Raw genomic sequence first — 56,818 nt, 5'->3', positions numbered from 1 at the left:
CCTATGGGTCCGATTGTCCGGTCGCCGTGGTCTATCGCGCAAGCTGGCCGGATGAACGGATCATCCGCGCGACGCTGGGAACGCTCAAAGCGGCGCTGGATGACAGCATCTCGCGGACTGCGTTGATCATGGTCGGTCCGGCACTGGCAGGCGAAGGTTTCGACGAAAGCTGCCTGTATTCGAAAGATTACGACCGCCGCTATCGCCCGCAAAGCGCCGAGAGCCCCTGGTCAAGCTGGAGCCATGGTGATGATTAACCCTCCGGGCCTTCTGATTTCAGCACCGTCCTCGGGCACGGGCAAGACAACGGTCATGCTGGGCCTGTTGCGCGCGTTCGCCGAGGATGGCCTGACCGTTCAACCGTTCAAGAGCGGACCGGACTATATCGACCCCGCCTTCCACCGAGCCGCGTCCGGGCGGGCTTCGTTCAATCTTGACAGCTGGGCGATGGGCGATCCTTTGTTGAACGCGATCTCCGCGCAGGCCGAAGGCGCCGACATCGTGGTGGCAGAAGGTTCGATGGGCCTGTTCGATGGCGTGGCCAAGCCGGGTGAGTTGGGTCATGGGTCCAGCGCCGAGACCGCTGCTCGGATGGGTTGGCCGGTTGTGTTGGTGCTGGATGTCGGCGGCCAGGCGCAATCTGCGGCGGCCACCGCGCTAGGGTTCAGGATGTACAACCCCGATCTGCCCTTTGCCGGCGTCATTCTAAACCGCTGTGCCAGCCCGCGGCACGAGCGCCTGACCCGGCTGGGGATGGAACGCGCAGGCCTGCCGGTTCTGGGTGTTCTGCCGCGCCGAGGCGATCTGACCCTACCCGAGCGGCATCTGGGGTTGATTCAGGCAGTCGAACACCCGGATCTGGAAAGCGCCATCGTGGGCTATGCCGCATTTCTGCGCGAACATGTGGATCTCGAGGCGATCAAACGGGCGGCTTCCTCAGGCCCCATTGGGCCATCGTCAGACGCGCTGCCGCGCCCTCCAGCCCAGCGGATTGCATTGGCACGGGATGCGGCTTTTTCTTTTACATATCCACATTTGCTGGAAGGCTGGCGCGCCGCCGGGGCCGAAATCCTACCCTTCTCGCCACTGGCTAATGAAGCCCCGGCGGCGGATGCCGATCTGGTCTGGCTTCCCGGCGGATATCCTGAACTGCATGCCGGGACATTGGCTGCTGCCCAAACCTTCCTCGCGGGTCTGCGCAAGCACGCGGAAACAAGGCCTGTGCATGGCGAGTGCGGTGGATACATGGCGCTGGGTCATGCGCTGATCGACAAGGATGGCGTGCGGCATGAAATGGCTGGCCTGCTGGGGCTGGTGACGTCGTACCAAAAACGCAAATTCAACCTAGGCTATCGCAAGGCCGAACTTTTGGCCACGATGCCGGGATTTGCACAGAATGCAGCGCTGCGCGGGCATGAGTTCCACTATTCCTCGATCGTGGATCAGCCTGACCCGCCGCTGGCCCGTGTGTTTGATGCCGAAGGCGCAGAGGGACCTCAGACCGGCTCCGTTCGCGGCAATGTCACAGGTACGTTCTTTCACCTGATTGCGGAGGCAACTGCATGAGCGGATTTGTCTCTTTCATCGGCTCGGGCCCCGGCGATCCGGAGTTGCTGACGCTGAAGGCCGTCGACAGGATGAAAAAAGCCGATGCGATTTTGTTCGATGACCTCAGCAGCGGGCCGATTCTGAGCCACGCGCGCGAGGACGCCGATCTTGTGGGCGTGGGCAAACGGGCAGGTCGCCCCTCGCCCAAACAGGACCATGTCAGCAGGTTGCTAGTGGACTACGCCCAGACCGGCCAACATGTCGTGCGGCTGAAATCCGGCGATGGCGGCATGTTCGGGCGGCTTGAAGAAGAGCTTGTTGCCCTTCGTGATGCGGGCATTGAATTCGAGATCATCCCCGGCGTACCGTCTGCGGTGGCTGCCGCTGCTGCTGCAGGCATCCCGCTGACGCGTCGTCTGACCGCACGGCGGGTGCAGTTCGTGACGGGACATGACGTCAGTGGCGCGTTGCCGGACGACCTGAACCTGACAGCCTTGGCCGATTCTCAGGCCACCACTGTCGTATTCATGGGTAAACGTACTTTCCCGCTTCTGGCAGAAGCACTGCATTCACACGGCCTGCCTTTGGATACGCCTGCTTTGATGGCTGAATCTGTTTCGACCCCGGATCAGAAGCTGACGCGCGCCACCATCGGTGCCCTGGCCGAACAGCTGAAATCCGAGATCGGCACGGCTCCGGCCTTGATCCTTTACGGGCCGCTGGCGGAGTTCGAAGATGATTAACCTGAGCCTGATTGGCATCGGCACCGGCAACCCGAATCACGTGACCTTTCAGGGGGCGCAGGCGATCCGGTCGGCCGATCTGATTCTGATCCCCCGCAAGGGCGAAAACAAGGCCGATCTGGCCGGGCTGCGTGAGGACATCATTGATCGGGTAACCGAGACACCGCCAAGGATAGCCTATTTTGACATCCCAAGGCGCCGGGCGGATGACGGCTATCTGCGTGGCGTGGACGAATGGCACGACGCCATTGCGCTGCGCTGGCAAGAGGCGATCGAGGCCCACCCGGAGGCGCAGAACATTGCGCTGCTGATTTGGGGCGACCCGTCCCTGTATGACAGTTCGCTGCGCATTGCGGCGCGGCTGGACCCCAAGCCCAACACCAGGGTGATCCCGGGCATCACGGCCTTGCAGGCTTTGACCGCGGCTCATGCGATCCCGATCAATGACCTGGGCGCACCCTATGTCGTGACCACCGGGCGTCGTATCCGGAAGGAAGGCTGGCCTGAAACCGCTTCGAAAGTCGCCGTCATGCTGGACGGGGAATGTTCGTTCCAGTCCCTCAGAATGTCAGAGTATGACATCTGGTGGGGGGCCTATGTGGGCATGAAAGAAGAACTGCTGATCAGCGGCCCTTTGGATCAAGTCGCGCAGCGGATCCTTGACACGCGCGCCCGCGCCCGAGCCGACCATGGCTGGATCATGGATATCTACTTGCTGAAGAAACGCGACGTGCAGCAGCGCGCGGCGAACACGGATTCGTGACTGCGCAGAACTCTCAAGTCTGGCACACAGGTCAGAGCAAGATACCGGAGACGCGTTGATGAAAGCCTTCATTCCCCTGCTCTGCCTGATCGCGTTGCCTCTGTGGGCTCAGGATGCGCCCGAGGGCTGGGCCGTATACCCAACCCAGAAACCGTATGCAGAACTGGTTGACGCAACCAAAGCCGCGATCAAGGAAAACGGGCTGATCGTCGTGACTCAGGCGGGCCCGACCAAAGCGGCGGCAGCACGTGGGATATCGATTCCCGGAAATCGCGTGATCGGCGCTTTCAACAATGACTACGCCGTGCGGGTTCTGGAAACCTCGGTCCACGCGATGATCGAGGCCCCGATCCGGTTTTACGTTACCGAGAACAAAGACGGGACGGCGAACCTGTCGTATAAAACCCCCAATTTCGTCTTTGCGCCCTACGTCTCGGAAGGTGGGCAGAACCTGATGGATATTGCGGCCGAACTTGACTCGACGTTTCAATCGATCGCTGAACGCGCAGTCAAATAGTCACACTGGCGTGAACCGCCTTGCGTCCGGGAACGTCCTCCGCAATCTGCTTGAAACGGTTTTATCGGAGCATGACTGATGCAAGACCCCTCGCCCCGCGCTGCGGATATTCTGGCCCAACGCCTTTATGAAGCGGGGTGCCGAAACGCATTCGGGATGCCGGGGGGCGAGGTCCTGACGCTGGTCGATGCGCTGGAAAAGGCTGGGATCACCTTTCATCTGACCAAGCACGAAAACTCTGCCGGGTTCATGGCCGAGGCCGTTCATCATCGCGACGGTGCACCTGCGATTCTGGTCGCCACTCTGGGTCCGGGCGCAATGAACGGGATCAATGTGGTGGCGAACGCTTTGCAGGATCGTGTGCCGATGGTCGTTCTGACCGGATGCGTCGATGCGGACGAAGCGTTGACCTATACCCATCAGGTCATGGATCACAGCCGGGTTTATCGCTCGATCACCAAAGGCACTTATACGCTGACAGCCAAAGGCGCGGATATCATTGCCGACAAGGCGGTGTCACTGGCTATGCAGCCACGACCCGGCCCGGTTCATATCGACGTCCCGATCTCGGTTGCCGACACGCCTGTTAACGGCGTGAAACGCCGCCGGCTGGCCAAGGTCGCGCCGGTCAGCCCCGGTGGTGAATGCCTTGAGAAGGCCCGCCGCTGGGTGGCCGAGGCCGAACGCCCCATCGCCATCATCGGCCTGGATGTCCTCTATGACGACTCGCGCAGTGTCGTGCAGGCGTTCCTGGAGCATTTTGGCATTCCTTTCGTGACGACCTACAAGGCCAAAGGCGTCGTGCCCGAGGATCACGCGCTGTGTCTGGGCGGCGCGGGGCTGTCGCCGCTGGCTGACAAGCATCTTCTGCCTCTGATCGAACAATCGGATCTGGTATTGTGTCTGGGATATGACCCGATCGAAATGCGCCCCGGCTGGCGTGAGATCTGGAATCCGGAAGAAAAGCGCGTCATCGATATCTCTGCCGTGGTCAACGACCACTACATGCATCAAGCTGGATTGAACCTTGTTGCCCACACAGGCGAGACATTGGAGGCAATAGCCAAAGGCAACGCGGCCCGTGAAACATGGCCGGGCAACGAACCCGAGCAGATCAAAGCCGCGCTGGCAAAGGACTTCCCCACCGATGAAAGCTGGGGGCCCGCTGCCGTCATTGCCGAAACCCGTGCTGTCCTGCCGCCTGAAACACTGGCCACGGCCGACAGCGGCGCACACCGCATTCTGCTGAGCCAGATGTGGGCGTGCAACGAAGAACGCGGGCTGATCCAGTCCTCGGCTTTGTGCACGATGGGATGTGCCCTACCCATGGCCATTGGCCTGAAACTGGCCGAACCAGACCGCCCGGTGATCAGCTTCTCGGGGGATGCGGGGTTCCTGATGGTTGCGGGCGAGTTGTCGACAGCGGCTGAAATGGGCGGCAACCCGATTTTTCTGGTCATCGTGGATGCCAGCCTTGCCCTGATCGAGCTGAAACAACGCCAGCGACAGATGCGCAACACGGGCGTGGATTTCGGCCATCATGATTTCGCCGCAATGGGCCGGGCCTTTGGCGGCAATGGCCATACGGTTCGTAACAGGACAGAGTTGCGCGCCGCACTGGAAGCTGCTGTAAAGGCTGAGACATTTACGGTGATCGCTGCTGAAGTTGAGCGTGGAGGCTATGATGGCCGCATCTGAAGGCCCGTTGAAGGGTGTCAAGGTTCTGGACCTTAGCCGGATCCTGGCAGGCCCAACATGCACACAGCTTCTGGGCGATCTGGGCGCAAGCGTCATCAAGATCGAAAACCCGGCAACCGGGGGCGATGACACGCGGCAATGGGGCCCGCCCTACGTAAGCGATGCCGAGGGCAACCGCTCGGATCTGAGCGCCTATTTCATGTCTGCCAACCGCAACAAGAAATCCGTCGCGCTGGATATCTCCTCGGCCGAGGGTCAGGCGGAAATCAGACGCTTGGCGTCACATGCGGACATCCTGATCGAGAACTTCAAACCGGGCGGGCTGGCCAAATACGGGCTGGACTATGCCACCCTGTCGCAAGAGTTTCCAAGCCTCGTATACTGTTCAATCTCGGGCTACGGCCAAACCGGCCCGAATGCCAGCAAGCCTGGCTATGACCTGATGGCGCAGGGCTATGGCGGGATCATGTCGCTGACCGGCGACCCCGAGGGCGCGCCCATGAAGGTGGGTGTTGGCATCGCCGACGTGATGTGCGGGATGTATGCAACCGTGGGTATCCTGGCCGCGCTGCGCCACCGCGACTTGACCGGCGAGGGCCAGCAGATCGATCTGGCGCTGGTGGATTCTCAGATCGCCTGGCTGATCAATGAAGGTGTCAACTATCTGACGTCAGGCAATGTTCCGCAACGACGCGGAAACGGGCACCCCAACATCGTCCCTTATGACGTCTACGAAACCGCCGATGGGCACGTGATTCTCGCGGTTGGAAATGACGGCCAGTTCAGAAAACTCTGCAACTTCATCAATGCTCCTGAACTGGCAGACGATCCGAGATTCGCGACCAACCCGGCCCGATTGGAGCATCGTGACGCGCTGAATTCGATTCTTCGCCCCGCTGTGAAGGCGCTGGACACCCAGACCGTCATTTCCGGTCTGGAGGCTGTCAAAGTGCCCGTCGGCCCGGTGCAGACGCTGGATCAGGTGTTCAACACGGAACAAGTGGCCGCAAGACAGATGCAGATTGCCATGCAGGCCCAGCCGGGTCAGGTCAACCTGATCGGGAATCCTCTGAACCTGTCTCGGACACCTGTAACATATCGTAACGCCCCGCCGGTCTGTGGGGCCGATACTGAGGCTGTTCTGAGCGCCGAAAACCCGTTCGAGGATTGAAATACTTGCACATTTAGGCGGCAAGTCGCTGAAACATGCCCTTGAATCGGCGGTTTTTTTCATCTTTTTCGCACACGTCATTTCACCAATTCGAGAGCAGCGTCGATACTGTTACGTCCCTCTCGCACACTCTGGTACATCGAACAGTGTCAAATATCGCAATCAGATTGGACCCAAGTATGAAACAAGACGTTTTCGGACAGATGAACACCCTGACCCAGCCGGCGGCAGTCGAAGCGTGGAATGGTGTTCTGCTTGGGTTCATGGCTCATGCCGCTGTCACGCCGCAGCACTTGGGCAAAGTGCTGGAACTCGAGCCCGACTTCGCGCTGGGTCAAGCGGTCAAAGGTCTGTTCATGGCGCTGCTTGGGCGGCGCGAGATGATGGCGGTTGCTGTCGAAGCGCTGGCTGCTGCCAACGCGGCGATGGAACGTCAACCTGCAACTGAACGCGAACGTCTCTACGTGGATGCGCTGGCCCTGTATCTGGCCGGACAACAGGCACAGGCGGTTCAGAAATTCGAAGCGATTCTGCGTGACCATCCGCAGGACACTCTGGCGATGAAACTAAGCCATGCGACCCGCTTCGTTCTGGGTGATGCAAACGGAATGCGCCGCTCGATCGAGCGGGTGATGCCCGTTTATGAGCCGGACCACCCCGGGCGCGGCTATCTGCTGGGCTGTCATTCCTTCGCGCTGGAAGAAACAGGCGCTTATGAAAAAGCCGAAATCGCGGGCCGTCAGGCGCTGTGGATGGTGTCCGATGATGCCTGGGGCCTGCACGCGGTGGCCCATGTCCATGAGATGACGGGCAATGCGCAGCTGGGCCTAGACTGGCTGGCCGGGCGCGAGGCGGCCTGGGCCCACTGCAACAACTTCCGGTACCACGTGTGGTGGCACAAGGCGCTGATGCATCTGGATCTGGGTCAGGTCGATCAGGTGATCGAGCTGTATGACAATCACATCCGCAAGGACAAAACCGACGATTATCGCGACATCTCGAACGGTACTTCGCTGCTGATGCGGCTTGAACTTGAGGGCGTGAATGTCGGAAATCGCTGGGAAGAGCTGGCTGATCTGAGTGCCGCACGAACGGAAGATGGCTGTCTGATCTTTGCGGATCTGCATTATCTGCTGGCGCTTACCGGTGACAATCGCGCCGATGCCACGGCCAAGATGCTGAACCGCATGAACAAGGATGCGGCCCGCGCCGACGACGACGCCACCCGCCGCATGGCAGACCCAGGTATCGCTGCGGCCATGGGCCTGGAGGCCTTTGGTGACGGCCATTATGGAACGGCGTTTGATCATCTGCTGGCGGCGCGCGATTCCATGCAACTGGCCGGTGGCAGCCACGCGCAACGTGATGTATTTGAACGCATTACCATTGATTCCGGCCTGCGCGCTGGTCGCTTGGACGCGGTGGAACGCATTCTGGATGACCGTCGCGCCAAGCGCGCCGGGGGCGAAGACAATTATGCCATCGCGCGTCGCGCCCTGATCGACGCGGCCCGCGACAGCGGTGACGTCCAAAGCGTCCCCGCCGAATAACAAGAAGACCAAGAAGGACAGAAAACGTATGGCGACCATATCGCCCGCTTCTGATTTTGTACCCGCTGCGGCCCCGGCCGCAGCCCCTGCCAGTGCGCGTGATCCGCGTCTGGATTTCTATCGCGGCATCGCGATGTTCATCATCCTGATCGCCCATATCCCCAACGATCCCTGGGCCAAGTGGATCCCCGCGCGCTTCGGCTATTCCGACGCGACCGAGATTTTCGTGTTCTGTTCGGGCATGGCCTCGGCCATCGCCTTTGGCGGGGCATTTCTGCGCAAGGGATGGTGGATGGGCACCGCCCGAGTGGCCTACCGCATCTGGCAGGTCTATTGGGCGCATATTGCCCTGTTCTTCTTTGTTGCAATGACAATGGCCGCGTTGGATCAGACCGGCGCGTTCGAGAAAACCTATGTCTCGTCGTTGAACCTTCAGCATTTCTTCAATGACCCGGCCCCGCAATTGGTCGGGATTTTCACACTGACCTATGTGCCGAACTACTTCGATATCCTGCCGATGTATCTGGTCGTACTGGCGCTGATGCCGCTTTACATGGCGCTCTACCGCGTCAGTTTCTGGCTGATGGCGGCAGTTTGCGTGGCCATCTGGTTCATCGCCCAAACCGGCGCGCTTGCCCTTCCCGCCGAACCCTGGTCCGAGCGCCAGTGGTTCTTCAACCCCTTCGGATGGCAATTGCTGTTTTTCACCGGCTTCGCCTTCATGCGCGGTTGGATTCCGGCCCCGCCCGTGTCGAAATCCTTGATCTGGGTGGCGATTGCCTTTGTCGTTTTGTCAGCCCCGTTCGGGTCATGGAAAGTCTTCACCTGGATCAACACGGCTGCACCCGAGCTTGGCGCAGTGATCCGCAAGGGCTGGCCCCTGACCGAAGAGCTGCGTGGCAAAACCGAGTTCGGCCTTCTTCGATATGTCCACTTTCTGTCGCTGGCCTATCTGGGATGGGTTGCAGCGGGCGAACACGGCCACCGCCTGATCGCGACGGGTCATGGTGTGGGCGCACGTATCTGGCAATTCCTGCTGGCCGTTATCACCAAGGTCGGCCAGCAATCCCTTGCCGTTTTTGTGTTTTCGATGGCCGCGGCCCGGCTGATCGGCGTCGCGCTGGATCAGGCTGGGCGGGATGTCGCCACTGTCTTTATCGCCAACATGATTGGGTTTGCGATGATCATCGGCGTTGCCTATCTGGCAGCTTGGTTCAAGTCACAACCCTGGAAGTCAAAGAAATGAAATTTACCCGTCGCGCATTCCTCGTCTCGACGACTGCTTTGGCCTTCGCCCCATCCGCCTATGCGACGGGCGGTGAGACGCCTTTTGACCGCGACTATGTGATCGAAATGGCCCGCGATCTGGCCAGCCGCCCCTATGTGGAACGCGAGATGGTACCGCAGGAATGGCAGGACCTGACCTATCAGCAATACCGTTCCATCCGGTTCCGGCTTGACCGGGCGCTGTGGTATGAAACCGAGACGCCCTTCAACGTGGATTTCTTCACCCCCGGCCTGTACTTCCCGCGCACCGTCAAGGTGGAAACGGTCGAGAACGGCATGACCAAGCCGGTCGCCTTCGATCTGGAAATGTTCGACAAGTCCGAAGACGTGCCGCAACTGCCAATCGATGACACGCTGGGCTTCTCGGGCCTGCGTCTGCGCACTGAAATGCACCGCCCCGGCAAGACAGATGAATTCTGCGTCTGGCAGGGGGCCAGCTATTTCCGCGCCATTGGCCTGCACGAGGTTTACGGACTGTCCGCGCGGGGCCTGGCGTTGAAAACCGGTGACCCGGATGGCGAGGAATTTCCCGAATTCATCCGTTTCTGGCTGGAACGTCCCGAACCGGGCCAACGCAACATGGTCGTGCACGCATTGTTGGACAGCCCCAGCGTGACCGGCGCCTATCGTTTCAACGTCACGGCGGGCGCGGATTGCATCATGGATATCGAGGCAACGCTGTTCCCGCGCGAAGACCTGCCCCATGTGGGTATCGCTCCGGGAACTTCGATGTTCCTGTTCGACCAGACCAACCACAGCCGGTTCGACGATTTCCGCCCTGCTGTGCACGACAGCGACGGGTTGATGATCCGCAATGGCGCGGGCGAGGTCCTGTGGCGTCCGTTGGCCAATCCGACCCGATTGCAGGTCTCATCCTTCGTCGACACAAACCCGCGCGGGTTTGGTCTGATGCAGCGCAAACGACAGTTTTCGGACTATGCCGATCTCGAGGCCAATTACCACAAGCGCCCGGGCCTGTGGGTCGAGCCCCGGGAAGACTGGGGCAAAGGCTCGGTCACGCTGGTCGAGATCCCGGCAGATCAGGAAATCTATGACAACATCGTCGCCTATTGGAGGCCCGCTGAGCCCTATGCGGCAGGCAGTCAGGTTGATCTGTCCTATCGCCTGATCTGGGGGGAAGAACCCCAGCGCACACCGATGCCGCGCGTGATCAACACCGCGATGGGCGAGAACACCTTTGGCGAAGGCCGGCTGGCCGTCGTCGATTTTGAAGACAGCGAACTGTTCGAGGACCTGGGCGCAATCACGGTCTTTGTGGGTTCGCCACATGCGGAAACTTCGGAAGGCGTCTTGCAGCGCAACCCGGATACCGGTGGTCCACGCCTGGCGTTTTCATTCCAGCCCGGCGAACGCAACCATGTCGAGTTGCGCGCGCAATTGTTGAAAGACAAACAGCCTGCCTCGGAAGTCTGGCTGTACCGATGGACCGCATGAGCCGCGATCTGCATATCATGCCGCCCGAGGCGCCTCTGGCGATGCCGGCGCAGAACTTCAGCGCACGGTTCCGGGATGCCGATGCGCCTTCCGGTCAGCACAAATCCTCTGCCGGATTCTGGCGCGCGCTGGTTTTTTCGCCTGCTATGGCCGCCACTCTGGCATTGCTGTGGGTCATGTGCGACTGGTTCGGCGCGGAAGGCATAAACGTGGTCGAAGCCATCCTTTTGGCTTTGATTTCGTTCAACTTCTTCTGGATTTCCTTCACCGTCTGCACCGTTTTGCTGGGCATGGTGTCGCTGGCGAAACAGGAACGGCCCGAGCGCCGGACCGCGGCGCAACCCCTGCGGGTGGCCCTGCTGACCCCGGTGTACAATGAAGTCCCCTGGAACGTGTTGGGCAATGCCCGCACCATGCTGGAGGATCTTCAGGCGCGCGGCGGCAAACACCACTATGCCATGTTCATTCTGTCGGACACGCGCGATCCCGAGATTGCGGCGCAGGAACAGGCCAGCGTCGAAGCACTGCGCACCACGCTGGCACCCGGGCTCGAGCTGTATTATCGCCGCCGCGAACAGAATACCGACCGCAAAGTCGGCAACATCGCCGACTGGGTCAGCCGCTGGGGCGCGGATTGGGATGCCATGCTGGTGCTGGATGCCGACAGCCTGATGACCGGGCGCGCGATCCATCGCCTGACCGATGCACTGGCATGCGATCCGGGTGCGGGCTTGATTCAAAGCTATCCGCAGCTGATCGGCGCACAGTCGGTCTTTGCCCGGATGCAGCAATTTGCAAATGGTGTCTATGGCATCGCCTTTGCCGAAGGTCTGGCCCGTTGGTGCGGGCAAGAGGGCAACTATTGGGGCCATAACGCGATTATCCGCACCAAGGCCTTTGCCACCAGCGCCGGCCTGCCCAAGCTGCGTTCGTTCAGCGGTCAGGACAAGCTGATCATGAGCCACGATTTCGTCGAGGCCGGCCTGCTGCGCCGCGCCGGATGGGCCGTGCGATTTCTGCCGCGTATTCGCGGGTCATATGAAGAAACACCGCCGACCCTCATCGATCACGCCATGCGGGACCGCCGCTGGTGTCAGGGCAACCTGCAACACCTGAAATTGCTGGGTTCTTCCGGATTCCGTGCCGTATCGCGATTCCACATGTTCCACGGCGCGGTCGGCTATCTGATGTCCCCGTTGTGGTTTGCGCTATTGTTGATGTGGGCGCTGATCGGTCAGGGTCAGGATGCCTCTGTCCTGCATTATTTCAGCCCCGACAATCCTCTGTTCCCGCAATGGCCCGAGATGTCGGAAACCCGCCACGTGCTGATCATTCTGGTCATGTACGCGATGCTGTTGGCCCCCAAGGTTCTGGGCGTTCTGGCCCTGCCGCTGAGCGGTGTACGCTACGCGGATTTCGGTGGCGGGCGCAAATTCCTTGCCTCTTTCCTGGCCGAGGTTCTGTTGTCGATCCTTTACGCTCCGATCCTGATGGTGCAACAGATGATCGCTGTATTCCGTACGGCTTTCGGCATTCAGCGCGGCTGGTCGCCTCAGGCCCGCGACGGTGGCACCTATGGTCTGCGAACGCTGATCCTGTGCCATGCGCTTGAAACCGTCATTGGAGTGGCGCTGAGTGTCGGTATCCTGTCCGGTCTGGTGTCGATCTGGCTGGCCCCGATCGCAATCAGTCTGGCGCTGGCTATCCCGTTGTCAGCGCTCAGCGGTGTCTCGGCAGGTGCCGCGCGCAAGATGGTCGGAATGCGGGAAGACTTCAGCGAACCCGCCATTACCCGGTCAGCACGCCGCTATCGCGATGAACTGAAGCGACTGGTCGAAGGCAAAGGCAACATGACCCCGGCCGAGTGATCAACTGCCGGGAAGCCCTTCGTACCAATCGACTATCATATCGGCCCAGCCCGCGGGAACGGTGTGCCCTCCGGGGAACAGAGCAAATTCCAGCGCGCTGCCTTCGGCACATGTGGTCCAGCGGCGGCGCATGAAATCACCCGTCGTGCTGAACCCGGTCGGTTTGTGATCGACACAACCGTTCGCATCGCGCCAGATTTCGAGACCCGCATGGATATCTCCCTGCTGAAAGCGTCCTCCGCCCAGCAAACGCCCTTCCAGCGGCACCACATTGTCGGTCCAGCCATGCGTATGGAACATACGGATCGGACCATTGCAGGTTTCAGGGTGCGGGCGCCAGAAACCACCGGACACCGGGACATAGGCCGAAAACGTATCGGGGCTCTCGCAGGCCAGATAGTTGACCATGAAGGCTCCGGCGGAAAACCCGCCCAGCAGGACACGGTCAGTGTCGATGCCAAACCGCCGTGCCGCGTCTTGCACCGCTTCGGTCAGAAAGGCGGTTTCGTCCCGCTCACCAAAACCGGGATAGAAATTCCAGCTTTTGGTGCCGCCCCGGTCGGGCCTTTCCAACCCCTCAGGGGCCATCACCGCATAGCCGCGCTCCAGCAGCGGCTCGACCATCCCGCGATTGCGCATCGTGCCCGACCCGCTGCCGCCATACCCATGCAGGAACACCACCATGGGCGCATTGTCCGCGTCGGGCAGTTCGATGTGATAGGCGCCCATGGGAATCTCACAGGTATCCTCTTGTCCGGCACACCCCGCGAAAGCGATTTGCCCGGTCACTGCCAAGGCCAACGCCAGACTGAATTCCCGGATCATCCTGCATCCTCATCATATTTGCGCACCGGCAATCCGGCCCGAACCCATCCCGGCCCTGCGGCCGAACCCAACATACCCTCGGGCACGTCGATCACATTGGTGAATCCAGCTTCGATCAGGCGGTTGCTCAGGCGCGCCGAGCGCACGCCGCGCGCGCAAATCAAGGCCACCGGGGTCGCCGGATCGCCGCCAGCCAATTCCGTCAGTGCTTTGACAAAATCCTCGCGCCGCATGTCCAGCGGCACGGCACCTTCGCCAATGCCCGATGCGCGCCATTCACGCGGCGTGCGGATATCGATCAACAGAACGTTTCCCTTCGAGGCCTGCTCATGGGCCTCGGCAACCGTTATCCGGCCGCCGCCGTGGTCTTCGGGGATCAAACGGTATTCCCTGATCGCAAACCCGCCTGCAATCGCCGCGCATGCGCCGATCAACATCCATCTTCGGGCTCGGTTCACTTTCTCGGCCAAGATTCAGCCTCCTGTTCGCTGACATGTGTTCTATCACAGATGGTCTGAAACCGGGGCGTCGAAAAACCCGACCCGCATCAAGATCACGTCATTTTTTCGAATCCTTGCAGAGTTTTTGATGCGGCCTATAGGACTCTGTAAAAAAGTTACAATATCTGGACAGTCGGGAAAATATCCTTACAAAATTGGCTTCACACTGACCGCCCAGACCGGAGTATCGCACTTGTCCCTATTCCTCATCGCGGCCCTTCCCTTTCTCGGCGCTGTTTTTCCTGCCCTGCTGATCCGGGCAGGCCGGAACGCAGCCGCATCCGCCGCCGGGTTGACCACATTCCTGGCCCTGATGGGCCTGTTGATCCATATCCCTGCGGTGATGCGCGGAGACGTCGTGACCGCCCGGTTCGACTGGATACCGGGGCTGGGGCTGAACGCGAATTTCATGCTGGACGGCCTGGGATTTTTGTTCGCGTTGCTGATCCTGGGCATAGGGCTGCTGATCATCCTTTATGCAAGGTTCTATCTGTCGCGCGAAGATCCGATGGGGCAGTTCTTTACCTATCTTTTGCTGTTTCAGGGCGCGATGGTCGGGATCGTCCTGTCCGACAACATCCTGCTTCTGCTTATATTCTGGGAGCTTACATCGCTCAGCTCATTCCTGCTGATCGGCTATTGGAAGCACCTTCCCGAAGGTCGTCAGGGCGCGCGCATGGCTTTGGCTGTCACTGGCTCTGGCGGCTTGGCGATGATTGCCGGGATGCTGATCCTCGGCAATATCGTGGGGTCTTACGACCTCAGCGTCATTTTGCAGAACAAAGAACTGATCCAGGCCTCACCCTACTACATGCCGGCGCTGATCCTGATCCTGCTGGGCTGTTTCACCAAGTCGGCGCAGTTCCCGTTTCATTTCTGGCTACCGCACGCCATGGCCGCGCCAACACCGGTTTCGGCCTATCTGCACTCTGCCACAATGGTGAAAGCGGGCCTGTTTCTGATGGCACGGATGTGGCCGGTTCTGGCCGGCACGGATGCGTGGTTCTACATCGTCGCCACGACGGGGCTGATCACCATGCTGATTGGCGCGTCTATCGCGTTGTTCAAGGACGACCTTAAGGCGCTGCTGGCGTTTTCGACCGTTTCGCATCTTGGCCTCATCACCATGCTGCTGGGCTTTGGCACAAAAATTGCCGCCGTCGCTGCCGTGTTCCACATCATCAACCACGCAACGTTCAAAGCCGCCTTGTTCATGACCGCCGGGATCGTGGATCACGAAACAGGCACGCGCGATATCAAAAGACTGGGTGGCTTGCGCCACCTGATGCCGATCACCTTCACAATCGGCACGATTGCCGCCCTCTCGATGGCCGGGCTGCCGCCTCTGAACGGTTTCCTGTCCAAAGAGATGATGCTTGAAGAAACCGTGCACACCACATGGCTGAACTCTCATTACCTGGTGCCGGGGCTGGCGCTTTTGGCTGCGTTGTTCTCGGCCGCTTATTCCTTCCGCTTCGTCAGCCACGTCTTTCTTGGACCTCAGCGGGAAGATTATCCGGCACATCCGCATGATCCGCCCGTTGGGTTGTGGATTGCGCCCGCGTTCCTGGTCGTACTTGTCATCCTGATCGGCCTCTATTCCGCGGCCATTGTCGGCCCATTGGTCGCAGTGGTGTCCAGCGCGGTGATTGGCGGCGAGAAGCTTCCGTATTACTCGCTGAAACTCTGGCATGGCTTCACACCGGCCCTTTACATGTCGGTCGTGGCCACGCTGGGTGGTCTATTCCTGCTGGCGTTGCACAGACGAGGTGAGCAGATCTGGAACGCTCTGCCCCGCCCCGAAGCCAAGCAGATCTTTGAAGCAATCATAGAAGCGCTGACCAGGTTGAGCCGATGGATCACGGATGAGATGCACAACGGGGTCCTTAGCCGCTATGCGATCATCTTCGTCGCCTTTACCGTTGGCCTGGGTTATTACGCGTATTCGACCGGAACCATCGGCATTGAAACCCGCGTTCCGCTGCCGGCTCAGATCATTCCTATCCTTGGCTGGATCTGTCTTGTGGGTGCGACGCTGGGCATTATGTGGTTCCATCGGAATCGTCTTTTGTCACTGGTATTGATCGGCGTCGTCGGCCTGATCGTTTCGGTTGCCTTCAACTATCTCTCGGCCCCCGATCTTGCCTTGACGCAGATCTCGGTCGAAGTGGTGACAATGATCCTTTTGTTGCTGTCGCTGAACTTCCTGCCGACCGAAACGCCCTGGGACAGTTCGGCTGCGCGGCGCTGGCGGGACGCGGCGATTTCCGTGGTCGCGGGCCTTGGTACTGGTGCGCTGATCTACGCGATGATGATGCGCGATTTCGCGTTCCCGACGATTTCAGAGTTCCATCTGGCCAATTCCTACAAAGGCGGCGGCGGCACCAATGTGGTCAATGTGATCCTTGTCGACTTCCGGGGTTTTGATACCTTTGGCGAGATCATCGTTCTGGGCATCGCCGCGCTGATCATCTTTGCGCTGACGGAATCCGTTCTCGGTACAAATGTCCGCAGCTATCTGCTGAACCGCAAACCGCATTGGCCGCAATCCGGGGATTCGCATCCGCTGATGATGGTTGTGGTCACCCGCGTCATGATGCCGATCGCACTGATGGTCGGGGCGTACATCTTCTTTCGCGGGCACAACCAGCCCGGTGGCGGCTTTATCGCCGGCCTGATCGTCGCCATCGCCTATCTGATGCAATACATGGCCAGCGGCTATACCTGGGCCATCGAGCGGCAGAGGTTCTATTACCACGGCACCATCGGCTGGGGCGTTCTGATCGCCGCGGCAACCGGGTTGGGCGCGTGGTTCAACGAACGTCCCTTCCTCACCAGCGATTTCGGCTACATCAACTGGCCTCCGCTGGAGGAATTCGAATGGGCCACCGCCATGCTGTTTGATACAGGCGTATTCCTGGCGGTTCTGGGTGCGGTCATGCTGGCATTGGACAGCCTGTCCCGCTTTGCGTGGCAACCGGGGATGGCACAGGAATTCCCGATGGATATCAACCCCCTGCGAGACAACCCTCCGGAAGAACAACAAGAGAAGGAGCAGGCCTGATGGAAGCGCTCGTAGCCTCTGCCGTCGGTATCATGACCGCTGCCGGGATCTTCCTGATCCTGCGCCGCCGGACGTTTCCGGTCATTCTGGGCCTGTCTCTGATCACATACGCGGTGAACGTCTTCCTGTTCGCGACCGGACGACTAGCGCTGAACGCACCAGCGGTTCTGAACAAGTACGAGGACGTCCCCTATACCGACCCACTGCCACAGGCGCTGGTCCTGACGGCCATCGTGATCTCGTTCGGGATGACAGCCGTGATCGTGATGATCTCGCTCAGCGCATACCTGTCCGCCAAGAATGACCATATCGACATGACCGCCCAGGACAGTGTTGACGCGCCGGGAGATGACGCATGAACCACTGGATCGTTGCGCCGATCGTCCTGCCCGCGATTCTGGCCCCATTCATCATCATGGTCCTGCGATACCATCTGGACCTGCAACGCATCTTCTCGGTCGCGGGCGTCGTGGCTTTGCTTGGGATTGCGCTGACAATCACGGCTCAGGCCTCGGGCGGGGTCATTCAGGTGTACGAGCTTGGCGACTGGCCCGCCCCCTTTGGCATCGTCATGGTGCTGGATCGCATGTCCGCAATGATGGTTCTGCTGACCGCCCTGCTGGCCCTGCCGATCGTGCTTTATGCCATCGCCTCGGGCTGGGATGACCGGGGCAAGCATTTCCACGCGCTGTTTCATTTCCAGCTCATGGGCGTCTGTGGCGCCTTCCTGACCGGCGACGCCTTCAACCTTTTCGTGTTTTTCGAGGTGCTGCTGATCGCGTCTTACGGCCTTATGACACATGGCGGTGGCGCGGTACGGTTGAAAGCGGGTGTGCAGTATGTGGCGTATAACCTGTTGGGGTCGACCCTGTTTCTGTTTGCCCTTGGCACGATCTATGGCGTGACCGGTACGCTGAACATGGCGGACATCGCCCTGCGCGTTGCGGAGATTCCGGCTGAAGATACCGCATTGCTGCGGGTTGGTGCGGTGCTGCTGCTGCTGGTCTTCTGCATCAAGGCTGCCGTTCTGCCCCTGCACTTCTGGCTGCCCGCCAGCTATGCCAACGCCCCGCTGCCTGTTGCGGCCCTGTTTGCAATCATGACCAAGGTAGGGGCCTATTCGATCCTGCGAATGTACACTCTGGCCTTCGGCCCCGACGTCGAAGTCACGCAGGGTCTGGTTGGCGATTGGTTGCAACCTGCGGCGCTGCTGACGCTTGCCGTCGGTGCCGTCGGCATTCTGGGATCGCAGCATATTGCCCGCATGGTTGCCTTTTGCGCCATTGCGTCCATGGGGACTTTGCTGATCGCGATTTCGCAGTTCACGCCCGGCGCGACGGCAGCCGCCCTTTATTACGTGTTCCATTCGACACTTGCGACCGCGTTGCTGTTTCTCATTGCTGACCTGATCATGGAACGGCAGGGAGGGGCCATAGCCCCCAAGCCGCCGATGCCGCAAAGCGGGTTGATTGCTGCCCTGTTCTTTGTCGGCGCCATCGCGATGGCTGGAATGCCGCCGTTGTCCGGCTTTGTTGGCAAGCTTTTGGTTCTGGACGCTTCGCGTGATGCATCCGATGCCACCTCGGTCTGGGCCGTTATCCTGATTGGATCATTCGTCACCATCGTCGGGCTGGCCCGTGCCGGGACGCTGATTTTCTGGAAAAGCTACGACGCTGAGGTTGTCACAACCGATGAAACCGCCGAAGGCGAAAACGCGTCTGCACCCGCCGCCCCCGAACCGCAACCCGGCCTTGCTTTTACGGCTGTGTTCGGGGCCGTGGCAGGTCTGGTCCTGCTGACCCTGTTCGCGGGTCCGGCCCTGGAGTACACGAGCAAAACCGCAGAGCAGTTGTTTACGCCTGAAAACTACATCTCTGCCGTCTTGGGAAGGGAAGAGTGATGAAACTGCTGCGCCGAATTTTCCCGCACCCCCACCTGACGATTTTGCTGACGCTTGTCTGGATTCTGCTGGCGAACAAGCCTTCGCTGAACTCTTTGATCTTTGGTCTGATCCTCGGGATCATCATTCCGTTCGTTACGCAACCCTACTGGCCGGATCGTCCCAAGCTTCGCAACTGGCCAATGGTTGTGGAATACATGCTGGTGGTGCTTTGGGATATCGTGGTTGCGAACGTGACAGTGGCTCGGATCATCCTGTTCAAACGCAATGATAACCGCCAGCCCAACTGGATCTGCGTCCCGCTTGAGCTGCGCACACCCGAAGCGATCACGGTTCTTGCGGGCACCATCACGATGACTCCGGGCACCGTCAGTTGTGATTTGTCAGCTCAGGGGCATAATCTGCTGGTGCACTGTCTTGATGCCCCCGACCCCGAGGCCGTGCGGGACCAGATCAAACAGCGCTATGAACGTCGCCTGAAGGAGATTTTCGAATGATCGACTACGCGATTTATTTTGCATTTGCCTGTTTCGGTGCGGCGATCATGATGTGTCTGTGGCGTATCATAACCGCTGACGGGGTCGGCACCCGGGTTCTGGCCTTGGACACTATGGTAATCAACACCATCGCCCTGATGATCCTATATGGGTTGGATCAGGGGACCGAGATTTTTTTCGAGGCCGCCATGATCATTGCCATGCTCGGTTTTGTTTCCACAGTGGCCTATGCGCGCTTCATGTTGCGCGGCAACATTATCGAATGAGGGCGGGATGACATTCATCGTGGAACTGCTGATCGCCTTTTTCCTGATCGTCTCGGGTATCTTCGGCTTTGTCGGGTCTTTTGGCATGATCAAGCTGAAAGACCCGATGTCCCGCCTGCACGCCCCGACCAAGGCAACGACCTTGGGGGTGGGCGGCGTGCTTCTGGCTTCGATAGTGCATTCTGTTCTTCTGGAAGGAAAGCTGTCCCTGCACGAGCTGCTGATCACTCTGTTCCTGTTCCTGACCGCTCCGATCACGGCCCTGTTCATTGCAAAATGGCACATACACCGGCATGAAAAACCCGAAGACCTGCCGGATGCCGGCGAGGATGAACTTTGGGCCACCCACGCCGTCGAGCAGGTCGAAGACGTTCCGGATCATAGCGCGAATTGAAACCGATGCATATTCCTCCGCTGCCCCTGACCCGCGATCTGGTTCTTGTTGGCGGAGGTCACACCCACGCGCTGCTGCTGCGCAAATGGGGGATGGACCCGTTGCCCGGGGCGCGTGTGACCGTGATAAACCCAGGCCCGACGGCCCCGTATTCCGGAATGCTGCCAGGCTATGTCGCCGGGCATTATGACAGGTGGGAGCTGGACATCGATCTGGTCAGACTGGCCCGCTTCGCAGGCGCGCGCGTCATTCTGGGCGCGGTCGATGGAATCGATACCGATCGTCAGGAAATCCATGTTCCCGGGCGTCCTCCGGTAGGTTTCGATGTGGCGTCGGTCAATGTTGGGATCACTTCGGACATGCCCGCAATGCCCGGCTTTGCGGAACATGCCGTACCGGCCAAACCACTGGGACCATTCGCGGCAGAATGGGCTGCTTATCTGGCGGGCAGCGGCCCTGCCTCGGTCGTCGTGATCGGCGGTGGAATCGCCGGGGTTGAACTGGTCATGGCGATGGCTCATGCGCTCAGGGCCAAGGATCGGTCAGCACAGGTTACGCTGATCGACAACGCCTTTGCCCTGACGGCCACCAGAACCAAAGCGGCAGAGACGATCCGCCGTGCGATGCAGGATCTTGGTGTAGAGGTGATCGAAAACGCCGCGATCAACCGGATCGCTTCGGATCACGTCGCTTTGCAGGACGGGCGCAAAATCCCGGCCGGTTTCGTGACAGGTGCGGCCGGAGCCCGCCCCTATGGCTGGATCGAAAAGACCGGGCTGGACCTTGAGGATGGCTTCATCCGGGTAAACAGCTACCTGCAATCCAGCGATCCCGTGGTTTTTGCCGCCGGTGATTGCGCCCATCTGACGGACAATCCCAGACCCAAAGCCGGTGTATATGCAGTGCGCGAAGCACCGGTTCTGTTCGACAATCTGCGCGCGGCGCTGGGGGCTGGACGGATGCGCAAGTACGTCCCGCAGAAAGATTACCTGAAGCTGATTTCGCTAGGCGGCAAATCAGCGCTGGGCGAGCGGTTGGGGTTGTCCCACAGCGGAGCGATGATGTGGAAATGGAAGAACCACATCGACCAGACTTTCATGAACAAGTTCCGGGACCTGCCGCAGATGAAGCCCCCCGCGCTGCCGCGCGCGCATGCCGCCGGGCTTGTCGAGGTGCTGGGTGAAAAACCGATGTGTGGCGGATGCGGTGCCAAGGTCGGGCGCGGAGCATTGCAGGTGGCGCTGAAATCGCAGCCCGATCCCGTTCGCCCGGATATCATCCCCCTGCCCGGCGACGACGCGGCTCTGCTTCAGACGGGCGGGGTTCGGCAGGTCATGACATCAGATCACCTGAGGGCTTTTACCAATGATCCCGCACTTATGGCGCGCATCGCCGCTGTACATGCCCTGGGGGATGTGTGGGCCATGGGGGCCACGCCTCAGGCTGCCACGGCAACGATTATCCTTCCGCGCATGTCTGCTGCCCTGCAACGCCGTACCATGTCGGAAATCATGTCGATCGCAGGAGACGTCATGCGGGACGCCGGTGCCGATATCGTGGGCGGGCACAGTTCCATGGGTGACGAGATGACAATCGGTTTCACACTGACCGGCCTGTGCGACGCCGACCCGATTACGCTGGCCGGCGGGCAACCGGGCGACTGTCTGATCCTGACCAAACCCATAGGAAGCGGCGTTCTCATGGCGGCCGAGATGGCAGGCCAGGCCAACGGTGCCTGGGTCGCCGCAGCCTACCGGCATATGGCGCAGCCGCAGGGTAAGGCGGCCCGCATATTGGCCGGGGCCCATGCGATGACCGACGTGACCGGGTTTGGTCTGGCCGGACATCTGCAAGGTATCTGCGACGCTTCCGGATGCGGGGCCATTATGGATTTGGATGCCGTGGAGTTGATGGATGGCGCGCAGGAACTGACGGACCGGGGTGTTCGATCAACCCTTTTTGCAGACAACCGGGCAATAGCACCTGCCCTGCCTGCCGCGGGCAAAGCCGCCCTGATATTCGACCCGCAGACAGCAGGCGGCCTGCTGGCCGCAGTGGCGGCAAAGGGTGCCGAAACCGTCTTGAAAGACCTCAGGAACGCCGGATATCCGGCCATGGCAATCGGCGAGCTCACCGATGCACCGGGACTGCGCCTTCAGGACTGATCCAGCAGGGTTTCGATCCGGGTGGCCGCCTTGCTCAGGCCGGCATCGTTCAGAACGGCGATCTCAATATCGGCCAGAACCTTGACGGAACGGGACCGCCGCGACTTTGCGTATGCCGGGTCGTAATGCTGCTCCATCAGGGCCTGGGTCAGCACCTGTTTTTGACCTGCTTCGATCAGCTGCATCCAACCATCCACGACCTCGTGCCCGCGATGAAAGCGCAGCGGCGACAAACGGTCCCTCAAACGGTCACTGTCAGACAGGATGTCGTCATAGGCCTGAACGAGATAGGCAGCGCGCGCCTCGAGCGGAGCCGTGATGTTCACCCGTGGGGCTGCGCACAAAGCGTTCCACAGGCTGGGCGGCAATATCAGGCTGCCGATCTTGGACGATTCCGCTTCGATGACGACCGGGCGCGCCGTATCCATCGCACAAAGCGCCCCTGCCAGGGCCGATTCAAAAGCTTTCTGGCTGGGCTGGCCGCCCGGTCTTTCCCCCAGCAGAGACCCTCGGTGATTGGCCAGTGCTTCGAGGTCAAGAACTTGCACCCCGCGTGCCTGCAAACGTGCCAGCAATTCTGTCTTGGCCGTTCCGGTATAGCCATCCAGCGCCACCAACCGATGCGGCAAGGGATCATCGTACAAATACGCATTCACCAGCCTGCGGTAGGTGCGATAGCCGCCCTCGATCACATCCGCACGCCAGCCGATTTGTTGCAGCATCCATGTGAACGACCCGGAACGCTGTCCGCCACGCCAGCAATAGATCAGAGGGCGCCAGCTGCCTTCGTGGTGGCTTAGATGTTGCTCGATGTGGTTGGCCGCATTGCGGAATACCAGAGCGGCCCCGAGTTTACGCGCCAGAAACGGGCTCTCCTGTACATACATGGTCCCGACACGGGCGCGTTCCTCGTTGTTCAGAACCGGCAGGTTGATCGCGCCTGGCAGATGATCTTCAGCGAACTCTGCCGGACTGCGCACATCGATGACCGTGTCAAAACCATGCGCATAAAGCTGTGTCAGATCAGAAAAATTCAGGGCCATGCCGATGGTCTAGCTTGCCGCGTCTGCAAAGAAAAGGCCGCACGCCGTCACTCGTGCAAAGGCGTGATCAGATCAGGTCCGCTGGCCCGGTTCGAGTTCACGACTGGATCAACGCGATGAAACGTCAGCACATCCTCTGCCCCCGGCTGCATCAAACGAGCAGCGCCCTTTCCCGCTTCTCCCAGCCACAATGACCAATGTTCGGGTTCGAGGATCAGGGGCATCCGATGATGGATGGTACCAAGGTTTTCGTTGGCCGCCGTCGTCACGATGGCACAGGTGCCCTGACGGTTTTCATCCACCCCCCAATCCTGCCAGATCCCGGCAAAGGCAATGGGGGCGCCGTCCCTACGATGGATGTACCATGGCAAGCGCGTTCCCTCGTCCGTCTTGGTCCATTCGTAGAACCCCGTTGCGGCAATCAGACAGCGACGCGACCGGCAGGCATCGCGAAAGGCAGGCTTTTCCGCCAAAGTCGCGGCGCGGGCGTTGATCAGCAAAGGCCCGGCGGTTTGCGTCTTGTACCAATGTGGCAAGAACCCCCAACGCAGCGCATCCAGACGCCGACCTGAGTCACCACCCCGAACCACATGCACCTGATTTGTCGGACAAACATTGAAATTCGGTACGGTCGGCAACGCGTTTGCCGGACGCGCGGAGAACAGCTGCGCCATCGCGTCATTGGGAAGAGTTATTGCAAACCGTCCGCACATAGGTAATCAACCGACGATACAATCTTGATACTGGCACAGGATCTCACGGGATCACACGGAAAACCCAAAAACGCAATCCCTCAAGAGTAAAGCGATGGCCCTTTTGGATGCGGGCAAGCTTCCACAGGCGCTGAAAAAGGCCCAATTGGGCATCAAGAAATTCCCGAAGGACTCGGATTACCAAGCCATCGCCGGTTTCGTTTTGACCGAGATGAAGCAGTACAGGAAATCCATTCCGCATTTCATTGAAGCCTCGCGGATGAAGCCCGATGATCCGCAATTTGCCGAGAATCTGGCTAACGCCTTGATGCAAACAGGGTAAATTTTGCAGGCATTGACCTACGCAGAAAAAAAGATTGAACGATTTCCCAACAATCGGGAACTCACCAGAGTCATCGACGAAATACAACGCCAAGGGGAGAACTGGCGATCCATCATCCAGTTCACCACACACAAACTGGCGTCAGATCCGAACAACGCGGAATTGCTTTCAAAGCGTGCCCGCGCCTTCCAAAGCATCGGTTTTGTCGAGGAAAGCACGCGGGATATCCAACGCGCGTACGAGTTGGCACAAAGAACACAACTATTGCATTGCAAATGGCCATCAATCTGCATCAGACCAGTGACAGAGCCCAAGCGATCAAAGTTCTGCAAAACATCCTGGAAACCGATCCCCACAACCCGAATGCCCTGTTGCAATCCGCAATATTGACCGCACCGGAAAACGTGCCGCAGATGATCCCTGCGTTGAACGAGGCCATCGCTCAGACAGATCAACCTTTACAAGAGCTCGAGTTTGCCAAAGCACATCTGATCGAAAAAAGCGAAGGCTTGGCCAAGGCGTTGCCGCAATTTGAAAAGGCAAACGCAATCCAACAGAGTATTCTACCCTACGACCCCGAAATCGAAGAGAACAAAATATCCGATATTCTGGACCTGTTCCCTCAAGGGTCGCCTCGGATCAGTGCAGAGCAAAACAGTATGCCGGTACCAATTTTTATTATCGGTCAGCCGCGATCCGGAACCACTTTGATGGAGATGATGCTGAGCTCTGCGCCCGGTATCGCCGGTTGCGGTGAACTGATGCTGATGACCGACCTTTCCGCCAAGTTTTATACGTCCGGCACGTCGCTCGATTCAGAAGCCGCGAAGGCGATTGCCTAAAGCTAACTGGACCAGATGCCTGGGATTCCGACGGATTCAATCGCCTTTGTCGACAAGATGCCGCACAACTACCAAGATGTCGGCTTCATTCTTGCAGCCTTCCCGAATGCCCGGATCATCAACATGCTGCGGGATCCACGCGATGTCGGTTTGTCAAAATGGATCCAGCGGTTCCTGGCAGACGGCATGAACGACACTTCCAACCTTGAAGCGATCGCGCATACCGCAAATCTGTATCGCCGCTACATGTCTCATTGGGATAAGCTGTTCGGAAATCGCATTCTGACAATGCCCTATGAAGATCTGGTGGCGGACCCCCTGACCCACAGCCAGCGCGTTGCCGAGTTTTGCGGTATTGAGTGGTGCCAATCCATGGTACACCCCGAAAAGAACACCAGACAGGTGCGTACGGCCAGCGTGGATCAGGTGCGCAACAAGATCTCGACCAAGTCAATCGGGCGCTGGCGCAAGGTCGCGGATCAGATCAAACCGATGCTGGACGGCTTTGACCCGGAACTTTGGCCGGAATACGATTTCAGTTAATCCGCAGAAGCGGAAAAGCCGCATCATAACAACGCGGCTTTTGTCCTTTTCGAAAAACAGGGTCACTTCTGTTGGATGCGTCCGTCGACATAAGGCTGGTACGGCGCGTTTTCGGCCAGATATTCTGCGGTTACATCCGCAAGATCCGGACCGAAGTCATAGGCGTTCTTGTCATCGCCCTCGAACATCGAATACCCATCGCCACCGTTGCGGACGTAGTTGTTGGTTACGACCAGGTAGGTTTTGTTCGGATCAATCGGAACGAACCCATCACCCTCGGCGACCATCACATCAATGATACGCCCTTCGTTCGGCGCTACGCTGGGATCCCAGGTAAAGCGCAGGCCCGCCACTTGCGGGAACCGGCCCTTGACCTCTTCCACCTGGCTTACGCCGTTTTCCAGAGCGTCAATGACGGTCTGCCCGGTGATCTCAAAAGTGGACAGCGTGTTCTGAAACGGCAGCACGGTCAGCACTTCGCCCATGGTCACTTCGCCTTCGTCAATCGACGCGCGCAGACCGCCAGAATTCGCAATCGCAATCTGAGCGCCCTGTTCGGCAACCCGCGCCAGCATGGCGTCGGCGACAAGGTTACCCATTTCGCATTCTTGTACGCGGCAAACCGCCCGATCGCCTTCAATTGCAGCGGCCGAGTTGGCAACGACGCGTTGCTTCATTTCTTCGATCGGTGCGCCCATCTCGGCCACGCGTGCAGCGATATCCGCATCGGGCGTGACAGACGCATCAAGCAAGATAGGCTCACCTTCCGCTGAAATCAGGTTGCCGTCATCATCAAAGGTCAGTGTGATCTCGCCCAGATATTTGGAATAGGCATAGGCCTGCACGATCGGGACATCACCGACCATCATCGGATATGACCCAGCCGCACCTTCCTGCGTGTTCGAGAGCAGCGTGTGCGAATGGCCGCCGACAACAAGGTCAAGCCCCGGCACCTGCTCTGCGATCTCCAGATCCTTGGCCAATCCAACATGGTTCAAAGCAATGATGATATTGACACCTTCATCCTGCAAGGCAGCTACATCAGCCTGCAGGCTTTCTATCTCATCCTGGAAAATTACGTCCTTGCCGGGGCTTGACGTTTCAACCGTGTCCGTTGCCAGTGCTGAAATTATGCCGACCTTCTGACCGCCAACGTCAAGCACAACATGGTTGCCGACCTTGTCCTTCAACTCGGCCGACGACGACAGGTCCAGATTGCCCGAGATCACTGGGAAACTGACCGCGTCGATGAACGACGCCAGACCTTCCGGACCATCGTCGAATTCGTGGTTGCCAACGGCCATAACATCGTAACCGATGGCTTCCATGAACTCGGCCTCTGCCGCGCCCTTATATGTTGTGTAGTAAAGCGATCCCTGGAACGGATCCCCCGCATCCAGCAGCAGCACATTCTGATCCGCCAGCGCATCGCGTCGGGCGTCTACCATGGTCTTGAGGCGTGCAACGCCGCCAAAACACTTACCTTCGGCTTCGCCTTCTGCGTCACAGGTCGAGTCGTATTTGTTGATCGACTCGATACGACTGTGAATGTCGTTAGTATGCAGAATGGTCAGCTTGTATTCTGCCGCCGCCACGCCAGCGGTCAGGCCAAGAATTGCAGCCGAAGCCAGGAAACGCGTCAACATATTGAATCTCCCTGTTTTAATTTGCAGGGATCGTGCGCCGATGACGCCAAAGAGTCAAAGAAGAAATCCGGCTTGATTCCAACGCGTACGCGGGGCATCAGGTCCGTATGCTGATTTACAAGATTTTCCGAGCCGAAGAGTGGGCCACCTTGCAGGACCAAGGTGCCTCGAACGGTGCTCCGATCGACTTCGCTGACGGGTTTGTCCACTTTTCCACCGCTGAACAAGCAGCTGAAACCGCAGCCAAACATTTTGCCGGTGTCGATGGTCTGGTTTTGCTGGCCTGTGACGCAGATGCGATGGGCGACGACCTGAAATGGGAGGTCTCGCGCGGCGGTGCCCTGTTCCCGCATCTCTATCGCCAGATCCGGATGAGCGATGTTGTCTGGTCACGCCCTCTGCCGTTTGACGGCACCGCGCACCAGTTCCCAAAGGACATGTCATGACATCCTATATCGACCCGGACCGCGACCAGTTCGAGGCCTTCAAGGCATTGGATCGGGACCAGCCGATCGAAATGCTCAACCTGGTGAAGTTTCGGGCCAAGGCGCAGTACCCACCCGCGCATGAACTGGCGAATGCAGACCTGACCGGAGCGCAAGCCTACAAGAACTACGGAGCCGAAACCGCTCCGATCATTGAACGTATCGGGGCGCGCATCCTTTGGCGTGGGGTGTTTGAATCAACCCTGATTGGCCCGGCGGACGAGGCGTGGGATGCCGTCTTCATCGCCCGCTATCCGACGGCACACGCATTTCTGGAAATGGTCACCGACCCAGCCTATCGGGCGGCGGTGATCCACCGTCAGGCGGCGGTGGAAACGTCGCGCCTGATCCGATGCGGTTCAGGTGAAGCCGGGGCGACGTTCGGATGAAACTGACTGAGAAACTGGGCCTCGCCGCCCTGCACCGCATCGACCCCGAGACAGCCCACGGGATGTCGATTAGGGCGTTGAAGTCAGGGCTGGCACCCGCACCCGGGCCGGTAACGACGCCGCGCCTGAAAACGGTCGTTGCCGGGTTGACCCTGCCGAACCCGGTTGGGCTGGCTGCCGGGTTCGACAAGAATGGTGAGGTTTTGGCCCCGCTGTCCCGCGCCGGGTTCGGTTTTGTCGAGGTCGGGGCGGTCACGCCGCGCCCGCAACCGGGAAACCCCAAACCCCGTCTTTTTCGCCTGACCGAGGACAAGGCAGCCATCAACCGCTTTGGCTTCAACAATGAAGGCATGGAGGTGATGGCCAAACGGCTTGCAGACCGCCCCAAAGACGCGGTCATCGGCCTGAATCTGGGGGCCAACAAGGATAGCGAAGACCGCGCCGGCGATTTTGTCAAAGTGCTGGCCCATTGTGCCGAACATCTGGATTTTGCAACCGTCAACGTATCATCGCCGAATACGGAAAAGCTGCGGGATTTGCAGGGCAAAGCCGCTCTCACCGCGTTGTTGAGCGGTGTGATCGAGACACGTGACGCGCTGCCGCGCCCGTTGCCGATCTTCCTGAAAATCGCTCCGGATCTCACCGAGGCGGAATTGCAGGACATCGCCGAAGTCGCACGCGAAACCGGGGTGGACGCTGTGATCGCCACCAATACCACCTTGTCCCGCGACGGGTTGCGCAGCGCGCAGAAAGACGAAAGTGGTGGTTTGTCGGGCGCCCCGCTGTTTGAAAAGTCGACCAGCGTACTGGCTCGGCTGAGCAAACTGACGGACGGGGATATCCCCCTGATAGGCGTGGGTGGCATCAGCAATGCCGAGCAAGCCTATGCCAAGATCTGTGCCGGGGCATCGGCCGTGCAGTTCTATACCGCAATGGTGTATGGCGGCATTTCCCTGGCTGCCGACATCGCCAAAGGGCTGGATGACTTGCTGGCGCGTGACGGTTTTGACACCGTATCGCAAGCCGTCGGCAGCAAACGAGAGGATTGGCTGTGATCGAATACTGGCACAACCCCCGCTGTTCCAAATCCCGCGCCGGTCTGGCGCTTTTGGAAGAAAACGGTGCGCAGGTCTGCGTTCGAAAGTACCTGGAAGACGCGCCGTCAATCGACGAGTTGCGCGCTGCGCAATCCGCCCTTGGGCTGTCGCCGATCGAAATGATGCGCACAGGAGAAAAACGGTTCAAGGAACTGGGGCTGGTCAAAACCTCGCCCGACGAAGACCTGATCCGTGCCATGGCCGAAAACCCGATCCTGATCGAGCGCCCTCTTGCAATTGCCGGAGACAAAGCCGCCATCGGACGTCCGCCGGAAAACCTGTTGACGTTGCTCTAGGCCACCTGGGCTTCAAGCTTGGGATAGCGCCAGCCCATTGTCACACCACGTGCGATATTAAGAACCATCAGCGCGGCCCACAGGCCGTGATTGCCGAAGACAGGCACCAGCATGAACAAAGCGACCACATAGATCGCCACCGACTGAATCATCGCGTTTCGCATGGCGCGGGTCCAGGTGGCACCGATGTAGATACCGTCGAACATCCAGCTTGCCACCCCGATCACCGGGGCGATCGCGGCCCAGAACAGGTATTCGCGCCCGGCTTCACGCACTTGCGGTGAAGTTGACATCAGGTCGATCAGCGCCGGGCCGGCGACGAAGAAAACCGCCGCCAGCAACAGCGCGCCCCCAACACCCCATTGCGAGGCCATGACAGAGGCGCGACGCACCTGATACCTGTCTCTGGCACCGACTGCGCCTCCGACCAGCGCTTCGGCGGAAAAGGCGAACCCATCAAGCGCAAAGGCGGTGATTTCAAGAAATTGAAGCAAGACTTGATTGGCCGCCAGATTCACGTCACCCAGATCCGAGCCAACAAAAAGGAATGTCGTGAACGATCCGGTCAACAGAACCGATCGCAGCATGATATCACCGTTGACCTGCAACATGCGCCGCAGCCGGGCGGCATCGAAAACCCTAGCCCAATCGCGCCAGATTCCATCTGCGAACCCATCCCGGCAAAGCCACACCCCCAAGGCCAAACCGGTCCATTCTGCGATCAGGGTGGCAATCGCAACCCCTTCGACCCCCCAGCCAAGGCCCAAAACGAACCACAGGTCGAGACCGATATTCAACCCGTTCATCCAGACCTGAAGGATGAACACGCCGCGCGTACGCTCGACGGCGATCAGCCAGCCGGTAACGGCATATAACGCGATGGTTGCAGGCGCCCCCCAGATGCGGATTTCCAGATAGGATCGGGTCAGGGCTTCGACTTCGGGGCTTGCCGGGGAAAGCGCGAATGCACCCGCAAACACGGCCACCTGCGCAAGGATAAAGAACAGTCCTGCCGCGCCTCCCAGGATCAGGCCGCGCATCAGCAGCGCCCGGGTTTCAACGGTGTCGCCTGCCCCGCGTGCCTGCGCCGCTATCCCGGTTGTGCCCATCCGCAGGAAACCGAAGATCCAATAGATTGTGGACAGGATCACAGCCCCGATGCCGACCGCCCCGATCGGGGCCGCCTCGCCCATCTGACCGACAACGCCCGTATCCACCGCACCCAGTATCGGCACGGTGGCATTCGACAGGACTATGGGCACCGCGATCTTCAGCACCCGCCTGTGCGTGATGGGCGCCGAGGCGTCCTGCACGGTCAGCTCTTGTCTCTGGGAGGTTGCGGCATCAGAAAATGTCCGGAAGCCTGCGCAAACAGTTTCGCATGGTTATCCTGCCAGGCTTCGACCCGGACCGAGGCGTACCGCCGCCCGGATCTGCTGATGAAGGCCCGTGCATATGCGTCCCGTGGAAGGCCCGAGCGCAGATAGTCGACGGTAAAGTCGATGGTCTTGGGAAAGCGAATATTCGGGTCGGTCACAATGGCCTCTCCGTCGATCTCGCCACTTTCGATACGCGGGAACATATGTTCCCAACTAAGGGTGATGACAGCGGTCACTTCGAGGAATGCCGCGGTTACACCGCCGTGAATCGCAGGCAGGAACGGGTTGCCGATCAACTTGTCATCGAAGTTCAGAACGCCGGTCAGTTCATCCCCGCGCCGGTCGAAGCTGATATTGAGAAATCGGATGTAAGGGACACCGTCAACCAGCGCACGCAACGCTGCGTCGCGTCGCTGCTTGACCACCTGCATTGGTTCGGGACGAGGTCTTGCCATGTTATTTCCCCTCAACCGTAAAGGACCCCGAGGCCGTGGCCACCGGCAGGTCTTTGTCATGGTCCATAGCCGTGGCTCGTACAAACGCCACGTTCCGCGTGATGTGATAGCAGACGGCATGCGCTGTCACCGTCTGACCCGGTGTCGCTGCGCGCATGTAGTCAATGCGCAGATCGATCGTGGCTGTCCCGCCGGGGGCCGAGGGGTGGCTCATCACAGCAGCACCGCAGCATGTGTCCAGAATTGTGGAAATCGCCCCACCGTGAATCACCCCTGTGCGCGGATCCCCGATCAGATCCTCATTGTAGGGCAAAGTGATCTCTGCCTCGCCCTCACCGATCTGCGTGAGCTTGAGGTTCAATGCCCGCGCATGGGGGATCGCCTCGATAAACTGGCGGGCTAAAACTGTCTTGTCGACCATTGGTTTGCGTCCTGTTCTCTGCCCGTCCTTTATGAGCCGCTGTTTCCGCAAAGGGCAAGCCCACCTGTTGCGCTTGGGATCGGGACCGCCTAGGTTGCTGACAAGGAGATCGGGAATGTCCAACAACCGTTTGTCATTCAAAGAGATGTGCGCCGAGTTCGACGTGACCCCGCGCACTCTGCGCTATTACGAATACATCGAACTTTTGCAACCGGACCGTGAAGGTCGGTCCCGGTTTTACGGCCCGCGCGAATGCGCGCGGATGAAGCTGATCATGCGCGGCCGCAAGTTCGGATTTCCTCTGGAAGAGATCCGCCAATGGCTTTTGATCTACGAAGATCAGGGCAATGAGGCGCAAATGGCCACCTTCGTCGAGATGGCGGATCGCCAGATGAACGAGCTTCAGCAGCAGCGCCAGCAACTGGACGAAGCCATGGACGAACTCAAGCGTCTGCGCGACCAGACGGCCAAGTCCTTGGGATAGCCGCCCCCAATCCGAAAAATCGAATTGATCACCCTGAATCTGCGCAAGCAGATGCGCGGTGTTTCCGCAATTGCGACAGCTTTGGCGGGAAATTCCGCATGACGCTACGGAAAGAAAATTGCGTCAGACCGTGCTTACGTGACCGGATGTTACGTCAACTTTGAAATGACGCAGCGTCTGGATTACGTAAACGTCACTCTCGTGTTGTAAAGCGCGTACCAACTGCGCAACTCATATCTCATGACGCCAGTGACGAGAGTATGACGAATGACCGAAGATGTGATGACCATCCGTGAGATGTGCGAGACCTATGATGTCACGCCACGCACCTTGCGGTTCTATGAGGCCAAGGAACTTCTGTTCCCGATCCGTGAAGGCCAGAAACGTCTGTTCACCAAGCGTGATCGGGCGCGGCTCAAACTGATCCTGCGCGGCAAACGATTTGGGTTCAGCCTGGAAGAAATTCGGCAACTGCTGGATTTGTACCATGTAGGCGACCAGCAGGTCACACAGATGACCCGGACCTATGAAATCGCGTGCGAGCGTCTGGAGGACATGGAAGCGCGCCGCGAAGAACTGACGCAGGCCATAGACGATCTGAAAGAGCAGTTGCGCTGGGGCGAGAAAGTCATCGCCTCGATGAAACAGGAAAAGAAGGCAGCCGAGTAACCTCGACCTGTCATCCGGACATATGAATTAAGGGAGCTTCACATGCCCGTTTACAACGCGCCAACCAAAGACATGCAGTTCATCCTGCACGACGTGCTGAATGTCTCAAAGTCGGACATACCCGGCTATAACGAACTGGAAGCCGAGTTTACCGGCGCGGTTCTGGAAGAAGCCGGCAAGGTTGCCACAAATGTTCTGCATCCGCTGAACGTTGTCGGCGACACCGAAGGATGCCGGTTGGAAAACGGTATTGTGTACACCCCGACCGGGTTCAAGGAAGCCTTCGAGCAGATGAAGGAAGGCGGCTGGACTGGCCTCGACATGCCGGAAGAGTATGGCGGCCAAAACATGCCCTATGTGCTTGGCACTGCTGTGGGTGAGATGTTCTCGGGCTCAAACCAGGCTTTCACCATGTACCAGGGCCTGACGCACGGCGCGGCCTCGGCGATTCTGGCGCACGGAACGGACGAGCAGAAGAACAAGTACCTGCCCAAAATGGTCAGCTGTGAATGGACCGGTACCATGAACCTGACCGAACCGCATTGCGGCACCGATCTGGGCCTGATGCGCACCAAAGCGGAACCGCAGGGCGACGGCAGCTATAAAATCTCGGGCCAGAAGATCTTTATCTCGGCTGGCGATCACGACATGGCCGACAACATCATCCACCTGGTGCTGGCCAAAATCCCCGGCGGACCCGAAGGCATCAAGGGCGTTTCGCTGTTCATCGTGCCCAAGTTCATCGTGAACGAGGACGGTTCGCTGGGCGAACGCAACGGCGTCTCGGTCGGCAAGATCGAAGAAAAGATGGGCATCCACGGCAACTCGACCTGCGTCATGAACTATGACGAGGCCACCGGCTGGCTGCTGGGCGAAGAGCACAAAGGTATGCGTGCGATGTTCACCATGATGAACGAAGCGCGTCTGGGTGTGGGCATGCAAGGCCTGTCGCAGGCCGAAGCGGCGTATCAGAACGCTCTGGAATACGCCAAAGACCGCCTGCAGGGCCGCGATGTAACCGGTGTAAAGAACCCCGATGGCCCGGCTGATCCGCTGATCGTTCACCCTGACATCCGTCGCAATCTGATGGATCAGAAAAGCTTCACCGAAGGCGCACGCGCGTTCATCCTTTGGGGCGCGACCATGATCGATAAAGCCCACCGATCGGGTGACAAAGACGCGGACGGGCTGATCTCGCTTCTGACCCCGGTCATCAAGGGCTTCCTGACAGATGAAGGTTACGACATGACCGTTCAGGCGCAGCAGGTCTATGGTGGGCACGGCTACATCGAAGAATGGGGCATGTCGCAATACACCCGCGATGCCCGGATCGCCATGATCTATGAAGGCGCCAACGGCGTTCAGGCGTTGGACCTTGTTGGCCGCAAACTGGCGCAGGATGGCGGTAAGCACGTCATGGCCTTCTTCGATATGGTCAAAACCTTCTGCAAGGAAAACGCAGGCCAGAACGAGGCTTATGACAAAGCCTTCATCGAACCGCTGAAGGCTGCGTCCAAGGATTTGCAGGCGGCTGGTATGTATTTCATGCAGGAAGGCATGAAAAATCCGAACAACGCGCTGTCCGGTTCCTACGATTTCATGCACATGTTCGGTCATGTCTGCCTGGGCCTGATGTGGGCGCGTATGGCCAAGGCCGCACAAGAAGCGCTGGACAGTGGCACGTCGGACAAAGAGTTCTACGAGACCAAGATCAACACCGGCCGCTTCTACATGGCCCGCCGTCTGCCGGCCACGGCGTTGCATCTGTCGCGCATTCAAACCGGCGCGGATACCGTCATGGCGCTGGAAGCTGCAAACTTCTGATCTTTCTCCGGTTCCGGGGTCCCGCCCCGGAGCCGGTTTTCGGAGGAGATACAATGCCAAAACGATTTCGCCTGACCCGCCGATTCCCGGTCGCCATGACCGAGGACGGCTATCGAAAGCTCAGGGCTTTTGCCCGTGAGGCAGGATTAGATGAAGGCGAAGCGCTGTCTTTTCTGTTCGAAAATTTCAACAGCGTCATTGATGAAGACAACCTTACCCATCGATTGCGTCTTTTCAATTCCGAGTTGGAGGCGCGCAAGCGCTAGGCACCAAAACCGCCAAGCTAGGGTAAAAGACGCACAAAACGCCACGGGAGGGGCGATTGCATGACCATTAAACTGCACTGCTTCGGAGAAAGCGGCAATTCCTACAAGGCCGCTCTGGCGTTGGAAATGTCTGGCCTCGATTGGGAACCGGTCTTTGTCGATTTCTTCAACGGCGTCACCCGAAGCCCCGAGTTCCGTTCGGAAATCAACGTGATGGGCGAAGCGCCCTTCATGGTCGATGGTGATTTTCAAACCTCCCAATCCGGTGCCATCCAGGCCTACGTGACTGAAAAATCCGGCAAGTTCGGCGGCAAAACGCGGGAAGAGAACTATGACATCCTGCGCTGGGTGCTGTGGGACAATCACAAGCTCAGCTCGATGGCGGGCCTGACCCGGTTCCTGATCAACTTTCTGCCCGAACAGCACCGCAACCCGGATGTGATCGCCTTCAACCAGGGCCGCCTGAAGGCCGCCTACCAGGTGCTGAACGCGCATCTGGAAGGCCGTGACTGGATCGTCGGCGACGGCGTGACCAACGCCGATCTCAGCTGCTGCGGCTATCTGTATTACCCTGAACCATTCGGCTTTGACCGCGCCGACTGGCCCCATATCGACGCCTGGCTGACTCGCCTGTCCGAACAGCCCGGCTGGAAACACCCATATGACCTGATGCCCGGCAACCCGTCGGATCGAGCTTGAGGAGAAGACCCATGACCGAAGCTTATATTTATGACGCCCTGCGCACCCCGCGCGGCAAGGGCCGCAAGGATGGCAGCCTGCACGAGGTGACCTCGGTACGTCTGTCCGCCCTGACCCTGAACGCGATGAAGGAACGCAACAACCTGGAAGGCCACGCCGTCGAGGACGTGATCTGGGGCAACGTCACGCAGGTGATGGAGCAAGGCGGCTGTCTGGCACGTTCGGCGGTTCTGGCCTCGGATCTGGACCAGTCGATCCCCGGCCTGGCGATCAACCGCTTCTGCGCGAGCGGGATGGAAGCCGTGAACCTGGCCGCAAACCAGGTCAAGGGCGGCGCTGGCGACGCTTACATCGCAGGTGGCGTTGAGATGATGGGCCGTGTTCCCATGGGCAGCGACGGGGCGGCGATTGCCGTTGACCCCTCTCTGGCGATGGAGACCTACTTTGTGCCGCAGGGCATCTCGGCCGACATCATTGCCACGGAATACGGGTTTAGCCGCGATGACGCTGACACTCTGGCAGTTGAATCGCAAAAGCGCGCGGCGGAAGCCTGGGCGGAAAACCGGTTCGAAAAGTCGATCATCACGGTCAAAGACCAGAACGGCCTGCCCATTCTGGACCGCGACGAGTACATGCGGCCGGGTACCGACATGCAAAGCCTTGGCGCGTTGAACCCGTCCTTCCAGATGATGGGCGAGCAGATGCCCGGTTTCGACAAGGTGGCGATGCTGAAATACCCACATCTTGAGCGGATCAATCACATCCATCATGCGGGCAACAGCTCGGGCATCGTGGATGGGGCTGCGGCCGTGCTGATCGGCAACAAGGAATTTGGTGAAAAATACGGCCTGAAACCCCGCGCCCGCATCAAGGCCACCGCCAAGATCGGTACCGACCCGACCATCATGCTGACCGGCCCGGTTCCTGTGACCGAGAAGATCCTGGCCGACAACGGCATGAAGATCAGCGATCTGGACCTGTTCGAAGTCAACGAAGCCTTTGCTTCGGTCGTGCTGCGGTTCCAGCAGGCCTTTGACGTCGATCCGGCGCTGGTCAACGTCAACGGCGGATCGATCGCGATGGGTCACCCGCTGGGCGCAACCGGTGCGATCATCATCGGCACCTTGCTGGATGAACTGGAGCGTCAGGACAAGGAAACCGGTCTGGCCACGCTTTGCATTGCGTCCGGCATGGGTGCGGCAACGATTATCGAGCGGGTCTGATGCCCAAGCTGGATCTCTCTCAGATCCCGTTCAAGGGGGGCTCGTCCTATCCGGGCAAGCTGGCCGAGGCGACCGCTGGTCGTTTCGTGCAGCGCGTCGGGCATGCGGGCGGGCTGACCCAGTACGGGGTCAACATCGTGCGGCTGGAGCCTCAGGGCCTCTCGTCGCTGCGCCACTACCATATGGAGCAGGACGAGTTTGCCATCATGCTCAGCGGCAAATGCGTGCTGATTGATGACGATGGTGAGCATGAGATGCTGCCTGGTGACTGCGCCGCTTGGCCCGCTGGTGAGGCCAATGGCCACCACCTTGTGAACAAGACCGATGCGCCCGCGACCTTTCTGGTAGTGGGCACACGGACCCCGACCGAGACCGGCTATTACAGCGACATAGACATGATGGTGAAGGATGATGAGAACGGATTCTCTTTCACCCGGAAAGACGGCAGCCCGCTGACGGCTGACCAGATTGGAGATGACAATGACTGATTTCACTCTGACCAAAGACGCGGACGGCGTCGCCTTTGTGACCTGGGACTCCCAGGGAAAATCCATGAACGTGCTGACCCGCGAGGCTTTTCAAGAAGTCAGCCAACTGATTGATCAGGCCCTGAGCGACGACGAGATCAAAGGTATTGTCATTACCTCGGGCAAGGAAGGCTCGTTTGCCGGCGGAATGGACCTGAACACATTGGCCACTATCCGTCAGGAAGCCGGGGACGAACCTGCGCAGGCGTTGTTTGATTTCGTCATGGGCGGGCATCACATCCTGCGCAAGCTGGAATTGGCGGGCATGGACCCCAAAACCAAGAAAGGTGGCAAGCCCATCGCCTGCGCGATCAACGGAACCTGCGCCGGGATCGGGACCGAGATCGCACTGGCCTGCCATCACCGCGTCATGACAAGCAATCCAAAGTCCAAGATCGGGCTGCCCGAAATCCTGCTGGGCATCTTCCCCGGCGGCGGCGGCACCATCCGTTACAGCCGCATGGTGGGCGCCATGGCGGCGGCCCCCGTACTGCTTGAAGGCAAGATGATGGACCCGGCCAAGGCCAAGGGCGCGCAGTTGATCGACGCGGTTGCCGACGATCCGGTTGCCGCAGCCAAGGAATGGGTTCTGAATGCCAAGGACGCCGACCTGGTGAAACCGTGGGACGCGAAGGGCTACAAGATGCCCGGTGGTGCGCCCTACCACCCTGCTGGTTTCATGACCTTCGTGGGCGCGAGCGCCATGGTTCATGGGAAAACGCAAGGCGCCTTCCCCGCGGCCAAAGCCCTTCTGAGCGCGATCTATGAAGGCGCGCTGGTCGACTTTGACACCGCTTTGAAAATTGAAGCCCGCTGGTTCACCAACGTTCTTATGAACCCGTCCTCGTCGGCGATGATCCGGTCACTGTTCCTCAACAAGGAAGCGCTTGAAAAAGGCGCGGTCCGTCCGAAAGGTGTGCCCGATCAGCGTGTCAAGAAGATCGGCGTTCTGGGCGCTGGCATGATGGGGGCCGGTATCGCGCTGGTTTCTGCCCAAGCTGGTATGGAAGTCGTTCTGGTCGACCGCGATCAGGAGGCGGCCGACAAAGGCAAAGCTTATACCGAAACCTATCTGGACAAGGGTATCAAGCGCGGCAAGGTCACGGCCGAAAAGAAAGAGGCCATGCTGGCCCGCATCACGGCGACACCGGATCTGAACCATCTGAAAGGGTGTGACTTGATCATCGAAGCCGTGTTTGAAGACATGGGCGTAAAGGCCGAGATGACCAAAAAGGTCGAAGCGATCATCCCCGAGGACTGCATCTTTGCCTCGAACACCTCGACCCTGCCGATCACCGATCTGGCCAAGGCAAGCGTGCGTCCCGACCAATTCATCGGCATCCACTTCTTCTCACCGGTCGAGAAGATGTTGCTGGTCGAGATCATCAAGGGCAAGGAAACCGGTGATCGCGCCGTTGCCAAGGCGCTCGACTACGTGCGCCAGATCCGCAAGACGCCGATCGTGGTCAACGATGCGCGCTTCTTCTACGCCAATCGCTGCATCATTCCGTACATCAACGAAGGCGCACGGATGATCACCGAAGGCGTGAGCCCCGTGCTGATCGACAACGCCGCACGTCAGTTGGGCTTTCCGGTTGGTCCGATCCAGCTGACCGATGAAACCTCGATTGATCTGGGGGCCAAGATCGCCCGTGCGACCAAGGCCGCCATGGGCAATGCCTATCCGGAAAGCCCCTCGGACGATCTGATCTTCTGGATGGAAGAACAGGGCCGTCTGGGCCGCAAGGCAAACGCCGGCTTCTTCGACTATGACGAAAAAGGCAAGCGCGTCGAATACTGGAAGGGTCTTCAGGATAAGTATCCGCTTGCCAAAGACCAGCCCGACCTGATCGAGGTACAGGAGCGCCTGATGTTCGCTCAGGTTCTGGAAGCGGTTCGGGCGCTGGAAGAAGGTGTGCTGGAAGACATTCGTGAAGGCGACGTGGGCGCCATTCTGGGCTGGGGCTTTGCGCCGTGGTCCGGTGGTCCGCTCAGCTGGCTCGACATCATCGGCACGCCCTACGCAGCCGAAAGATGTGATCAGCTGGCCGAGAAATATGGCGAACGCTTTGCCTGCCCGCCACTGGTGCGTGAGATGGCAGAAAAGGGTCAAACCTTCTACGGGCGTTTCAACCCCGAAGCAAAGGCTGCCTGAATCAGTGACGCAGGCGCGTGAGATCACGCGCCTGCATCGTTTTTGTCAGTGTTTGGTTAGATCTGCCATTCGGGCCGCAGAAACAGCACCGGCGCGTTTGGACGCCCCGGTCGACCCGGCCGCCTGACCCCAGAGGGCGGACGGATCGGAAATATCGGTTCCTGCGGAATGGGTGCAGGCAGGGCACCCAATGGGTTGGCAAGGGCTGACATATCTCCCCTGCTTGCAATCAGGTTGACCAGCTTTGTGCCGGTCTCTTCATCGGCGACATCGTAACCAGCCCCGCTGACCCTGCCGCGCATGTTGAACAGGCCGGAAGGGCAGTAAGCTTGCAGGCCGCCCTCGACAAAAATCACCTGATCTTCGTCGAAAAACAGGGAACGGACCTCAAACGACGATCCCGGTGCCTGCGACATAAACCGACCCACGCCATTCAGCAGTCTTGCGGATACGACGGAACATCCGCTGACATCGGCATCAATCTGCGACAGGTTCAGAGCAATGCCCTGTTCGGGCATCAGCCAAACGGGGCGCCCGTTATACGCGGCGCGTGCCGGTACGAAAACCGGCAAATACTCGGAACGGCGCTCTTCGGCAGGAATGACCACGACGCTGGTCGAGATGCGGCGCACCTCTTTGAACCCGTGATCCAGAGTTCGGACCAGATCGCCGACTGCAATGCGCTCAACCGGTTTCCACCCGCTTGTTGTCGCAACCTTCGTGCCGTTCAAAAAACCACCACGGCGCGCGTTCACCGCGTGGTTCAAACCGGATGGATCAGTATCGGACGACTGATCAAGATAAACAGAAATACTCGTAACTTCAGACACGTGCCTAACCCCCTTTGGCACAAACTCACTATGCAAAACAGCTAACATCAAAAACCGGGGCTGTCTTATTTCGGACATATTTATGCCCAATTTGGGCCGTCTCAGCGCGTTCCCAGGGCGATTTGGTAAACACTCACAAGGCTTGAACAGGCTTTTGTGCAATTTTCGAAACGGTCAGCACGCATGGAACTTACGAATCCATCTGCACCTGATCCGTTGAAATGAACCTGCTTATTGAGGTTTCAGCGTGCAAAATCCGTTGGCAATGCGCTGTTGTATGTGTCAGGCAAGTTCCTGCTGGGTGGATGACCGCCTGTCCCGCCAGCCCAGCAAAACCCCTGCCGTCGCGATCAGGACAATCCCGGACACCTGCATCAAATCGAGGGTCTGACCCAGTGCGACGAATGCAAAGAGCGGCCCGAAAATCATCACCGAATACTCGAACACGGCCACGTAAGAGGTCTCGCCTACCTGATAGGCTTTGATGAGCATGAAGACCGCAATCGTCGACCCGACGGCCTGAACAACAATCCATGGCAACGCGGGCCCCACTTCCCAGACCCAACCCCGTGTAACAAAGCCATCCGGCCCGTCCAGCGTGGCAACGGGTGCAACCGTGAACAAGGCGGCGCCCACGGCCCCTGACAGCCCAAGGGTAATGACCATGGCTGCCAGCATCGCAACCGTGCTTTCACGCGCGCAATATGTCCGCGTCATGATCGAACTCAAGGCATAGAAAAAACCTGCGGCAATTGGAAAAACCGAACGCATGTCAAATTCGACCGGGTTGGGTTGCAAAACCAGAAGGGTGCCCGAAAAACCGACCAGCACAGCCAGAATGCGCCACGGCCCGATCTTTTGCCCAAGCGCAAAGGACGAAATCAGCAGCACGAAAATCGGCGAGGTGAACAACCCTGCCAGGGCTTGCGCAATCGGCATCATCGACAGCGACGCAAAATAGAAAAACATGGCCGTCGTAATCAGAAGACTGCGTAAGATGACCGCCCCCCACCGTTGCGGCCTCAGCCCGCCCAGCCCCAAAAGGGACAGCCCGACAATCAGCGGCAGCATCAGCAATGCCCGCATGAAATGGAATTGCCACAGCCCGACCGTCTCGGCCAGCAGGATCACAACATTGTCGATCACGCCGATAATTGCCATTGCTGCTACCATAAGGGCTGAAGCCAGCACCGGAGAGGTGGTCGTGTCTGCCTGCATGTTCGCGCCCTTGTTGCGATCAAAGATCGGCGATCTTTTTCCTGACGGGTATCCAGCACAAATCGGAATACCTGCGCAACAGGTTTGCGCACGGCGTTTTCACCATGCTAAGCTGCGGCAAAACAATTTCGAGCAGACCCCAACCAGATGACGGCCCTGAAACAGTACCAGCGGATCGAAGCCACCGGTCTGTGGCGCCCTTCGCCCGATGAACAGCGGCGCGAAGTCGTGGTATCGATTGGCGAGGCGACCCTAACCATTTCCGATTTCAATGACAGGGCTTTGACGCATTGGTCTTTGGCGGCGCTTGAACGGCAGAACCCCGGTGCCTTTCCGGCTGTTTTTAGCCCCGACGGTGATCCGGATGAGACACTGGAACTGGGAGAATCCGAAACCACGATGCTTGAAGCGATCGATCGGCTGCAACGTGCCATCGAACGCTCGCGCCCCCATCCCGGCCGTTTGCGCTGGATGAGCGTCGGAGGCGTTGTGGCTGCGGTTCTGGCCGTATTGTTGTTTTGGCTGCCCGGTGCGTTGCAAAACCATGTTGTCTCGGTCGTGCCCGAAATCAAACGGCAGGAAATCGGAGACACGATCCTGCGTCGGATCGAACGCGTCTCGGGACCGGCCTGTTCTTCCGTGGATGCGCAGGCTTCACTAGATCGCTTGGCCAGTCGTACGGGCGTACGGCAGATCGTTATTCTGCCCGCCGGCGTTCAGGACAGCCTCAGCTTGCCGGGTGGCACCGTTCTGTTGAACCGGGCGCTGGTTGAAGATCACGAAGACCCTGCTGTCGCAGCAGGCTATGTTGTTGCAGAGCGCGCGCGGACGGCGCTCAACGACCCGCTGGATGATCTGCTGGACAGAACCGGGGCGGCCTCGGCCTTTCGGCTGTTGACGACCGGGGAACTGACACCTGAGATCATCGACACCTATACCGAACAGGTCCTCTCGCAGCCCCGACCTTCCCTTCCGGACGAAGACTTGCTGGCGATGTTCTCGCAAAGCGCCCTGCCTTCCACCCCTTACGCCTATGCTCAGGATATTACCGGAGAGTCAGTATTGGGCCTGATCGAGGCTGATCCCATGGCCGGCCGGACACTGGAACAGGTGTTGCCGGACCGTGATTGGGTCCGGCTGCAAAACATATGCGGTGAATAAGCCGGTTTACTTGGTTCCAAACATCCGGTCGCCCGCATCGCCCAGACCCGGCATGATATAGCCTTTCGAGTTCAGCTCGCGGTCCAGTGCAGCGGTGACGATGTGCACATCCGGGTGCGCCTCTTTCATACGCGCCACACCTTCCGGCGCGGCCAACAGGCACAGAAAGCGGATATCCGTCGCCCCCGCCTCTTTCAGCAGGTCAATCGCCGCAGCCGAGCTGTTGCCGGTGGCCAGCATCGGATCCACCGCGATAACCAAACGGTCTTTCAGGCTCTCGGGTGCCTTGAAGTAATACTGCACGGGCTTAAGCGTTTGTTCGTCGCGATACAGACCGACAAAGCCGACACGCGCAGAAGGAACAAGCTCCAGCACCCCGTCCAGCATCCCGTTTCCAGCACGCAGGATCGACACCAGCGCCATTTTCTTGCCCGCCAGAATGGGTGCATCCATTTCTTCCATCGGTGTTTCGATATGGCGCGTGGTCATCGGAATTTCGCGCGTGACCTCATAGGCCAGCAGAAGCGTTATTTCGCGCAGCAACTGCCGGAACACGGCGGTCGAGGTGCCCTTGTCCCGCATGAGCGTCAGTTTGTGTTGCACCAGAGGGTGATCGACGATGGTCAGATGTTCGCTCATGTTTTCTCCAGTCTTTTCTTGACCCGCGCACGGGTGGCGTCATCGCAAAAGGCCGCTTCCAGGGCGGTTTCGTTCAGGGCCGCAAAATCTTCGGCCTCCCAGCCGAAAGCTGCGTTCAGCATTTCATATTCCCGCCGCATGGTCGTGTGAAAAAATGGCGGGTCATCCGTTGAGACGGTGACCTTCACGCCCGCATCACGCAGGGCCGCGATTGGATGTGTCGCAAAATCCGGGAAAAGTCCCAGAACCACATTCGATCCCGGACAGACCTCAAGAGTAATGTCCCGGTCGACCAGTTCGCGAACAAGGTCCGGATCCTCGATGGCGCGAACACCGTGCCCGATGCGCTCGACCCCCAGATCACGGACGGCATCGCGCACGCTTTGAGGGCCTCCGAACTCACCGGCATGTGTCGTCAGCCGCAGGCCGGCCTCGCGCACGCAGTCGAACGCCCATTTGAAATCGCCCTGAGTGCCAACGGATTCATTGCCACCCATGCCGAAACCGGTGATCCAGTCGCCCGCAGTCTCTGCCGCGCAATAGGCGCTGCGCTTGGCTTGATCGGGGCCGAAATGGCGCACACAGGTAATGACGCCGCGCAAGGTGATGTCAAACTTGCGCTCGGCCTCGTCCGCCGCGTCCTGAATGGCGTTCAGATAGTCCCGCCAGGCGTGCAGGTCGCCGCCGCCACAAAAATCAGGGCTCAGAAAAGTCTCAGAATAGACGACACCGTTTTCGGCGCTTTCTTCGAGAATGGCCAATGTCAGCCGCCGAAAGTCTTCGGGCGTCTTCAGGACTTCGCAAGCAGCTTCATACACATTCAGGAAATGCGCGAAATCGCGGAAATCATAGGATCCGTCCGGCTTGAAGATACCGCTCAGGTCCACCCGTTTTTCATGCGCAAGCTGACGTATGAATGCCGGCGGCGCGGCGCCTTCGTGATGCAGGTGCAGTTCTATTTTCGGCAGATCGGCGACGCTCATAGAAAGTTCCTTCCCGGCCCTTGCGCCTGAATGTTCAGGTGATGGGCGATGCTGGCGGCAATATCGGCAAAGTCCACCTTGCCGATCTGCCCCGTGCCCGACCCGGAAATCAGAACCGGCACCTGTTCACGTGTGTGATCTGTCCCGGTCCAGCTGGGATCATTGCCATGATCGGCGGTCAACACCAACAAGTCGCCGGGGCGCAGCCTGGCCAGAATCTTGCCGATCTCGTGATCGAACCATTCCAACGCTCGGGCATAACCGCTGATATCGCGGCGGTGGCCGTAAAGGCTGTCGAATTCAACAAAGTTGGCAAAAGTCAGGCTGCCCTCTTCGGCGTCATCCACCAGATCTGAAAGGTGCAGCATGAGTTCAGCGTCCGACCCTTTGCGCAGCGTGTCGATACCCTGCATGGAAAAGATGTCGCCGATCTTGCCCACCGCGTGCACCTTCCGCCCGGCATCCTGCACCCAATTGGTCAGAACCGGTGCGGGCGGCAGAATGGCGAAATCCTTGCGGTTGGCAGTCCTTTCAAATCCCGCCTCTGGCGAGCCGACAAAGGGGCGCGCAATGACACGGCCCACTTTCATCTCGTGCAAGCGCGGTGCAAGGGCGCGGCACATGTTCAGCAAACGGTCCAGCCCGAAACTCTCTTCATGGGCTGCGATCTGAAACACACTGTCGGCTGAGGTGTAGCAGATCGGCCAGCCGGTTCGCATATGCTCGGCACCCAGTTCGGCGATAATCGCCGTGCCCGAGGCATGGCAATCGCCAAGGATGCCTTCGGTCCCGGCGGCCTGAGCCGCTGCGCGGCTCAGGTCCGCGGGAAAAGCCGGAACCGTATCCGGGAAATAGTGCCAATCCCACGGCACCGGCAGACCTGCCAGTTCCCAGTGGCCCGAGGGCGTGTCTTTGCCGGGCGAATGCTCGCGCGCGTAGCCCCACAGCCCATTGGGTTTCGCGTTCAATCCGGGGGTTGCGTCCCCAGACGCCAGTCGCGCAGCCGCACCCAAACCCAGCGCGTCAAGGTTCGGCAGGTTCAAGGGGCCCGAGCGCCCGTCTTCGGCACGCCCTTCGGCACAGGCCTGCGCGATATGGGCCAGCGTATTTGCCCCGCTATCCGGGACGCCGCCATTGAAAAAACGATCGGCATCAGGCGCACCGCCTATTCCAACGGAGTCCATGACGACGAGAAATGCACGGCTCATACGCTGATCCTTTCGTGGATCAGATCCGGAAGCGTCGGAGCCCTATCCCTGATCTCAATCGCGCTCAGCACGGTTTCTGCGGCTCTGCGCGCGGCATCTTCCCGAGCAGTATGGATCACTGCAATCGGCGCTCCCTTTGACACGCGATCCCCAAGCCGAAGAATACTGGATATCCCGACGGCGGGGTCGATCTCATCACTTTCGACCTGACGGCCACCGCCCAGCGCAACCACGGCAAGACCCAGAGCTTCTCCGTCAACGGCCGAGATGAAGCCGTCCCGCAGGGCCGGAACCTCTTGGATGACATTCGCCTCAGGCAGGAACCGGGCCCAGGTATCGACAAACTGAACCGGGCCACCGACCGCTGCCATCATGCGCCCGAACCGTTCGGCAGCGCGGCCGTCACGGATGATTTCAAAGATCTTCTCACGCCCTTCCTCGACCGTTCCGCACATTCCTGCATCGGTCAGCAGGACCCCCCCCAGCTCGGCGGAAATGTCTGCCAAAGGAGACGCATTCGACATGGTCAGCACCTTCATCACTTCCGCGACTTCCAAGGCATTGCCCAACGCCGGGGCCAATGGTTGGTTCATATCCGTGATCACCGCCGACGTGCGGCATCCTGCTGCGTTTGCGGTCTGGGTCAATGCGGTGGCCAATTTGCGGGCATCTTCCATCGTTTTCATGAAAGCACCGCTGCCGGTTTTGACATCCAGAACCAGTGCATCCGGGCTGGCGGCCAGTTTCTTGGACAGGATCGACGCTGTGATCAGATCCAGGCTCTCGACCGTCGCGGTCACATCCCGCACTGCATAAAGGCGCTTGTCTGCCGGCGCGATCTGGCCCGTCGCCCCGACGATGGCCGCGCCGGTATCGCGTAAAATCTGCGCAAGACGGTCCTGCCCGATCTGAGTGCTGACCCCCGGTATCGCCTCAAGCTTGTCCAGCGTTCCGCCGGTATGCCCAAGACCCCGGCCCGAGATCATTGGGACATACGCCCCACATTCCGCCAACGCCGGAGCAAGAACCAGGCTGACGCTGTCCCCGACCCCTCCGGTCGAGTGCTTGTCGATCACCGGCCCATCCACGTCCCAGGTCAGAACGTCACCGCTGTCGCGCATCGCAATCGTCAGATCCGCACGCCCCCGAGGGCCCAATCCGCCCATGCAGACAGCCATGGCGAATGCCCCGGCCTGCGCGTCGCTGACGCTTCCATCCGCAAGCCCCTGCGCAAACCAGATCAGTTCCTCGCGACCGGGCACCTCCTGCCTGCGCAGTTTTGCTATGATCGAGCGGGCATCCATGCGTTCAGACATCCTCCATGTGTGACGCGTCGAATGCGCCCGGCAACAAATCCCCGATGGTTGTCTCGAATTCGGAACCGTCCACGGTTGCCAGGGTAACCTTCACGTCGCGCTTGCCAAACTCGGCCAGTTTCTGGCGACACCCACCGCAAGGCGGCACGGGCTGAGGGCTGGAGGCGACCACATAGACCTCGGTCAGTTCCTGCTCTCCTGCGGCGACCATCGCGGCGATTGCGCCGGCCTCGGCACAAGTGCCTTCGGGATAGGCCACGTTTTCAACGTTGCACCCGGAAAAGATCTGATCCGTCGAAGCCCGAAGCGCTGCGCCAACCTTGAAATTCGAATAAGGCGCATAGGCGTTTTCGCGGACTGACAAGGCAGCGTCTTTGAGCGACATGGCGATTCCCCGTTTTTTGATCATCTGGTCAGAAATTTGGATCGTTACGTAAAAAGGCCGAGGAATTGAAGCCCCCAGCCAATGTTTTTCCGTCAGCCCAGCGTTGTCGTGAACGTACCGGGCAAGGTGACTTCCAGCAACTCGATGTTGTCCGAGGGCGAGGACAAGCGCGTGCGCATCCCGGGCGGGATGACAAAAGCGTCTCCTTGCTCCAGCCGGTAGGGCTCGCGCCCCTCGCCTTCCAGCGTGACCGCCCCGTTCATCACGAAGGTAAAGTGAATGTCCGTATCGTGACTGGCCCATTCGGTATCGCCCTGCCCCTTGCGGACGACCTGGACGCCAGCGACCCCTTTGGTGTTCTCGGCAATCGTCGTATCGCGGCAGATGTAACCCGGAAGACGGAATGGCACCCATTCAGCGCCCTTGGCCTGGTTGAAGACAAAGCGTTGTCCCTGCCATTCACGTTCCGGGCGAAAATGCGGCGTGGGAAGCTGCTTGTCATGGTCGATTTCCGTGACATGTTCCGCTGGCACACCTATCTCGATGACCTGAACATTGTCTGACGCCTCGAGCACGCGATGACGAATTTCCGGCGGCTGGATAAAGCAATCCCCTGCGGTCAGGCGCATTTTTTCTCCCTGATCCTCGTAAACGACATCCACCCAGCCATGAATGCAGAATATCAGCTGGAACCCAACTTTGTGAAAATGCACCATATCGGGCACCGGACCCCCGTCCGGGATGCGGATATGGCTGGCGATGATCGATCCGCCTAGACGATCCGGCACCAGATCGCGATAGTGCATCCCCGCCCGACCGATGATCCATGGCGCCTGATCCTTGAGCCTGCGCACCACGAAGGAATGAACCGTTTCAGGCATCACCAGCGGCGGGTTACGCTCTTCGATTTCGATCCGGGTCCCATTCGGCGCGACAAGAACGCGTTGGCCATCTGCAAAGCTTTCCGGGTCATCTGTCAGGATGCGCAATGTTCCCGGACCTTCGGGCGCGTCTTTTTCAATCCGCAGCCGCAGACCGTGCCCTGAAAACACTGCGACGCGCGGATCGTCCGCGGGATAGATCATGTCCATCTGCATCCCCAACACCTTGGTATAAAAGGGGATGTCGTTTCGAATTTCCTGGGTAGGCAAACGAAATTCAGCTTGGGTCCGGGAAGGCTCGGATGTCTTTGTCATGAGATGTCTCGTCAGAACTCGATTTTGACCATCCGATCAGAACAGAGGCCAAAATGCCAATCGAAAAGAACATCTCGAGCGTTTCTTCCATCACGAAAAGCCGCGCCTTCATAACTGACGACAAAGCTTCGCCGTGCAGCCCGGTGAATTCTTCAAGAAGCTGAGCGATGACGGCAAGACAGCCGGCCGCAATGAACACGATCATAAAAGGCGCGCGCCGCTTGACAGCACGCCATCCCGTCGGGATCCCATGCCACATGACACCGCCCAGGACAACGCAGGCCAGCAAGACCCTGACCAGAGTGACGTCCAGCACCGAATCCAGCCCGTCAAGGATCATGAACGGCAAGCTGCCTTCAGGATAAACGCCTGCTTCCAGCTCTCGCTCGGCCAACAACAGTAATGTCAGCCCGATATACAGCCGGGTGACACCCGGATATCGCCACAAAGCGGCCACACCCGCTGCAAACAAACACGCCGCGGAAATTGTTTCAAACAACCCGCCTTCCTGATTGAAAACCAGTGCCTGTTCTGGCCAGATGCCAACAGCACCAAGAAGCACAACACTTGACAGCACCGCAAACCAAAGGGTTAGCCGCACAACTCCGGTATCCGCCACAGAACCGGAGAACAGGCCATCGACCTGATCATTTGCCTTGAAAGTCATTACTGCTTCGTCTTGCCTGAGTGTTTGTTCGTTTCGCAAAGTTGCCTAGATGTAAAAAAAATATGTCAAAATTCAACCCATTTCGGGTGTGCAACTGCGCCACGTCGGCAAAATTACGCAACGTAGCCAAGCTTGGACGAATAGTTTAATGTTAAATCAAATTCTAAGAGGGAACTGAAACTTCAATGTCTGACACCCCCAGCCTGCGACAGGCCGCGCTTGACTATCACGCCCATCCGAAACCCGGAAAACTTGAGATCAAGGCCACGAAACCGATGGCCAACGGTCGCGATCTGGCGCGCGCCTATTCGCCCGGCGTGGCCGAGGCCAGCCTTGAAATCAAAGCCGACGCCGCAAACGCGGAAAAGTACACGGCGCGCGGCAACCTTGTCGCCGTGGTATCCAACGGCACCGCGGTTCTTGGTCTGGGCAATATCGGGGCGCTGGCCTCGAAACCGGTGATGGAGGGCAAAGCCGTCCTGTTCAAGAAATTCGCTGGCATTGACTGTTTTGATATCGAAGTAGACCAGCCTGATCCGGAAAAGCTGGCGGATATCGTCTGCTCGCTGGAACCGACATTCGGGGCCATCAACTTGGAAGACATCAAGGCACCGGATTGTTTCATTGTCGAAAAGCTGTGCCGCGAGCGTATGAACATTCCCGTTTTTCACGACGATCAGCACGGAACCGCAATTGTCGTCGGGGCTGCGGCCAAGAACGCTTTGCATGTGGCGGGGAAATCCTTTGCGGACATCAAAGTCGTATCAACCGGCGGCGGGGCTGCCGGGATTGCCTGCCTGAACATGCTGGTGAAACTGGGTGTGAAACAGGAAAACATCTGGCTGTGCGATATTCACGGGCTCGTCTACGAGGGGCGCGCTGAGGATATGAACCCGCACAAGTCGCAGTTTGCGCAGAAAACGGAATTGCGGACTCTGGATGATGTAATCGGCGATGCGGATCTGTTTCTGGGCCTTAGTGGCCCGAATGTCCTGAAGCCTGAAATGGTTCAGAAAATGGCCGATCGTCCGATCATCTTCGCACTGGCCAACCCAACGCCAGAAATTCTGCCTCAGGCCGCGCGTGAGGTAGCCCCGGACGCGATCATCGCTACCGGGCGCAGCGATTTTCCCAATCAGGTCAACAACGTATTGTGCTTTCCGTTTATCTTCCGGGGCGCTCTGGATGTGGGCGCGACCGAGATCAATGACGCGATGCAGATCGCCTGCGTCGACGGCATTGCGGAAATGGCCCGCGCGACGACAAGCGCCGAGGCCGCAGCCGCCTACAAGGGCGAGCAACTGACCTTTGGGCCGGATTACCTGATTCCGAAACCTTTTGATCCGCGCTTGGTGGGTGTCGTCTCATCTTCCGTTGCCCAGGCAGCCATGGAAAGCGGCGTCGCAAAGCGCCCCATTAGGGATCTTGAGGCCTATAAGGAAAAACTCAACCAGTCTGTTTTCAAGTCGGCGCTTTTGATGCGCCCCGTATTCGAGGCCGCGGCCGTCGCATCCCGTCGCATCGTATTTGCCGAAGGCGAAGATGAAAGGGTGCTGCGGGCTGCACAGGCTATTCTTGAGGAAACGACGGAAACACCGATTCTGATCGGACGCCCCGAAGTCATCGAATCCCGATGCGAAAAACTGGGCCTGACCATTCGCCCGGGCACAGACTGCCAGATCGTGAACCCGGAAAATGATCCGCGTTATTACGATTACTGGAACTCGTATCATCAGATCATGCAGCGCCGAGGTGTGACCCCGGATCTGGCCAAGGCGATCATGCGCACAAATACAACCGCCATCGGCGCGATCATGGTGCATCGGGGCGAGGCTGACAGCCTGATCTGCGGCACGTTCGGCGAGTATCGCTGGCATCTGAATTATGTTGAACAGGTGCTTGACGATGGCAACCTGCGTCCGCACGGCGCGTTGTCGCTGATGATTTTGGAAGACGGCCCCCTGTTCATCGCCGATACGCATGTCCGGCAATTGCCGACGCCCGAAGAACTGGCGGAATCCACCATCGGCGCCGCGCGGCATGTTCGCCGATTTGGGATCGAACCCAAGATCGCGTTCTGTTCGCAATCGCAATTCGGCAATCAGGCGGAAGGATCGGGAAAACGCCTGCGCGCAGCATTGGACATCCTGGACCAGAAACCGCGCGACTTTGTCTACGAAGGCGAAATGAACCTGGATGCGGCCCTTGATGCGGATCTTCGGGCGCGGATTTTTCCGGGTTCTCGCCTACAGGGCGCGGCAAATGTGTTGATCTTTGCTCATGCGGATGCGGCCAGCGGCGTGCGCAATATCCTGAAAATGAAAGCGGACGGGATCGAAGTTGGCCCCATTCTGATGGGAATGGGCAACAAGGCGCACATCGTCACCCCGTCCATCACCGCACGCGGATTGCTGAACATGGCTGCCATCGCGGGGACGCCGGTGGCGCATTACGGGTAAGTCGGTCGCCCGACGCCCAAAACCGCATCCCCCACGGGGGTGCGGTTAACACAGTTCTCACCTTTTGACTGCTATATGCCGTTGCATCTCCGTGGGAGCCATAGGGCACGCGGAAGAAGGACGAATTGGCATTGCGCCGAGTCGCCTCGGACGTGATCTTTTGCATGGTCGGGTTTGCAAGTTTGCAAAATGGCCTATTTGGCGCAGAAAATCCAATGCTGGAAAAGAAGTTTGCAAAAATTTGCAAGCTGTTGCGCGAATTACTGCAAATATTTTGCGATAAACTGACGCGTCGTCATTTGACGCGCTTGCCCGATAGTTTTCTGGGTCCTAACACAAAGACCAAGTCGTTGTGAGGAGGACGAGATGGCGTATCAGGACGTTTATGACAGTTGGAAGAAAAACCCCGAAGCGTTCTGGATGGACGCCGCCAAGGGGATCGATTGGGTCAAAGAACCCAGCAAAGCTCTGTTCGACGACAACGCGCCTTTGTATGAATGGTTCAGCGACGCACGGGTCAATACCTGCTGGAACGCCGTGGACCGCCACGTGGAAAACGGGCGCGGCGAGCAGACCGCCATCATCTATGACAGCCCGATCACTCATACCAAACGCGAGATTTCATATGTCGAGTTGCGCAACCGTGTGGCCAATCTGGCCGGCGCGCTGCGGGCGAAAGGTATCGAGAAAGGTGACCGCGTCATCATCTACATGCCAATGATCCCCGAGGCGCTTGAGGCGATGCTGGCCTGCGCTCGTCTGGGCGCTGTGCATTCCGTTGTGTTCGGCGGATTTGCCAGCAACGAACTGGCGGTCCGTATCGACGACGCCAAACCCAAAGCCGTCATTGCGGCGTCCTGCGGTTTGGAACCTGGCCGGGTCGTGCACTACAAGCCGCTTCTGGACGGCGCCATCGAACTTGCCGAGCACAAGCCGGATTTCTGCGTCATCTTTCAGCGCGAACAGGAAGTTGCGCAACTGATCGAAGGGCGCGACTACAACTGGCACGGGTTCCAGTACGGTGTCGAACCGGCGGAATGTGTTCCCGTCGACGGAAACGATCCGGCGTACATCCTGTACACTTCGGGCACCACGGGGGCGCCCAAGGGCGTCGTGCGCCCCACTGCCGGGCATCTGGTGGCGCTGAACTGGACCATGAAGAACATCTATGACGTTGATCCCGGTGATGTATTCTGGGCGGCATCCGATGTGGGTTGGGTCGTTGGACATTCCTATATCTGCTATGCCCCCCTGATCCACGGCAACACGACGATTGTGTTCGAAGGCAAACCGGTCGGCACCCCTGATGCGGGAACCTTCTGGCGCGTGATCTCTGAACATAAGGTGAAAAGCTTCTTCACCGCCCCTACGGCGATCCGTGCCGTGAAACGAGAAGACCCCAAAGGCGAATTGATCGCCAAGTATGATCTGTCTCATCTGCGGGCACTGTATCTTGCGGGGGAACGGGCTGACCCCGACACCATCATCTGGGCGCAGGATGCGCTGAAGGTTCCGGTGATCGACCATTGGTGGCAGACCGAAACCGGATGGGCCATCGCCGGAAATCCGCTGGGCATCGAAGAGCTTCCGATCAAGCTGGGTTCGCCCGCGAAACCGATGCCCGGCTATGACGTGCAAATTCTCGACGAAGGCGGCCACCCGATGAAAGCCGGCGAACTGGGGGCCATCGCGGTCAAACTGCCTTTGCCTCCGGGCACCCTGCCGACCTTGTGGAACGCCGAGGAGCGGTTCAGGAAATCCTATCTTGAACATTTCCCCGGGTATTATGAAACCGGCGATGCCGGTATGATCGACGAGGACGGATATCTTTACATCATGGCCCGCACCGATGATGTCATCAACGTCGCGGGCCACCGTCTGTCGACCGGGGGGATGGAAGAAGTGCTTGCCGCTCACCCGGATGTGGCCGAATGCGCGGTGATCGGTGTATCGGATCAGCTAAAGGGTCAGATGCCCGTTGGGTTCCTGTGCCTGAATGCCGGCGCTGATCGGGATCATGGCGACGTGGTTCAGGAGGTCGTCAAGATGGTGCGGGAAAAGATCGGCCCGGTGGCGGCCTTCAAACTGGCCGTCGTCGTCGATAGGTTGCCCAAGACACGTTCGGGTAAAATCCTGCGGGGTACGATGGTGTCGATTGCAGACGGTCAGGATTACAAAATGCCTGCAACGATCGATGATCCAGCCATTCTTGACGAGATCAAAGAGGCCTTGCAGACAATCGGTTACGCCAAGTAACCCGAGGGGCGGCATTAGCCGCCCATTTTTTGTCTTCTCTTGCAACCGGAAGCAGCCCCTCTACTGTCACGTTAAGACAGTGAGGACCCATGACACAAACCGATATCTGGCGTCTCAGCGCCACAGACCTGACCACCCTGACAAGACGCGGCGACCTGAGTGCGACCGAGGCGGTTCGGGCCTCGATCGAGCGAATGGATGAGGTCAACCCGCATTTGAATGCGGTGGTGGAAGACCTGCGCGAGCAAGCGTTGGAACGTGCCGAAGCGCTGGACAATGCGCGGGCTGGCGGCAAACCGACGGGTCCGCTGCATGGCGTGCCGGTCACGATCAAGGTGAACGTTGACCAAAAAGGCCACGCCACAACCAACGGTGTCGTCGCATTGAAGGATGTGATTGCACCGGATGACGCCCCGGTTGTGAGCAATCTGCTAAAGGCCGGGGCTGTTGTTGTCGGGCGGACCAACACGCCCGAGTTCTCTTTCCGCGCCGACACGGACAATCCGCTGTATGGCCGTACGCACAACCCCTGGGGGCGGCATATCTCGCCCGGCGGCTCTTCCGGTGGGGCTGGCGCTGCGGTCATGGCCGGAATCGGCGCGCTGGCCCACGGCAACGATATCGGCGGCAGCCTGCGCTTTCCCGCGGCGGCCAACGGAGCCGTGACGGTGAAACCCGGGCTGGGGCGTGTCCCGGCATGGAACCCAAGCCAGAAGGTCGAACGCGGTTTGCTGGCGCAGTCGATGTCAGTTCAGGGCCTGATTACCCGGTCGGCCGCTGACCTGCATCTGTCCATGCCCAGCCTGATCACCGCCGACGCGCGTGACCCGTTTCACGTGCCGATGCCCTGGCGTGGTCCTGATCCCGACGCGCCCGTCAAGGTAGCCTTCACCAAGAACACATTCGGCTATGCCTTGCACCCCGAGGTCGAGAAAGCGCTAGACACGGCACGGGACGCACTGACCGATGCGGGCTATATGGTGCAAGAGATTGACCCGCCTGACGTTTTTGAATGCGGTCGAATCGGTTATCGTACGCTGATGGGCGAAGTGCTGACGCTTATGAAATCAGATATCGAAGCCGCTGGTTCGAAAACGATTCAGAATATCTTTGCGGTGTATTTTCAGGAATTCCCGCCAATTGTCGAAACCGAGATGGTTCGGATGCTGGCCAAACGAAGCCACTATGCGCGGGAATGGTCCCTGTTTTTGCAGGATTACCCTTTGGTGCTGTCGCCTTTCCTGCCACAACCGTTCTTCAAACCTGACCGGGACACCGAAGGCGCCGATGGAGTGCATGAGGTTCTGGGGTGCGCCGTTTATTCCTATGCGATGAACTTTCTGGGCCTGCCTGCGGCATGTGTCCCGGCCCGGCTGGCTGAATTGCCTAAGGGCCCACAGCCGATCAGTGTTCAGATTGCGGCACAGCGTTGGCGCGAAGATCTGGCGGTGGATGCGGCCGCGGCAATCGAGGCACGCGTGGGGCAAATGTGCCTGCCGCTTTGGGAAAAATCAGAGTTGCTGGGCGGCTGCAAAAAATAGACCCCGGGACATTGTACCCGGGGCCCGACTGCTAAAATAAGCCCGGATTTCTGATGACGAGCGTAGCACCACCCACCCTCGCCAGCGCAAAATCTGCGCAATCATTCGAATACGCCGTTCAGGTGGCCACTCACTCCCACCTTGGCGTGTTCTCCGGGCAATTTCACATTAGCCAATTGCCAATAGATTCCCTGTGAACTGCTTCACACAGTTTCAAAAAATCCTCACAGAGACGCAATTTTATGTGAATTGCTCGGAAATCAGTCGTTCTTCCAAACCGTGCCCGGGGTCGAAAAGAATGCGATGTGAAATCGTAGGCTCGGACCGGATTTCGACCCAGTCAATGTCTGGGAAAGCTACGGAATCAGCGGCAACGATAACGGGTCGCTTGTCCGCATCCAGCACATCGAACCGTACCTTCGCGATTTTTGGCAGCAAGGCACCACGCCATCGGCGGGGGCGGAATGCGGCGATTGGGGTCAACGCGAGAACGTCCGAGCCAATCGGCAGAATAGGCCCGTGTGCCGAGTAATTATACGCCGTGGACCCCGCTGCTGTGGACAGCAGCGCTCCATCGCATACAAGTTCATCCATTCGCTCGCGGCCATCAACGCTGATCTTCAGCCGCGCGGCCTGCGGGCCTGCCCGCAACAATGACACTTCGTTGATCGCCAACGCCTCGTGCAGCTTTCCGGACTGATCCATCGCCCGCATCGCCAGCGGATTGATGACCTCTTCCTCGGCATCCTCCAGGCGGGCCATCAGGTCGTCTTCGTGATACGCGTTCATCAGAAACCCGATTGTGCCACGGTTCATCCCGTATACCGGTGTATCAAGATGCTGCATGTTGTGCAGGGTATGCAACATGAAGCCATCACCCCCAAGAGCAACCACAACATCTGCATCGCGGGGCGCCACATTACCGTGTTTGGACACCAGAGCATCCCGGGCCGTTTGCGCCACTTTGACCTCACTGGCAAGAAAGGCGATTCTTTTTTTCATGTTTTCCGGTTTCCGGTGCTGCACATTTGGTTCCGAAACAAACATACCTTTCCCCGATAGGCCAGTCTTGACGCCGCAGCGGGCCAAATCGTCGCTTTAAGCCTTTTGCAAATGTGGCGTTTCCGATAGGAAATCCGCAAGATTTTTACCCAGCCATGTGGAGCGCCCATGAACGCCAATCTTCGTGATACCGGATTTTTCACCCAGTCCCTTTCTGATCGTGATCCCGAGCTTTTTGGCTCGATCAGGTCGGAACTGGGTCGTCAGC

Annotated in this window: 56 protein-coding genes (1 of these 56 cut by a window edge); 38 read left to right on the top strand and 18 right to left on the bottom strand. The window is 59.1% G+C overall.

What is annotated here, in order from left to right:
• The 11 genes from cobM to mdoH all read left to right on the top strand — a co-directional run.
• A protein-coding gene (cobM, locus tag GOW31_RS12145; protein WP_171170386.1) for a precorrin-4 C(11)-methyltransferase crosses the window boundary here: on the top strand, window positions 1-257 show its end. It extends 538 nt beyond the left edge of the window; the window shows 257 of its 795 coding nt (coding positions 539-795); the start codon falls outside the window, past its left edge; it ends in the stop codon at window positions 255-257.
• On the top strand, window positions 244-1,566 hold the full coding sequence (locus GOW31_RS12140) for a cobyrinate a,c-diamide synthase (protein ID WP_171170384.1): 1,323 nt from the start codon (window positions 244-246) through the stop codon (window positions 1,564-1,566). The genes cobM and GOW31_RS12140 overlap by 14 nt, the downstream gene beginning before the upstream one ends.
• A complete protein-coding gene (gene cobA, locus GOW31_RS12135) occupies window positions 1,563-2,291 on the top strand; it encodes a uroporphyrinogen-III C-methyltransferase (protein WP_171170382.1) in 729 nt (242 codons plus the stop codon). The genes GOW31_RS12140 and cobA overlap by 4 nt, the downstream gene beginning before the upstream one ends.
• Complete coding sequence (cobF, locus tag GOW31_RS12130) at window positions 2,284-3,054, top strand: precorrin-6A synthase (deacetylating) (RefSeq protein ID WP_171170380.1); 771 nt, start codon at window positions 2,284-2,286, stop codon at window positions 3,052-3,054. Before cobA ends, cobF begins: the two co-directional genes overlap by 8 nt.
• 58 nt (window positions 3,055-3,112) lie before the next feature.
• A complete protein-coding gene (locus GOW31_RS12125; RefSeq protein ID WP_171170379.1) occupies window positions 3,113-3,571 on the top strand; it encodes a DUF302 domain-containing protein in 459 nt (152 codons plus the stop codon).
• Window positions 3,572-3,649: 78 nt separating this feature from the next.
• Window positions 3,650-5,269 (top strand): thiamine pyrophosphate-binding protein, encoded by a 1,620-nt coding sequence (locus GOW31_RS12120; protein WP_171170377.1) that lies wholly within the window; start codon window positions 3,650-3,652, stop codon window positions 5,267-5,269.
• Complete coding sequence (locus tag GOW31_RS12115) at window positions 5,256-6,440, top strand: CaiB/BaiF CoA-transferase family protein (protein WP_171170375.1); 1,185 nt, start codon at window positions 5,256-5,258, stop codon at window positions 6,438-6,440. Before GOW31_RS12120 ends, GOW31_RS12115 begins: the two co-directional genes overlap by 14 nt.
• Window positions 6,441-6,619: 179 nt before the next feature.
• The gene (locus GOW31_RS12110; protein ID WP_171170373.1) at window positions 6,620-7,990 is read left to right on the top strand and encodes a tetratricopeptide repeat protein; all 1,371 of its coding nucleotides are present in this window, start codon (window positions 6,620-6,622) and stop codon (window positions 7,988-7,990) included.
• Window positions 7,991-8,018: 28 nt separating this feature from the next.
• Window positions 8,019-9,236, top strand: a complete 1,218-nt coding sequence (locus GOW31_RS12105) for an OpgC family protein (RefSeq protein ID WP_152457447.1) — start codon at window positions 8,019-8,021, stop codon at window positions 9,234-9,236.
• Complete coding sequence (locus GOW31_RS12100; RefSeq protein WP_171170371.1) at window positions 9,233-10,732, top strand: glucan biosynthesis protein; 1,500 nt, start codon at window positions 9,233-9,235, stop codon at window positions 10,730-10,732. Before GOW31_RS12105 ends, GOW31_RS12100 begins: the two co-directional genes overlap by 4 nt.
• The gene (gene mdoH, locus GOW31_RS12095; protein ID WP_171170368.1) at window positions 10,729-12,600 is read left to right on the top strand and encodes a glucans biosynthesis glucosyltransferase MdoH; all 1,872 of its coding nucleotides are present in this window, start codon (window positions 10,729-10,731) and stop codon (window positions 12,598-12,600) included. Before GOW31_RS12100 ends, mdoH begins: the two co-directional genes overlap by 4 nt.
• Here mdoH and GOW31_RS12090 read toward each other — a convergent pair whose 3' ends face one another.
• Window positions 12,601-13,425: a PHB depolymerase family esterase gene (locus GOW31_RS12090; protein ID WP_171170366.1), complete on the bottom strand. Its 825-nt coding sequence runs from the start codon at window positions 13,423-13,425 to the stop codon at window positions 12,601-12,603.
• The gene (locus GOW31_RS12085) at window positions 13,422-13,862 is read right to left on the bottom strand and encodes a rhodanese-like domain-containing protein (RefSeq protein WP_171119614.1); all 441 of its coding nucleotides are present in this window, start codon (window positions 13,860-13,862) and stop codon (window positions 13,422-13,424) included. Before GOW31_RS12085 ends, GOW31_RS12090 begins: the two co-directional genes overlap by 4 nt.
• Before the next feature lie 256 nt (window positions 13,863-14,118).
• Here GOW31_RS12085 and GOW31_RS12080 point away from each other — a divergent pair, with 256 nt between their 5' ends.
• From GOW31_RS12080 to selD, 7 genes are read left to right on the top strand one after another with little or no spacing between them, the layout of a single operon-like run.
• Window positions 14,119-16,989 carry a monovalent cation/H+ antiporter subunit A gene (locus tag GOW31_RS12080; protein ID WP_171170364.1) on the top strand — a complete coding sequence of 957 codons (2,871 nt, stop codon included), beginning with the start codon at window positions 14,119-14,121 and terminating at the stop codon, window positions 16,987-16,989.
• Window positions 16,989-17,348 carry a Na+/H+ antiporter subunit C gene (locus GOW31_RS12075; RefSeq protein WP_152457442.1) on the top strand — a complete coding sequence of 120 codons (360 nt, stop codon included), beginning with the start codon at window positions 16,989-16,991 and terminating at the stop codon, window positions 17,346-17,348. The genes GOW31_RS12080 and GOW31_RS12075 overlap by 1 nt, the downstream gene beginning before the upstream one ends.
• Window positions 17,345-18,889, top strand: coding sequence for a monovalent cation/H+ antiporter subunit D (locus tag GOW31_RS12070; RefSeq protein WP_171170363.1), 1,545 nt, complete (start codon window positions 17,345-17,347; stop codon window positions 18,887-18,889). Before GOW31_RS12075 ends, GOW31_RS12070 begins: the two co-directional genes overlap by 4 nt.
• Window positions 18,889-19,386 carry a Na+/H+ antiporter subunit E gene (locus tag GOW31_RS12065; protein ID WP_171119435.1) on the top strand — a complete coding sequence of 166 codons (498 nt, stop codon included), beginning with the start codon at window positions 18,889-18,891 and terminating at the stop codon, window positions 19,384-19,386. The genes GOW31_RS12070 and GOW31_RS12065 overlap by 1 nt, the downstream gene beginning before the upstream one ends.
• Complete coding sequence (locus tag GOW31_RS12060; protein ID WP_152457439.1) at window positions 19,383-19,652, top strand: K+/H+ antiporter subunit F; 270 nt, start codon at window positions 19,383-19,385, stop codon at window positions 19,650-19,652. The genes GOW31_RS12065 and GOW31_RS12060 overlap by 4 nt, the downstream gene beginning before the upstream one ends.
• 7 nt (window positions 19,653-19,659) lie before the next feature.
• On the top strand, window positions 19,660-20,046 hold the full coding sequence (locus GOW31_RS12055) for a Na+/H+ antiporter subunit G (RefSeq protein ID WP_152457438.1): 387 nt from the start codon (window positions 19,660-19,662) through the stop codon (window positions 20,044-20,046).
• 5 nt (window positions 20,047-20,051) lie between these two features.
• On the top strand, window positions 20,052-22,211 hold the full coding sequence (gene selD, locus GOW31_RS12050; RefSeq protein ID WP_171170361.1) for a selenide, water dikinase SelD: 2,160 nt from the start codon (window positions 20,052-20,054) through the stop codon (window positions 22,209-22,211).
• On the opposite strand, the gene mnmH is transcribed toward selD, so the two are convergent.
• On the bottom strand, window positions 22,202-23,254 hold the full coding sequence (gene mnmH / locus GOW31_RS12045) for a tRNA 2-selenouridine(34) synthase MnmH (RefSeq protein WP_171170359.1): 1,053 nt from the start codon (window positions 23,252-23,254) through the stop codon (window positions 22,202-22,204). The two genes, selD and mnmH, sit on opposite strands and share 10 nt — an antisense overlap.
• 47 nt (window positions 23,255-23,301) lie before the next feature.
• Entirely contained in the window at window positions 23,302-23,967 is a 666-nt protein-coding gene (locus tag GOW31_RS12040) for an SOS response-associated peptidase (RefSeq protein ID WP_171170357.1), read from the bottom strand.
• Between the two features lie 94 nt (window positions 23,968-24,061).
• On the opposite strand from GOW31_RS12040, the gene GOW31_RS22075 reads away from it, so the two are divergent.
• From GOW31_RS22075 to GOW31_RS22065, 3 genes are all read left to right on the top strand, one after another.
• Window positions 24,062-24,289, top strand: coding sequence for a M48 family metallopeptidase (locus GOW31_RS22075; protein ID WP_254441710.1), 228 nt, complete (start codon window positions 24,062-24,064; stop codon window positions 24,287-24,289).
• Between the two features lie 275 nt (window positions 24,290-24,564).
• Window positions 24,565-25,131: a M48 family metallopeptidase gene (locus tag GOW31_RS22070; protein WP_254441709.1), complete on the top strand. Its 567-nt coding sequence runs from the start codon at window positions 24,565-24,567 to the stop codon at window positions 25,129-25,131.
• Window positions 25,132-25,146: 15 nt separating this feature from the next.
• Entirely contained in the window at window positions 25,147-25,674 is a 528-nt protein-coding gene (locus GOW31_RS22065; RefSeq protein ID WP_254441708.1) for a sulfotransferase, read from the top strand.
• Between the two features lie 62 nt (window positions 25,675-25,736).
• Here GOW31_RS22065 and GOW31_RS12030 read toward each other — a convergent pair whose 3' ends face one another.
• Complete coding sequence (locus GOW31_RS12030) at window positions 25,737-27,320, bottom strand: bifunctional UDP-sugar hydrolase/5'-nucleotidase (protein WP_171170355.1); 1,584 nt, start codon at window positions 27,318-27,320, stop codon at window positions 25,737-25,739.
• A 107-nt stretch (window positions 27,321-27,427) separates the two neighbouring features.
• Here GOW31_RS12030 and GOW31_RS12025 point away from each other — a divergent pair, with 107 nt between their 5' ends.
• Genes GOW31_RS12025 through arsC form a run of 4 tightly spaced genes read left to right on the top strand, consistent with a single transcriptional unit; the run spans window position 27,428 to window position 29,587 of the window.
• Complete coding sequence (locus GOW31_RS12025) at window positions 27,428-27,766, top strand: DUF952 domain-containing protein (RefSeq protein WP_171170353.1); 339 nt, start codon at window positions 27,428-27,430, stop codon at window positions 27,764-27,766.
• Window positions 27,763-28,194 (top strand): DUF1330 domain-containing protein, encoded by a 432-nt coding sequence (locus tag GOW31_RS12020; protein WP_171119430.1) that lies wholly within the window; start codon window positions 27,763-27,765, stop codon window positions 28,192-28,194. Before GOW31_RS12025 ends, GOW31_RS12020 begins: the two co-directional genes overlap by 4 nt.
• Window positions 28,191-29,249, top strand: a complete 1,059-nt coding sequence (locus GOW31_RS12015) for a quinone-dependent dihydroorotate dehydrogenase (protein ID WP_171170352.1) — start codon at window positions 28,191-28,193, stop codon at window positions 29,247-29,249. The genes GOW31_RS12020 and GOW31_RS12015 overlap by 4 nt, the downstream gene beginning before the upstream one ends.
• Window positions 29,246-29,587 carry an arsenate reductase (glutaredoxin) gene (arsC, locus tag GOW31_RS12010; protein WP_171170673.1) on the top strand — a complete coding sequence of 114 codons (342 nt, stop codon included), beginning with the start codon at window positions 29,246-29,248 and terminating at the stop codon, window positions 29,585-29,587. Before GOW31_RS12015 ends, arsC begins: the two co-directional genes overlap by 4 nt.
• Here the strand turns inward: arsC and GOW31_RS12005 are convergent.
• From GOW31_RS12005 to GOW31_RS11995, 3 genes are read right to left on the bottom strand one after another with little or no spacing between them, the layout of a single operon-like run.
• The gene (locus GOW31_RS12005) at window positions 29,584-30,900 is read right to left on the bottom strand and encodes an MATE family efflux transporter (protein ID WP_171170350.1); all 1,317 of its coding nucleotides are present in this window, start codon (window positions 30,898-30,900) and stop codon (window positions 29,584-29,586) included. The genes arsC and GOW31_RS12005 overlap by 4 nt on opposite strands.
• A gap of 2 nt (window positions 30,901-30,902) precedes the next feature.
• Entirely contained in the window at window positions 30,903-31,421 is a 519-nt protein-coding gene (locus tag GOW31_RS12000; protein WP_152457427.1) for a PaaI family thioesterase, read from the bottom strand.
• Between the two features lies 1 nt (window position 31,422).
• A complete protein-coding gene (locus tag GOW31_RS11995; protein ID WP_152457426.1) occupies window positions 31,423-31,842 on the bottom strand; it encodes a PaaI family thioesterase in 420 nt (139 codons plus the stop codon).
• A 115-nt stretch (window positions 31,843-31,957) separates the two neighbouring features.
• Here GOW31_RS11995 and GOW31_RS11990 point away from each other — a divergent pair, with 115 nt between their 5' ends.
• From GOW31_RS11990 to GOW31_RS11955, 8 genes are all read left to right on the top strand, one after another.
• Window positions 31,958-32,326, top strand: coding sequence for a MerR family DNA-binding transcriptional regulator (locus GOW31_RS11990; RefSeq protein ID WP_152457425.1), 369 nt, complete (start codon window positions 31,958-31,960; stop codon window positions 32,324-32,326).
• A gap of 267 nt (window positions 32,327-32,593) precedes the next feature.
• Window positions 32,594-32,995, top strand: coding sequence for a MerR family DNA-binding transcriptional regulator (locus GOW31_RS11985; RefSeq protein WP_152457424.1), 402 nt, complete (start codon window positions 32,594-32,596; stop codon window positions 32,993-32,995).
• A gap of 42 nt (window positions 32,996-33,037) precedes the next feature.
• Window positions 33,038-34,819, top strand: a complete 1,782-nt coding sequence (locus tag GOW31_RS11980; RefSeq protein WP_171170348.1) for an acyl-CoA dehydrogenase C-terminal domain-containing protein — start codon at window positions 33,038-33,040, stop codon at window positions 34,817-34,819.
• A 53-nt stretch (window positions 34,820-34,872) separates the two neighbouring features.
• Window positions 34,873-35,085, top strand: coding sequence for a hypothetical protein (locus GOW31_RS11975; protein ID WP_152457422.1), 213 nt, complete (start codon window positions 34,873-34,875; stop codon window positions 35,083-35,085).
• A 60-nt stretch (window positions 35,086-35,145) separates the two neighbouring features.
• Window positions 35,146-35,784 (top strand): glutathione S-transferase family protein, encoded by a 639-nt coding sequence (locus tag GOW31_RS11970; RefSeq protein WP_171170346.1) that lies wholly within the window; start codon window positions 35,146-35,148, stop codon window positions 35,782-35,784.
• An 11-nt stretch (window positions 35,785-35,795) separates the two neighbouring features.
• On the top strand, window positions 35,796-37,007 hold the full coding sequence (locus GOW31_RS11965; protein WP_171170344.1) for an acetyl-CoA C-acetyltransferase: 1,212 nt from the start codon (window positions 35,796-35,798) through the stop codon (window positions 37,005-37,007).
• Entirely contained in the window at window positions 37,007-37,495 is a 489-nt protein-coding gene (locus tag GOW31_RS11960) for a cupin domain-containing protein (protein WP_171170341.1), read from the top strand. The genes GOW31_RS11965 and GOW31_RS11960 overlap by 1 nt, the downstream gene beginning before the upstream one ends.
• Entirely contained in the window at window positions 37,488-39,689 is a 2,202-nt protein-coding gene (locus GOW31_RS11955; RefSeq protein WP_171170339.1) for a 3-hydroxyacyl-CoA dehydrogenase NAD-binding domain-containing protein, read from the top strand. The genes GOW31_RS11960 and GOW31_RS11955 overlap by 8 nt, the downstream gene beginning before the upstream one ends.
• 56 nt (window positions 39,690-39,745) lie before the next feature.
• Here the strand turns inward: GOW31_RS11955 and GOW31_RS11950 are convergent, their stop codons facing one another.
• Window positions 39,746-40,519, bottom strand: a complete 774-nt coding sequence (locus tag GOW31_RS11950; RefSeq protein WP_367396931.1) for a Hint domain-containing protein — start codon at window positions 40,517-40,519, stop codon at window positions 39,746-39,748.
• 282 nt (window positions 40,520-40,801) lie between these two features.
• Window positions 40,802-41,737 (bottom strand): DMT family transporter, encoded by a 936-nt coding sequence (locus GOW31_RS11945; protein WP_171170337.1) that lies wholly within the window; start codon window positions 41,735-41,737, stop codon window positions 40,802-40,804.
• A gap of 147 nt (window positions 41,738-41,884) precedes the next feature.
• On the opposite strand from GOW31_RS11945, the gene GOW31_RS11940 reads away from it, so the two are divergent.
• Window positions 41,885-42,898 (top strand): hypothetical protein, encoded by a 1,014-nt coding sequence (locus GOW31_RS11940; protein ID WP_171170335.1) that lies wholly within the window; start codon window positions 41,885-41,887, stop codon window positions 42,896-42,898.
• 6 nt (window positions 42,899-42,904) lie between these two features.
• On the opposite strand, the gene upp is transcribed toward GOW31_RS11940, so the two are convergent.
• From upp to GOW31_RS11905, 7 genes are all read right to left on the bottom strand, one after another.
• A complete protein-coding gene (gene upp / locus GOW31_RS11935; protein WP_171170333.1) occupies window positions 42,905-43,537 on the bottom strand; it encodes a uracil phosphoribosyltransferase in 633 nt (210 codons plus the stop codon).
• Window positions 43,534-44,520, bottom strand: coding sequence for an adenosine deaminase (locus GOW31_RS11930; protein WP_171170331.1), 987 nt, complete (start codon window positions 44,518-44,520; stop codon window positions 43,534-43,536). Before GOW31_RS11930 ends, upp begins: the two co-directional genes overlap by 4 nt.
• A complete protein-coding gene (locus GOW31_RS11925) occupies window positions 44,517-45,728 on the bottom strand; it encodes a phosphopentomutase (RefSeq protein ID WP_171170329.1) in 1,212 nt (403 codons plus the stop codon). The genes GOW31_RS11930 and GOW31_RS11925 overlap by 4 nt, the downstream gene beginning before the upstream one ends.
• Window positions 45,725-47,032 carry a thymidine phosphorylase gene (locus GOW31_RS11920; protein WP_171170671.1) on the bottom strand — a complete coding sequence of 436 codons (1,308 nt, stop codon included), beginning with the start codon at window positions 47,030-47,032 and terminating at the stop codon, window positions 45,725-45,727. The genes GOW31_RS11925 and GOW31_RS11920 overlap by 4 nt, the downstream gene beginning before the upstream one ends.
• A 4-nt stretch (window positions 47,033-47,036) precedes the next feature.
• A complete protein-coding gene (locus GOW31_RS11915) occupies window positions 47,037-47,453 on the bottom strand; it encodes a cytidine deaminase (RefSeq protein ID WP_171170327.1) in 417 nt (138 codons plus the stop codon).
• 68 nt (window positions 47,454-47,521) lie between these two features.
• On the bottom strand, window positions 47,522-48,625 hold the full coding sequence (locus tag GOW31_RS11910; protein WP_171170325.1) for a cupin domain-containing protein: 1,104 nt from the start codon (window positions 48,623-48,625) through the stop codon (window positions 47,522-47,524).
• On the bottom strand, window positions 48,588-49,292 hold the full coding sequence (locus GOW31_RS11905) for a hypothetical protein (protein WP_171170323.1): 705 nt from the start codon (window positions 49,290-49,292) through the stop codon (window positions 48,588-48,590). The genes GOW31_RS11910 and GOW31_RS11905 overlap by 38 nt, the downstream gene beginning before the upstream one ends.
• Before the next feature lie 185 nt (window positions 49,293-49,477).
• On the opposite strand from GOW31_RS11905, the gene GOW31_RS11900 reads away from it, so the two are divergent.
• The 4 genes from GOW31_RS11900 to GOW31_RS11885 all read left to right on the top strand — a co-directional run bounded on the left by GOW31_RS11900 (window position 49,478) and on the right by GOW31_RS11885 (window position 55,548).
• On the top strand, window positions 49,478-51,751 hold the full coding sequence (locus GOW31_RS11900; protein WP_171170321.1) for an NADP-dependent malic enzyme: 2,274 nt from the start codon (window positions 49,478-49,480) through the stop codon (window positions 51,749-51,751).
• A gap of 125 nt (window positions 51,752-51,876) precedes the next feature.
• Complete coding sequence (locus GOW31_RS11895) at window positions 51,877-52,107, top strand: hypothetical protein (RefSeq protein WP_171170319.1); 231 nt, start codon at window positions 51,877-51,879, stop codon at window positions 52,105-52,107.
• A gap of 10 nt (window positions 52,108-52,117) precedes the next feature.
• Window positions 52,118-54,007 carry a propionate-CoA ligase PrpE gene (gene prpE, locus GOW31_RS11890; RefSeq protein ID WP_171170317.1) on the top strand — a complete coding sequence of 630 codons (1,890 nt, stop codon included), beginning with the start codon at window positions 52,118-52,120 and terminating at the stop codon, window positions 54,005-54,007.
• A gap of 89 nt (window positions 54,008-54,096) precedes the next feature.
• Entirely contained in the window at window positions 54,097-55,548 is a 1,452-nt protein-coding gene (locus GOW31_RS11885) for an amidase family protein (protein ID WP_171170315.1), read from the top strand.
• A gap of 240 nt (window positions 55,549-55,788) precedes the next feature.
• Here the strand turns inward: GOW31_RS11885 and GOW31_RS11880 are convergent, their stop codons facing one another.
• On the bottom strand, window positions 55,789-56,550 hold the full coding sequence (locus tag GOW31_RS11880; protein ID WP_253283451.1) for an NAD kinase: 762 nt from the start codon (window positions 56,548-56,550) through the stop codon (window positions 55,789-55,791).
• Window positions 56,551-56,818: the final 268 nt, after the last annotated feature.

Origin of the sequence: Ruegeria sp. HKCCA0370 (assembly GCF_013033705.1) — a bacterium.
Taxonomy (GTDB): domain Bacteria; phylum Pseudomonadota; class Alphaproteobacteria; order Rhodobacterales; family Rhodobacteraceae; genus Ruegeria.
The sequence above is the reverse complement of the archived record's forward strand: the minus strand, read 5'-3'. Positions and strand labels throughout refer to the sequence as shown.

Excerpts from the sequence above, each read along its gene's own strand:
- GOW31_RS12140 (WP_171170384.1), top strand. The coding sequence starts at position 244 with ATGGTGATGATTAACCCTCCGGGCCTTCTGATTTCAGCACCGTCCTCG.
- cobA (WP_171170382.1), top strand. The coding sequence starts at position 1,563 with ATGAGCGGATTTGTCTCTTTCATCGGCTCGGGCCCCGGCGATCCGGAG.
- cobF (WP_171170380.1), top strand. The coding sequence starts at position 2,284 with ATGATTAACCTGAGCCTGATTGGCATCGGCACCGGCAACCCGAATCAC.
- GOW31_RS12125 (WP_171170379.1), top strand. The coding sequence starts at position 3,113 with ATGAAAGCCTTCATTCCCCTGCTCTGCCTGATCGCGTTGCCTCTGTGG.
- GOW31_RS12120 (WP_171170377.1), top strand. The coding sequence starts at position 3,650 with ATGCAAGACCCCTCGCCCCGCGCTGCGGATATTCTGGCCCAACGCCTT.
- GOW31_RS12115 (WP_171170375.1), top strand. The coding sequence starts at position 5,256 with ATGGCCGCATCTGAAGGCCCGTTGAAGGGTGTCAAGGTTCTGGACCTT.
- GOW31_RS12110 (WP_171170373.1), top strand. The coding sequence starts at position 6,620 with ATGAAACAAGACGTTTTCGGACAGATGAACACCCTGACCCAGCCGGCG.
- GOW31_RS12105 (WP_152457447.1), top strand. The coding sequence starts at position 8,019 with ATGGCGACCATATCGCCCGCTTCTGATTTTGTACCCGCTGCGGCCCCG.
- GOW31_RS12100 (WP_171170371.1), top strand. The coding sequence starts at position 9,233 with ATGAAATTTACCCGTCGCGCATTCCTCGTCTCGACGACTGCTTTGGCC.
- mdoH (WP_171170368.1), top strand. The coding sequence starts at position 10,729 with ATGAGCCGCGATCTGCATATCATGCCGCCCGAGGCGCCTCTGGCGATG.
- GOW31_RS12090 (WP_171170366.1), bottom strand. The coding sequence starts at position 13,425 with ATGATCCGGGAATTCAGTCTGGCGTTGGCCTTGGCAGTGACCGGGCAA.
- GOW31_RS12085 (WP_171119614.1), bottom strand. The coding sequence starts at position 13,862 with ATGTTGATCGGCGCATGCGCGGCGATTGCAGGCGGGTTTGCGATCAGG.
- GOW31_RS12075 (WP_152457442.1), top strand. The coding sequence starts at position 16,989 with ATGGAAGCGCTCGTAGCCTCTGCCGTCGGTATCATGACCGCTGCCGGG.
- GOW31_RS12070 (WP_171170363.1), top strand. The coding sequence starts at position 17,345 with ATGAACCACTGGATCGTTGCGCCGATCGTCCTGCCCGCGATTCTGGCC.
- GOW31_RS12065 (WP_171119435.1), top strand. The coding sequence starts at position 18,889 with ATGAAACTGCTGCGCCGAATTTTCCCGCACCCCCACCTGACGATTTTG.
- GOW31_RS12060 (WP_152457439.1), top strand. The coding sequence starts at position 19,383 with ATGATCGACTACGCGATTTATTTTGCATTTGCCTGTTTCGGTGCGGCG.
- GOW31_RS12055 (WP_152457438.1), top strand. The coding sequence starts at position 19,660 with ATGACATTCATCGTGGAACTGCTGATCGCCTTTTTCCTGATCGTCTCG.
- selD (WP_171170361.1), top strand. The coding sequence starts at position 20,052 with ATGCATATTCCTCCGCTGCCCCTGACCCGCGATCTGGTTCTTGTTGGC.
- mnmH (WP_171170359.1), bottom strand. The coding sequence starts at position 23,254 with ATGGCCCTGAATTTTTCTGATCTGACACAGCTTTATGCGCATGGTTTT.
- GOW31_RS12040 (WP_171170357.1), bottom strand. The coding sequence starts at position 23,967 with ATGTGCGGACGGTTTGCAATAACTCTTCCCAATGACGCGATGGCGCAG.
- GOW31_RS22075 (WP_254441710.1), top strand. The coding sequence starts at position 24,062 with ATGGCCCTTTTGGATGCGGGCAAGCTTCCACAGGCGCTGAAAAAGGCC.
- GOW31_RS22070 (WP_254441709.1), top strand. The coding sequence starts at position 24,565 with ATGGCCATCAATCTGCATCAGACCAGTGACAGAGCCCAAGCGATCAAA.
- GOW31_RS22065 (WP_254441708.1), top strand. The coding sequence starts at position 25,147 with ATGCCTGGGATTCCGACGGATTCAATCGCCTTTGTCGACAAGATGCCG.
- GOW31_RS12030 (WP_171170355.1), bottom strand. The coding sequence starts at position 27,320 with ATGTTGACGCGTTTCCTGGCTTCGGCTGCAATTCTTGGCCTGACCGCT.
- GOW31_RS12025 (WP_171170353.1), top strand. The coding sequence starts at position 27,428 with ATGCTGATTTACAAGATTTTCCGAGCCGAAGAGTGGGCCACCTTGCAG.
- GOW31_RS12020 (WP_171119430.1), top strand. The coding sequence starts at position 27,763 with ATGACATCCTATATCGACCCGGACCGCGACCAGTTCGAGGCCTTCAAG.
- GOW31_RS12015 (WP_171170352.1), top strand. The coding sequence starts at position 28,191 with ATGAAACTGACTGAGAAACTGGGCCTCGCCGCCCTGCACCGCATCGAC.
- GOW31_RS12000 (WP_152457427.1), bottom strand. The coding sequence starts at position 31,421 with ATGGCAAGACCTCGTCCCGAACCAATGCAGGTGGTCAAGCAGCGACGC.
- GOW31_RS11995 (WP_152457426.1), bottom strand. The coding sequence starts at position 31,842 with ATGGTCGACAAGACAGTTTTAGCCCGCCAGTTTATCGAGGCGATCCCC.
- GOW31_RS11990 (WP_152457425.1), top strand. The coding sequence starts at position 31,958 with ATGTCCAACAACCGTTTGTCATTCAAAGAGATGTGCGCCGAGTTCGAC.
- GOW31_RS11985 (WP_152457424.1), top strand. The coding sequence starts at position 32,594 with ATGACCGAAGATGTGATGACCATCCGTGAGATGTGCGAGACCTATGAT.
- GOW31_RS11980 (WP_171170348.1), top strand. The coding sequence starts at position 33,038 with ATGCCCGTTTACAACGCGCCAACCAAAGACATGCAGTTCATCCTGCAC.
- GOW31_RS11975 (WP_152457422.1), top strand. The coding sequence starts at position 34,873 with ATGCCAAAACGATTTCGCCTGACCCGCCGATTCCCGGTCGCCATGACC.
- GOW31_RS11970 (WP_171170346.1), top strand. The coding sequence starts at position 35,146 with ATGACCATTAAACTGCACTGCTTCGGAGAAAGCGGCAATTCCTACAAG.
- GOW31_RS11965 (WP_171170344.1), top strand. The coding sequence starts at position 35,796 with ATGACCGAAGCTTATATTTATGACGCCCTGCGCACCCCGCGCGGCAAG.
- GOW31_RS11960 (WP_171170341.1), top strand. The coding sequence starts at position 37,007 with ATGCCCAAGCTGGATCTCTCTCAGATCCCGTTCAAGGGGGGCTCGTCC.
- GOW31_RS11955 (WP_171170339.1), top strand. The coding sequence starts at position 37,488 with ATGACTGATTTCACTCTGACCAAAGACGCGGACGGCGTCGCCTTTGTG.
- GOW31_RS11945 (WP_171170337.1), bottom strand. The coding sequence starts at position 41,737 with ATGCAGGCAGACACGACCACCTCTCCGGTGCTGGCTTCAGCCCTTATG.
- GOW31_RS11940 (WP_171170335.1), top strand. The coding sequence starts at position 41,885 with ATGACGGCCCTGAAACAGTACCAGCGGATCGAAGCCACCGGTCTGTGG.
- upp (WP_171170333.1), bottom strand. The coding sequence starts at position 43,537 with ATGAGCGAACATCTGACCATCGTCGATCACCCTCTGGTGCAACACAAA.
- GOW31_RS11930 (WP_171170331.1), bottom strand. The coding sequence starts at position 44,520 with ATGAGCGTCGCCGATCTGCCGAAAATAGAACTGCACCTGCATCACGAA.
- GOW31_RS11925 (WP_171170329.1), bottom strand. The coding sequence starts at position 45,728 with ATGAGCCGTGCATTTCTCGTCGTCATGGACTCCGTTGGAATAGGCGGT.
- GOW31_RS11920 (WP_171170671.1), bottom strand. The coding sequence starts at position 47,032 with ATGGATGCCCGCTCGATCATAGCAAAACTGCGCAGGCAGGAGGTGCCC.
- GOW31_RS11915 (WP_171170327.1), bottom strand. The coding sequence starts at position 47,453 with ATGATCAAAAAACGGGGAATCGCCATGTCGCTCAAAGACGCTGCCTTG.
- GOW31_RS11910 (WP_171170325.1), bottom strand. The coding sequence starts at position 48,625 with ATGACAAAGACATCCGAGCCTTCCCGGACCCAAGCTGAATTTCGTTTG.
- GOW31_RS11905 (WP_171170323.1), bottom strand. The coding sequence starts at position 49,292 with ATGACTTTCAAGGCAAATGATCAGGTCGATGGCCTGTTCTCCGGTTCT.
- GOW31_RS11900 (WP_171170321.1), top strand. The coding sequence starts at position 49,478 with ATGTCTGACACCCCCAGCCTGCGACAGGCCGCGCTTGACTATCACGCC.
- prpE (WP_171170317.1), top strand. The coding sequence starts at position 52,118 with ATGGCGTATCAGGACGTTTATGACAGTTGGAAGAAAAACCCCGAAGCG.
- GOW31_RS11885 (WP_171170315.1), top strand. The coding sequence starts at position 54,097 with ATGACACAAACCGATATCTGGCGTCTCAGCGCCACAGACCTGACCACC.
- GOW31_RS11880 (WP_253283451.1), bottom strand. The coding sequence starts at position 56,550 with ATGAAAAAAAGAATCGCCTTTCTTGCCAGTGAGGTCAAAGTGGCGCAA.